Origin of the sequence: Bacillus sp. FCW2 (assembly GCF_021228595.1) — a bacterium.
GTDB classification, from domain to species: domain Bacteria; phylum Bacillota; class Bacilli; order Bacillales; family Bacillaceae; genus Bacillus; species Bacillus velezensis.
In genome coordinates this window covers 509,197-566,867 of record NZ_CP089436.1, presented here as the reverse complement: position 1 = coordinate 566,867, position 57,671 = coordinate 509,197, and the positions used below count along the sequence as shown (strand labels likewise).

Genomic DNA, 57,671 nt, shown 5'->3' with positions numbered 1-57,671 from the left:
AATATCGTAAATAAGCTCGGATTGACCTTTTTGGCCTGTTTTACGCGCATAAGCCCAGCATTCTGCTGAAACTTTTTTCCGAATCGTAATCTCTTCTATTGAAAAAGGAACATAAACAGATGCCTCTTCTCTTCCGTCGGTAATTCCGAACAAAGATTGCAGAGCCCCATCAATTAAAGACGGATGCAATGTATAATTTTCAAGAGCATATGCGGCTTCTTTTGGCAGCAATAAGTGTGCAACCGCTTCCGTTCCGCCGCCCCATAAACGTTGAATCGGCTGAAAAGCGCGCCCATACAGGAACCCGTTTTCCCGAAAATACTCGTAACATTCATCATGTTCACGGACAAAAGCACTTCTGTTTATCATCTCTTGTCTGTCGATGTTCTCTATATCATCATCACTGTAATGATGATCATAATCTAATTCCCCCGTCACAAATCCAGTCCTTACAGCAGCATCCTCGTCAGGTGACATGTTAAATAATATGCTGCCGTCTTTTACGGAAATGTGAGTGTAAATGGTCAGGCTCTCTTGCAAAAGCATGGCCGGTCTGGCAAATATCACGTTTTTTAAACGAGTGACCTTTTTCTTTCGATATGACCGCGTTCCCGCTGCGCATGCCATTTCAAGAAAAGCAGCTGCCGGGAGAATGCTCTTGTTTTTTACAATGTGGTCTTTTAACCAAATCTCTTTTTCTCTTAATGTCGTTTTAAAAAACTGCTGTTCCAGAGTAGATTCATTCGAATCCAGAAGCGGGTGCAGTGAAGACTGCTGCGGCAATGTTTCCGGAAATATTGCACTTTGATTTCGAGGCACCCAGTAAGACTCCTCAGCAAATGGATATAAAGGAAGCTTGACCTTTTGCGGGGTATATTCTTCATATAACTCTCGCCATTGAATATCAGCCCCGAAAGACCATAATTTTGCAAGAAGATTCAAGTCCTTTGTCTCCATCATCACCTCGAGGAATTTATCTTTCATCTTTTGGTCATGAAAGATAAAGACTTTATCAAAATCTTTCGTAACATTGCCTTTGTATACGCCCTCTCCAATTGTTCCTTCAGTACAGAAAGTTCTCAGCTTCTCCTTAAGCTCCGGCAAATCGGAAGCTACAACAGCAAGTCTGTCTTCCATCGGTTGCCTGCATGTCTGCAATGTAAAAGCGATATCAGCTGCCGAGGCCTTTGTCTCCCGCTCTGTGAATTGCAGAAGGCGCCGAGCGTATTCTTTCAGTCTGTCTTCATTTTTGGCTGAGAGAACTGCGGCAAACGGCCCGCTTATTGTTTGTGTGTCCGCATGGTTTTGATATTCTTCCACAATGACATGGGCATTTGCTCCTCCCGCTCCGAACGAACTGATTGCTGCTCTCCTGTTGGAGGCGCCTGATTCTTTCCGCCACTCTTCTTCTTTCCGCTGAACGTAAAAAGGCGTCTTTTCAAATCGGATATTTTGGTTCAGCTGTTCCGAGTGAATGGATGGCGCCAATTTCTGATGCTTAAATTGTAAAAGAACTTTTGTAAGAGCTGCTATACCTGCAGCAGACTCCAAATGTCCGATATTAGACTTCACTGAACCTATAGCACAAAATTGTTTATCATCCGTAAATTTCTCAAACGCTTTTGTCAATCCTGCGATCTCAATCGGATCTCCGAGCGAGGTACCCGTTCCGTGTGCTTCCAAGTAGCTGACGGATCGCGGACTGATGCCTGATTTCTTGAAATTTTCAGCAATCAGCTCAGCTTGTGCATTCGGATTCGGAACCGTAAATCCATTGGTTTTTCCGCCATGATTTACAGATGTTCCTTTAATCACTCCGTATATATGATCCTGATCAGCAATTGCTTTTTCCAGAGGTTTCAAAAGGACGGCTCCCGAACCTTCTCCCGGGACATAGCCGTCTCCGCCCTCTCCGAAACTTCTGCACAATCCTTCGGTGGAAACAAAATTACCTTGACTCAGCCAAAGGTATTTGCTGGGATGTATGGACACATTAACGCCGCCCGCAAGCGCAATTTCACTTTCCCCTCTTTTAATGCTCTCACATGCCAAGTGAATGGCCGTCAGCGATGATGAACACATCGTATCCAGTGCAATGCTCGGGCCGGAGAGATTAAAAAAGTATGAAACCCTGTTCGCAATAGATGAAAAGAAGGAACTGAGCGCAATCGGATTGCCCCGCGCAGTTTCTTCTGCGCCGAATAATTGATATTGTCCGTACATGGCTCCGACAAACACACCGGCTTTCATACCGTCAAGCTTCTCTTTTGTATATCCTGAATCTTCAAACGTATGCCAGGAGGTTTCGAGAAAAATTCGCTCCTGAGGGTCCATCAGCTCAGCTTCTTTATGAGAAATGTGGAAAAACAGCGGATCGAATTGATCAACACCGCTGATAAAACCGCCCCACTTACTGTTGATTTTCCCCTTCTCCATTCTGTCGGGACTGTAATTCGATCTGAAATCCCAACGTTCCTCGGGGATTTCAATAATACAGTTTTTCCCTCCGGCAATGTTTTCCCAGAACTCCTCAAGAGTATCGGATTTCGGATATCTTCCGCTCACACCGATAATGGCAATATCCTCACCCGGCGGAACCATGCTCGGTGCAGATGCAACCTTCTGCTGCCGGTGCTGTTTTTTACTCAGATTTTCTCTTTTCTTCGGCACTCTTGTTACCGGAGCTGCCCCTGCGGCCTTAAGCACTTTTTCTTTAAAAGATGTTAGGAAGAAGTTTGAAAGCTCTTCAATGTTCTGATATTCAAAAAAGATTGTTTTTGGAAGATCCCCGAAAGTATCTTCAAGCTTTGAAATAAGTGACATGATCATAAGTGAGTTGATTCCGAATTTCTCAAAAGAGTCTTTCGCATTTATTTTATGAGATTGGATTTTCAAGACACCGCTGATGATCTTGATTAAATAGTCATTGACTTTTTCTTTCGCAGCATATTCCTCTTCTTCATCGTGTTCCGCCGTGAGTGTATCTTGATCTGCTGCAGCTGTATTTCTTTGAATCGAAAGCGCTTTTATCATTTTATCCCGCTCTCCTTCTGCAGGCATTAAGCTGGTAAATGAAGACCGCAGCATTTTCAGAAACGCTTCCAAAACAGAGGAAGTTCGCATCGGAGTCATTCCGTATTTTTCTTTTATTTGAATGATTCCATTGCTGTCGAGACTCATCCCGCCATCTTTCAATAACGGCCAATTGATTGAAAGGGTTTTTCCGTTTCGGGAGAGCTGAGATCGAAGCACTGCAAAACTGTCCATAAAATGATTTGCGTACGCATAGTCACTTTGGCCGGCATTTCCGTAAGCGGAAAAAGAAGAAAAAAGAACAAAAAAATCAAGATCTTCGTCTTTTGTCAGCTCATCCAGCCAGATTGTCCCGTAAACTTTCGGTTTCAGTACGTCCGTAAAATCACTGAGACTTTTATTTACAAGAAATGAGTCACGAAGGATGCCGGCAGCATGAATGATCCCGTTTATGCTGCCGTACCGCTGTTTAACGCCGAAAATGAATCGCTCTGTCTCTGTTCGATCTGTTATGTCCGTCCGCTGATATTCAACAATAGAGCCGCTCTCATTAAGCTTACTGATCCGTTCTTTTTGATCAGCGGTTAAAAAAGAACGGCCTGTAAGTATAATCACGGCTTGGTTTTCTTTAGCGATGTGTTCCGCAAACAGCAGCCCGAGTTTTCCCGCTCCTCCGGTAATGATATATATGCCGCCTTTTTGATACGTTACAGATCCGTTATCGTGTTCCGGATTATCAATATGCTGCAGCCCTTTCACATAACGGGTATGTGAGTCTATTAAAACCTCACATTCATCGGATTGAAAGTGCTGTATTTCACTGATTGCAGCATCCCACACCTCGGAAACCGGAGGATTTATCTCAGAATGCTCATGGCGAATCTGTATGGTTTTCGCTTTAAGCTTGGAGCTTTCCATGTTTACCGTTTTCATGAACCCTCCGACAGCTTCATGAAACGGCTGATTCAGACCGCTTGTCCAATAAATATGCAATAACGTAACAGGTTCGTTTCTTCGCATTAAAGCTTTTGATAATAAAAAGAGCGAGTTTATCCCTCTGCGAAGAGTTTCGTTAACGGATTCTTCAGTGAATTCTCTGATTTCTCCGTTCCATAAATAAAGCACGACATCAGGTGTAAATCCGTTTTCAGCCAAATCAGACAGCAGCATTTCGACATGATTTTCATCAGAAGGATTGATTATGCATCTATTCCGTTCAATTCTATAATCAGAATCGGGCGTTACGAGAATGACACGGTTATGTTCTCCATTCATCATCTCGGCATGCTGAAAAAGACGGTTATCCTGATCAAAAATCAGCATATTTCCCGGCGCCTGCTGATTCGGCATATCAATGTTATTTGTCCTTACCCAATCGTTCTTGAAAAAAATGGTTGGGGACGGAGCTTGTGATTCCGGCTCCGCCTTTTTTTCCATTTGTTCTTTTCTGTAAGTGCGAATTAGCTCCAGTCCTGCATCAGGAGACATTTGCTGTTCTTCAATTAAGGAAAGTATTTGTTTGATCTGCACTATTTTCCCTCCAGCAGCTGATAAACTTGGTCAGCAGAAAGTTCACCGTTTTTCAATCGTTCTAATAAGAAGAGAATTTCCTGATCTTCATTTTTACGTCCTGCGGTTAATTCTCCCCCGGTCACTTTTCTGACAGAAAAGTCTTTCATGCTCACGGCTATTTCGCCGCTCTCGTTAATAAAATCAATGTTATACGTATAAAAACCGGTTTCTTTCACCGAAACATGGCATCGGGCAGTAAGCGCCCTCTTAATGTGAAGCTCTCTAAGTGAATATGGAACAAATAAGCCCTCTTTCTCATTATCTCTTAACAAAAATGCCGCCGCTTGAAAACCGCCGTCAATTAATGAAGGATGAAGTGTAAAATGTGAAAACCCGTTCGCTAAATGAGCAGGAAGCTCCAATTCTGCCATTAACTCCATATCACCGCGATATACGGCTTTCAATGTTTGAAAACTGCTATGATATGTCAGGCCCATACGGCTGAAGCGGTGATAACACTCTTCCCGGCTTATGACCGGCTCACTGCTGCGTATGAACTGATCAATATCGACATACTCAGGATTGCTGTTTATGTCTCCGAATACTGTTTCACTTTGTGTGCAGATTTGCTGCACGCCATCCGGACCCTCTTTACATATCATTACGTTCAACTTATCTTGTTTCATTTCCAAGTCGGTATAAATGTGCAGCGTTTTTCCTTTATATAATATAGGTCTGTTCCACATCACGTCTTTTATTTTATATACTTTACTTTCTCCGCTTATTTCCGCACAAACAAGAGCCATTTCAAGCGAAGCGGCTCCTGGCAGCACATAGTCTCCTGAAACAAGATGATCAGTGACGAAAAATTCAGTTCCGGAAATAACAGTTTTAAATGCTTGTTTCTTTAATGTTGAGACATTCTCGCTGATTAATGGGTGAAGACTTTTACTATTAACCTCGCTTTTGTTCTTTTTCGGAGTAAACCAATAACTCTCTTTTGCAAACGGATAAGTTGGCATCGGCACTCTATTCAATTTCTTATTGCCGATTGTCTTCCATTCAAACTCGGCTCCATTGGCCCACCATTGTGCGAGCAGCTCCTCTTTTCCGCTTTGAAGAGCCTCCTGAATCATATATTCAGAAACAGCTGTGCGCTCTTCAGTGTTTTCGCTTATAAATACGCCTTTTTGCACCTTGCTGTCATCAAGAAAGCTGACGTATTTATCTCTCAGCTCAGTCAGACTCGCTGCACATACGGCAATTCTTTCGTTCATTGCTTCCCGGCCGTTTTGCAATGTAAATTCCATGTCACTGGCATTAACGGTCATGTCACCGGCAATCACGCGATCCAAGTACTGAACCATAAGCCGGATATACTCAAGTAATTGATCTTTGCTTTTCGCAGATAAAACAAAAATATGTGTGTTACCGTTGTTTTCCGGCACTTCTTTTTGAGGTTCCCTATATTCCTCTAATACAATATGCGCGTTCACACCGCCGAATCCGAATGAGCTGACACCTGCTCTCCTCGGCAGATCGTTGTTCTCTTCATCTTTTATCGGATTCCACTTTTGAGCGGTTTCTGTGATATAAAATGGCGTATTTTCCAGTTTGATGTATGGATTGAGTTCTGAAAAATGGGCGAGTCCCGGAAGTTTGCGATATTTAAAAGCCAGTAACACTTTCAGCACGCCGGCTATTCCGGCAGCGGTTTCGAGATGGCCGATGTTTGTTTTCACAGACCCGATTCCGCAGCATTTCTGTTTCGCAAAAGGAATGTCCCATTCTTGATATAACGTTTTAAATGCCTTTATGATGCTGTTCACTTCAATCGGATCGCCAAGACTTGTCCCTGTGCCATGCGCTTCTATATATCCCGCAGTGGCAGGGCTGACCCCCGCCTTCCGCCAAGCTTCGGTTAATAAGTCCGCCTGTGCGTTCGGATTCGGAGCTGTCAAAGAATTGGCGCGGCCGCCGTGATTTACAGCTGACCCTTTAATCAAACCATATATATGATCACCGTCTGCCTGTGCTTTGCTGAGCGGCTTGAGCAATACTGCAGCCGCCCCTTCACTCCTTACATAGCCGTCAGCGCTTTTATCAAACGTTTTGCACTTTCCGTCTTTGGAAAGCATACCTGCTTTATCAAAAGCTATAAACAGAGTAGGGCTTGTCATAATATGCACTCCGCCTGCAATCGCCATTTCAAAATCGCCTCTTTGAATCCCCTCAGCCGCACGATGAAGCGCAACTAACGAACTTGAACAGGCAGTGTCAATCGGTTCGCTCGGACCCGTCAGGTTCAGCTGGTAAGAAATACGATTTGCCAATATACAATGATTTAAACCGGTTGCGGTCTGCGCCTGAACAGAGACGCCATTTTCATTCAGACGTTCAGCATAATCCGTTGTGGCGACCCCTGCAAACACCGCGGTTTTCGTCCCTGCCAAATCGGACGGCTTATAGCCCGCATCTTCTATTGTTTTCCATACAGTCTCCATAAAAATTCTTTGCTGGGGATCCATTAATTCTGCTTCGGCGGGAGAAATCCCGAAAAACAACGGATCAAAACTGTCCGCGCCTTTGATAAATCCGCCTTTTTTTATTTTTGTTCTATTGACGTCCCTGATCGGATCGCCGTCAAACTCTTTCCAGTTCCAACGGTCTTCAGGAATGTCTGTAATCATATCCCGGCCTTTTTCAATTCCTTCCCAAAAGTCTTCCAGCGTATCTGTTTGGGGGAAACGGCCGCTTATTCCCACTATTGCAACCGGCTCATTTATATGTCTTTCCTCTTGCATAGTTTTATTTTCAGGCTCAGGGGAACGTTCATAAGATTCCGGCGGAGGCGTGCTGTACAATGTTTTTTCGTCAGCTGCAGAAAAAGATTCTGTCTCAGCAAAAAGGATTTCTCCGTATTGCTCGATTACATAATCAGTCATTTCAGCCAGTGAATTGCATTCAAAGAAAATGGATGGCAATAATTCCGTACCATATTGTTGATTGATTTCATTTCCGAGTCTGGTAAACGTAATAGAATCAAATCCGTACTCGCCGAATGAAGTCTCTTCTTCTATTTCCTTTCTGTCAATCTTCAAAATACTTGACATCATCTTTGCGATGCCCTCAATCAGATTTTCTCTCCGGTCTTTCGCCGCAGATTCATCTGAAGAAAAAGAACCGCAGAGATGAAGCTCCTCGGAATACTCACTCTTTAAAAACTCAAGAAGTTCATTAAAATCAGTAAGACCGAAAAAATCTGACGGCATCATTGATATTCCTAATGACTCGTTTAATTCGTTGCCCAACATTGTAAACATAATTGAATCAAATCCGTATTCACTTATCGGCAGTTCAAAATCAAATTCCCGTTCTTCAATTTTTAATACGCCAGTGATGATGCGCGTCAAAGTGCTTTTTAAAGATCCAGTTATTGACAGATCTTTCGGTTCTTGATTTTCGTCGGCGATTGCCGGGTCACTTTTTCCGCTGTCAATCGTTATCATTCGTTCCAGCTTTAATTCATTACCGCTAAATACCATTATTTGATGTTCACACCCTGTCATTGCTTGATCAAATGCTGCAAGGCCTTCCCGTTTTTCCAGAGGCAGCATTCCGAAACGGTCATAAAGGAACTTTTCTGAATGAATGTCAATTTGCATACCGCCTTCTTTCCATAAAGGCCAATTAATCGAGACTGTTTTTCCAGGTTTATTTTCCGCCGCTCTCATTTCCGCAAAATAATCCATAAACCGGTTTGCATAAGCATAATCGGTTTGTCCCGCGTTCCCGATTATTGCGCTGATAGATGAAAACATTACAAAAAAGTCCAGAGGTTCTCTGTCTGTATACCGGTCAAGCCATATCGTTCCGTAAACCTTGCTGGCCACGACTGAATCGAGATCCTCTTCACGCTTATTGATGAGTAATGAATCTTTTATCACACCGGCGCTGTGAATAATTCCTTTAACAGGACCTAATTTGTTTTTGACGAGGTTTATCAGGTTATTGACATTTTCCTTATCAGAAATATCGGTTCTTACATAAAAAACCTCTGATCCGTTTTTTTCGAGCTCTTTTACATTGCTTACGGCTTCCTCAGAAAGCTCTGACCTGCCGATAAGGACAAGTTTTATTCTCCCTTTTCGCACAAGATGTCTGGCGAAAATCAGTCCCAGACCGCCCGTTCCTCCTGTAATGAGGTAAACTCCCCCTTCTTTTACTTCCATCTTTTTGGGGGGCTCGGCACTTTCAATTTCTGCAGAGTGCTTGACCTGCCTGATTCCATCTCTGTATCTGATTTCTGAAGTATCATCGCTGATGATTGTTTCTTTCACAAGGTTTTTTAATTCAGGCAGACCGGTGTTCAGCTGTAACTGAATTTCACCGCTTTGTATTTCAATATTTTTACCGGACAACATTGGATGTTCTAAATGAAGCGACCTAAAAAAGCCGCTGATTGCCATTTGATAAGGTAAGATTTGATTTTCCCTTGTGAAAAATACATGTGATATCAGGATTTTATGTCTTGGGATTGTTGCTAGCAGAGCTTTCGTTACATTGAAAACCGGCAAAACAGCCTCTTCCAGCTTTTCATGAATGTTCTGCTCAATTCCCGTTTCAGGGCTCATCCCGATTAAAATGACGCGGTCAATTGTCACTTGTCTTTCTTTAAGAATCGCCAGCAATTTCTGATAGCCGTCAAGTTTGACGCTGTTCAATTCAAAGGAATCAGCTCTTTTTTCTTGAAAACTGCCGCCATGACGGACAAAGATCATGTTCAAGCCGATATCTTTATATGCCTGGCGGATCAGCGGTTCTGATATATCCCGACGGAGTGAAATCACAAGGCAGCTGTTTAAACCGCTGGCTTCAGGCTGATGAAGCAGAGGGGCCCGCTTCCACATATCAGTGTAATACTTAACTGAATGCCGCTCATCCTGAGTCTGCGGTGCAACCCTTAACGCCTTTAACGCTAAGTTTTTTATTTTAAGACTTACAGATCCGTTTTCATCCATAAATAATATATGAAACCTTTTGACATCATCATGTTGTCTTTCATCGGCAGCTGTAATGTAAGCATAGCCGTTTGCCGAAGGTGCATGAAGAATCTCCAGCTCACCTAATTCAAAAGGCAAATATGCGGTGTGATCTCCTTCTTGACCGGACGTAAACCCGGTTGTGGATTGAAAAATGCCATCCAATAAACACGGTTCCAGCAGCGTGCCGGATTTTTTATGAATGCTCTCAGGAAGTGATATTCGTGCAAGAACAGCATTTTCATGGATAAACAGCTGTTTTATTACCTGAAAACTGGTTCCATAGTCCAAACCGCTCTGCCGGAAATCCCTGTAACACTCAGCGCCGCTGATTAATCTTTTCTGTCCGGTTAACCAGCTGTCCAATTGAAAATGCTCTGTATGAGAGGCATCTTGATCTCCGCATGTGATAATGTTTCCTTGGCAGTGAACTGCCGCTTCAGGTTGCATATCGGTTTTTACCACAAATCTGCCGTCTTTTTGATTCGGCAGCAGATCTATCATTACCGTCTTTTCTTTCTCAACGGTTATTGGAACCGCCCATACAACCTGACTCAGTTTTATGACTGATTTTCCGTACAGCCTCTCTCCCGCTTCTCTGGCCGCTTCGATGATTGCCGCTCCTGGCAGAACCATATTCCCATGCACAACATGATCTTTTACATAATATTCAGAATCAGAAAGCGTTTTATAAAATCGGCACTCACCTGCAGAAAAATCAAATAAAGGAGCTTTATCAGCTGTTGATTTTGATTGCGCCTTATTTGACACCCACAGTCTGTTTTTTAAGAAAGGGTAAGTCGGCAGGGTAATTTTCGCCGGTTTTCTGCCGGTGCGGAAATCTTCCCAGCTTAAATTGCCTCCTGATACCCAGAATTCAGCCATTTCGGCTAATGTGGTTCTGCCGGATTTGAGCGGAGGATCCGATTGCTGCTGTCTGCGTTTATGATTCGGTTTTTTTCCTCTAAATATTTCGTGATCGTTAATTCCATTATAAAAGTGATTTAATTTCAACATCAGATCATCGATATTATTTGAAATGACAGCAAGCCTTTCCGGCATGGCTTCACGCCCTTCAAGAAGGGTATACGCAATATCAGAAAGGTGAAGCGGCTTGTTTGTTCCCGCTTGCTGCAAAAACTCGCCCTGTTGTTGACGGGCATTTTGAAGATATTCCACCAGCTGTTTTGCCGATTCCCGTAAACTCAGTGAATGCTTGGCTGAGAGTACGATAAGTTCCTCACTTTCCTCACAATCCGTATGACAGTCAGCAGCAGACTCATACTCTTCCACAAGAATATGAGCATTCGCCCCGCCCGCTCCGAAAGAACTTAATCCCGCACGCCGCGGATATTTGCTGTCAGAATGTTTTTCATTCGCGGGTTTTATCCAGTCGGCGGTTTCCTGCTGAAGGCAAAAAGGTGTCTCTTCCAGATAAAGATCCGGATGCACCCGTTCAGCATGCAGTGTTGCGGCTATTTTTTTATACTTCATTTGTAAGATAATCTTTGTCAGGCCGGCAATACCCGCAGCCGCTTCAAGATGACCGATGTTAGATTTAATCGATCCGAGAGAGCAATATGAAACATCTTCGGTATAAGCTCTAAACGCCTTGGTCAGGCCTCGGACTTCAATCGGGTCACCCAGCGGCGTTCCCGTGCCGTGGGCTTCAATAAAGCTGACACTTCTGGCGCTCCAACCGGCCGCTTTAAGAGCTCCTTGGATTAAATCCGCCTGTGCGGCAGGATTAGGCACCGTATAGCCATTCGTCTTTCCGCCGTGATTAATTGCCGTTCCTTTAATGACGGCGTACACAGTATCATTATCACGTATGGCATCTTTAAGCGGTTTAAGAATTACGGCCCCGACACCTTCCCCGGGTACGAAACCGTCGCCGCCTTCTCCAAAACTTCTGCATTTTCCCGATTTTGAAAGCATCCCCATCTGACATCGGTATAAATAGTCAGAAGGATGAAGATACAAATTTACTCCTCCCGCAACCGCAACCGAGCACTCACCTTTTTTTAAACTTTGGCAAGCCATGTGAATTGCCGTTAAGGATGAAGAGCAAGCCGTATCTACAGGGACACTGGGACCTGTAAAGTCAAATGTGTAAGACACTCTGTTCGCGAGAGACCATGGGAACGAATTTGGAAGTACATCGTTTTTGTCCGTCGGTATTCTTTCGCCGAGCAGCTTGTAAGAATTGGTCGTCACTCCCGCAAATACACCGACATGTTTTTCGGTCTGCTTTCTCAACCCTTCAATGGTATATCCCGAATCTTCAAATGCTTTCCATACGGTTTCGAGAAATATTCGTTCCTGAGGATCCATCGCTTCTGCTTCTCTTGGCGATATTTGGAAAAACAAAGAATCAAATGATTCAGCGTTCTTTAAAAATCCGCCCCATTTGCAATAAATTTTCCCCTCATGCGCTTTAGCGGGGTCTGGATCATAGTAGGTCTTATAATTCCATCGTTCTTTCGGAATTTCTGTGATTGCGATTCTCTCTTTTGATAGAAGCTCCCACAATTCTTCGATATTTTCAGCCCCGGGATAACGGCCGCTGATACCGATCACCGCTATCCCGTCAAGATGTTCTTTTTCCTCCGCCGCAGGTGCAGTGATGTTTTGTTCCGGCCTGGCAGGGGTAATGCTCTGAATCTGTTTTCCTTTTTCCTCCCGTGAAAATAAACGCCCCAGCCGATCCGGATATTCCTTTACAAGATGATCTGCTAAATCTCTGATTGTATGAAATTCAAATAAAAGCGTTTTCGAAATTGCTCCCAGTGACTGCTCCAGCTTTGTGTTGCATTGATGAATCATAACCGAATCCATTCCATATTCAGCCAGATGCACATCTTGATCGATCTCTTCCCGTTCTGCACCGACCTCAGAGGAGATGATATTGGTTAAAAACAAAACTGTCTGATCCAAAATATCGCCTTGGGCCAAAGGAATGGCACTGCCTGTCTCTGTTTCGTCCGTCAAAAATCTCTGCCGCATAAATTGTTCAAAGCGCTCATGATCACCGCAGACTGCAATATTATGCAGCTGACCCGAAGTTACAATCCGCGAAAACCATTGCGTTCCGTCTTCAGCAGGAAGTTCTTCGAGCCCGGAACCATGAAAAAGAGACGTCCGCCCTTGACCTGACAGGTTCGCTCCCATTCCGATGTCTTTCCATAAAGGCCAATTGATTGTCAGCGTGCGGCCGCTGCGCAGAGAATTTTGCCGTTTCCATTCCCGATATTCTGCAAAATGATCTAAAAAGCCGTTTGCATATGCATAATCACACTGGCCTTCGTTCCCTGCAATAGAGACGACTGAAGAAAAAACGGCGAAAAAATCCAATTCCAGCGACTTCGTTGCATGATCAAGATTCAACGCACCATGAACTTTCGGAGCAATCACCTCTGAAAGTTCCTGCTTTGTTTTTTGAAAAAGCAGCGAGTCTCTGATAACTCCTGCGCAATGAATGACGCCATGAAGACCTGCATGCTGATCGGTAATACCGTCAATCATTTTTTTTACCGCTTCTTTATCGGATATATTCGCCTGTATATAATAAACCTTGGCTTTAAAGCTGTTCAGGTATTCTAAATGTTTCTGCTTATCTCCGGTTAAAGCAGATCGCCCCGATAGAATAATGGTGGATCTTTCAGTTTTCGCGCAATATTCAGCGACTTTACTGCCAATCCCCCCAAATCCCCCTGTAATTAAATATACTTTATCTTTTTCAGGGTATTGAATGGTCTTTGTGTATGTTTCTCTCTGCTTCTCTAACATCCGTGCATATCTTACGCAGCCTCTGTAAGTGATATGAATATGCCGATCAGGTGCTGTGTTTATTTCTTTATAAAGAATGGCAGCCTTCTCTGAAAATGAAACGGCTGCAGAATCATGTTCAAAGCAAACCGTCTTACAATGCAGCTGCGGATATTCTTGTTTTACCGATTTTAAAAAACCGTTCACACCTTCAAAATACGGCAATTTTTCTTTTTGATCTGCGCTGAATGTATAAATGAACGTTACTTTGTTTATAAGGTTCTCGCTGATTAAAGCCTTAGTCAGATAAAACACGGAATAAATTCCTGATTCGAGTGTTTCTTCCAGTTCAGGCTGTTTTTCAGACCACGTATGCAAAATTGCATCAGGCGCTGCGCCTTTTTCTTTTAACAGACGAATGACACTTTGATAATCATCGGGACGCTGCCTGTTGATCGTGAAAACACTGTCGCTTATCTGCTCTAAACGGTCACCGGGCATAATAAGATATGCGGACGTATTCTCTCTTTTTTTCATCTCTTCAAAATAGTCTTTATTCTCGGAGAACAGCAAAATAGTACAGGCTTGTCCGCTGTCCGCTTCATTCTCAAGTGCGGTTTCTTTCCATATCGGCGCATAAAGTGCCTGATTCTTCTTTGCTGAAAAAGCCGCGTCTGATTTTACCTGCTGAGGGTTTAAAGAAAATTGACAGCGCTCAAACGGATAAGGCGGAAGCGGGGCTTTTCTTTTATGATAGTCACCTAGTTTCGCCCATTCAATCTCTTCTCCTGAAAGCCACAGTTGCATAAATGAATGATAAAGAGCTTCATCAGCTGCTTTGTCCGCTTCAAAAGCAGCCGCTTTGTTTAGTTTTGCTGATGGAGGGAGCGATCCGAATTGGAAAACTGAAAAATCAGAAATATCCACATCCGGCTCCGTTCCCTTTTCTTCCGTGTGAAGCGGCATATGATCAGCTATCTCCTGAGACACGGCATCCATTTGATTGTATTCTGTCATCAACGGAAAACGATCCTTATCATAAAAATCTGCCGGCTGCTCATTCATACAAGCAACAGCCTGTTTAATTCCGTCTTGCTTTTTCAATAACATGCTCAGAAAAAGTTCTTTAGACAAAATCCCTTCATCAAGTAAATTTAATATTTCCAGAACATAATCATTATTAAAGAATCCATCATAATCTGTTAAATCCCATCTCTTATACAGTCTTCTCATAGAGGCAAGGATAGCCATGATCGCCGCTTCCTCATCAGCCGGCAGTGCGTTTCTTTTATCCGCCGTGCGATTCACAATATAAGATAAAATCTCGATTTCCTGAGTCTTTCCCGCTTTATCCCACTCTTCTAAAAACCCTTTAAACGTATATTGGTGCTCAAGAAGCAGCCGTGTTTTCCCGTACAGGCGGTCTGCAAAATCAGCCGGGAAGCTCAGACCGTTCAGCAGCATCCTTACATATTCTTCGTTTAATCGAACCGGCGGGTACATTTTTGAAGTGTACGGATTGACAAATGGAATGGACGGCGGCTCACAGGATAAGTGCGAAGGTTTTTCAGCGCCTGTGATGACAGAAATGGCCTTTTCAATTTTGATGATACCCGCTGCTGCAAGAGCAACGTAATATCCGTCTCCGGCGCCTGTAATGAGGCTTGGCTTAAAACCGGATGCCAGGATACTTTTTATGATTTCCGTATTGATAACTAAAGAATACAAGCGGATTTTCTCAGGCGTCCATTTTCTTTTAAATGAACTGTGCAATGTTGGTATACCCTTCAGCACCGGCCTTACGTTCTTTTCTAAATCAGGGAACACCCGTTTCAAAACGGCAAATTGTTTATAACTTTCCCATTTGAAGTCACCGATGGCAAGCGCCCATTCAGAATCTTGTTTCCTCCGAAAACTCAATCCCTCTTTAAGCTGATTTTTAAATTCCTCCTTGCTGCCTGCCAATAAACCAGCCCTGTAATCAAACGATGTCCTCCCTGTTAAAAGGGTGCTGCTGATCACTTCATTTGATATTTTGCAAAATTCCTCTGAATCGTCAGCAAAGGTTCTCCAATGATGTATCATTTGTTTCATGCTTTCTTCACTTTTAGCGGAAAAAAGGAAGGGTACCCTTCCTTTTCTGTCAGATTCGTCTTTTGTATGTATAAATTCTTCGATGATGACGTGAGAGTTGACACCCCCAAAACCGAAGGAGCTGATTCCCGCCCTGAGCGGAGCCCCGTCTGCCGCCTTCCAATCACTTGAATCAAGTGCCGGCCTAAACGGTGTTTTTTCAAACTGTATAATTGGATTTACCGTATGTACATTCAGGCTTTTCGGCACCCTCCGGTGTTTCATCATCATTAGAACTTTTATCAATCCGGCCATTCCCGCCGCTGCTTCTGTATGACCGATATTTGTTTTCACACTTCCGATCCTGCAATATTGAGTATCCTCAGTATATTGCCGATACGCTTTTGTCAATGCTTCTATTTCTATCGGATCGCCCAGAGATGTACCTGTGCCATGTGCTTCTACATAAGAAACCGTCGCAGCATCGACAGCAGCGTTGTGTAAAGCTTCTGAGATGACCCGGCTCTGCGCTTCTGCTCTGGGAGCGGTTATGGAACGGGATTTACCGCCATGATTAACAGCTGTCCCTTTTATGATCCCGTATATATGGTGACCGGCTTTTACTGCATCACCAAGGCGCTGCAGCAATACAACGCCTGCCCCTTCTCCGGGAACGTACCCGTTCGCCGCTGCGTCAAAGGTTTTACATTTGCCGTCAGGACTCAGCATTCTGGCTTTAGAAAAAGAAATATATTTTCCGGGTTGGAAATTCAAGTTTACTCCCGATGCGATTGCATAATCGCTTTCTTTTGTCCGCAATGACTTAACCGCTTCATGTAAAGCAACAAGCGACGATGCACAAGCGGCATTTACAGACATGCTTTTTCCGGTCAAACCGAATGTGTATGAAAGCCGGTTGGAAAGCATAGCTTCGAAACTTCCTAAACAGGCGTAACTGTCGATTTCCGATTCAGCATGACCTGTCTGCCGGTAGTCAGAATTCATAATACCCGCAAAAACAGAAGTGGTTTTACGCTGGAGATCCTGCAAAGAAACCCCGGAATCTTCGATGCACCGCCAAGTTTCTTCTAAAAGGATTCTTTGCTCAGGGTCCATGTTTTTCGCTTCCCGGGGAGAGATATTAAAAAACTTATGGTCGAAATGGTCAGCTTTATGAATAAAACCTCCCCACTTGCTGATTGTTTTGTTCGGTATACTGATATCGGCTGAATAATAAAGATCGGGATCCCACCGTTCAATCGGCACTTCCCGGATGGAATCTTTGCCGCTATTTATGTTTTCCCAGAATTCATGATAATGATCTGCATCGGGGAATCTGCAAGCAACCCCGATTATCGCGATATCCGCACTCTGTTTATTCAAATGAACCATTGGCCTCCACCCGCCCCTTCTTTAGTGTAGAAATAACGTATCCAATCTGCGCCTCAGCAGACTTTCGGTCTCATTCATCAATTTTTCACCAATGTCATCGACATGTCTGTTTCTCCATGATTCCAAATCCGTGCCCTTTACCCAATGATTAAAAGCGCCTAAAGACGGGCCGCAATGAACTTGGAAATTCACCTTTTGTTCTTCCTGCCCTTCCAAAGCAAGCAGACATCCTCTTTGCAAATACCACTTAAATAGTAACAGCATCTTATATTTTTGATTGCGCTCAGCTTTTTGGGCCAGGTTCGGCTGTTTTTCTATTATGCTTTCGTAGATTTCATCAAAAGTCTTGTTAAAATAATCATTTTCGAGCTGAATCTTTGTCTTTTCATCTATCTCATTCAAAGACTCGTATTGTTGGTAGATTTGAAATAATTTATTTGCCCTGACCGGAAACAGCGTGCCCTTTTTCAGCACCTGAACCTTTGTTCCGAACTCAAACAGAGTCTCCGAAGGCGCATAAGCAGTATCGCATATTCCTGTCTCACTCAGCATTTCTTTAACAAAACCGCTTGTATCGGCTTCAACTGTACATTGATTAATGGATCCCGTCATAATAAAATCAGCGCCCATTAAAAAAGCAGACGCGGCAGACTCGGGAGTCCCGATTCCTCCCGCAGCCCCGATCCTTATCTTCCTTGCGTATTTGTGTGTTTCCATCATTTCATCCCGCAGGTTAACAAAAAACGGCAGCATCGCCGTCAATGAGCCCTGTTCAGTATTACTTCCGCAATCTGCTTCAATAATGATATCGTCTGCTGCCGGAATACGGCTGAGCCACTCCGCCTGCTCTTCCGTCAGCATACCGTTCTGACACATTCTCTTTACGATACTTTGAGGAGGCGGACTCAGAAATGCGGCCGCAACTTCCGGCCGTGAAACTTTGGCAATGATCCGATTATGAGGTATGACGCTGCCGCTTTTGTCTATCTTCAACTGATGCGCTTTGTAATAAATTAATGGCGCGCTGACGGAAAGATACGAAGACGCTTCTATTACTCGTACGTCATGCTTGATATATAAATCTATCAATTCCTTTTCTCTATCTTGATGAGCCGGCTCAAATCGCAGATTCATACCGTAGGGCTGGCCATTTTTGAGTGTCTTCTTAATAGAAATAAGGGCCTGTTCAATTTCCCTTATCGTTAAACCTGCTGTTCCAAAGAACCCCAGCATTCCTTTCTTCCCGAGGCGGATCAGCATTTCAGCGGAAGAGATCCCTCTATGCATCGCACCTGCCAAATACGCGTATGTCAAACCGTAATCTTCTTTAAAAGATTGATCACCCAATCGGGACACCGGTGAAGCTGCACCGCTCTCTATATTTTCGGCCAAGAGGCTATGCTCTTTCCCGCTTTCCGAATTGTCCTTGTTCCCTTCAGAAAAAAAGAGACTGTCTTCCGGCGCACTGATAGTAAGCGGTTCCTCATCTCTTTGTATGGTTTGAATTAATTTAGTCAGAATGTTTCCGGGACCGATCTCTTCAAACACAGTGACGCCTTGTCCCATTAGATACCTGATGCTTTCAGTCCATTTTACCGAGTTTGTTATTTGTTCAATTAAATTCCGTTTGATATCTTCTTGTTTATAAGGTCTTGCCGTATAGTTAGAAATGACCGGGAAATTCAATTCAGAAAAATGAAACCCCTCGATAAATTCCGCAAATTCACGCTGTGCACTTTCCATGAAACGAGAATGAAAAGCCCCGCCGACCTGCAATACGATATAAGCTTTCGCCCCTTCTTTTTCAAAAAAAGAGGCTGCCCGCTTTATCTCTTCTGCAGCCCCTGCTATCACAATTTGTGAAGATGTATTGTAATTGGCGATATCTATTTGGCCGAATTCATACTTTTGAAGTATTTTTTTTATGTGGTGCTCATCCAGTCCGATCACGGCAGCCATTCCGCCCTCGGAAGCCTCACTCATTAACTCGCCTCTTTTAGCAACCAGCCGGAGACCTGTTTCAAAATTAAAAACACCGGCCGCAAAAAGCGCAGTATATTCACCCAGACTATGTCCTGCAACAGCATCCGGGCGTGTATGACCTTCTTTTAAACCCTTTAAATATTGCAGTGCGCTCACTGTATAAATTGCAGGTTGTGTATACTTCGTATCAGTCAGCCTCTCTTTTTCGTCTGAAAGGCATAAATCCTTTATGGAGTATCCTAAAATATGATCTGCCTTTTTAATGAGCTCACTGAATTCATCGAATAAGTCTCTGCCCATTCCTTTAAACTGCGCTCCCTGTCCGGGAAAGACGTAAGCAAGCATTTGTTTTCCTCCTGTTCCGTATTTCTGCCGTTTCTTTTCGTTCCGATTTTGATAAACGTTTTTCACTTCAATTTTAAAATTGTCGTTTACTTTCAGCACCCTTACTTAATAAGCATTACTAAGCAAAATAAAAAAACCTTTATGCCGGATAAAGGTTTAAAAGCAAAAAGCATGTACAAATATCATATTGCCGTAAATATAAATAGATAGAATTTTCTGATAATTAAGATCGCATTTTCATTCTGTTTTATATATATATATCAATATAATAAAAACATTCCAACGTGCCGAAACAACGATTGGTTTTATGTGAATATTTCCCTAAATAAATACTATACCATGATTTACTTGTTGTCAATGGGAAACACACGTATATACCAATTCTTCAGCCGCCTTTTTACAGGCGGCTGAACTCGGTTGTTATCAGTTCATCAGCCCATGCCGATATGCCTTCACTATACTATTTGCGGAATAATAGTTCTTTCTCTTTGTTGTAGTCTTTAGTAAATTGATTAAACTCATCTGCTTGTTTATGCACCTTTTCGTAAACTGAGTTTACTTTGCTGATTTGCTCTTCCAGCTGCGCTAATGTGAGCTTTTTATCTTTAATCAGTTTATAAAGGTCCTTATCAAGTGAAATGGCTTTTTCGTACTTTTTGTACAAAAGGTCATAAGATGCATACCTTTTCTCCATTAAAGCGACCGCATGCCCGGCTTTTTCTTTTACTTTCTTATCCTTTATTTCTTGAGAAGTTTTTTTTGCGGATTCAAACGCTTGTTTTGAATCATCAATACTGTCTTTTTCTGCTTTCAGATGTTTTTTTCGCTGATTTGCATTGCTCAGAGCCTGATCAGACAGTGTGACAATTTTCTGGTAATCATCCATATTCAGTTTAACCGCGCTGTCGTATAGCTGATGCTCTTTTTTCTCCAATTTTTCTAATGTTTTCTGCTCTTTTTGAAACGGTTTTTCCGCTTGAACGGCTTTTTCCATCGAGTCATGAAGCGATTCAACCGGATCTTTTCCCCCGCAGCCGGCAAGCAGCATACTTGCGGCGCCGAGCGCTCCGATTCCTGCTAATACCTTTTTTTGAATCATATTCACTTAAAATCCCCCAATCTTGACAATTTCCACTATAGAAGCCCGAACGCTTTTTGACAATAGCTGAGCTGTAATTGGCATGACCGGGTAAAGACGCTTACGGTGCTTTCAAAGAATACTTGCGTAAAAAATTGAGAAAACAGGGCGGATGACCATACATCTTTTTGGCTTTTACATAGTTTATAGTAGACGCCGGCCCTGCTGACAGAGGGTCAGCGTAATTAAAAGAGGAGGTTTTTTTATGTACGGATATGGATTTGGCGGCGGATTTGGCGGCGGTTGTTGCGGCGGCGGATATGGTTATGGCGGCGGTTACGGTTACGGCTGCGGCGGCGGATACGGCCGCACATTCGCATTAATCGTCGTATTGTTTATCTTATTAATCATCGTCGGTGCCGCTTATTTAGGCTGCGGCTGCTGACCTTATACACCATGAACATCGGCCGGCCTGCTATGGCCGGCCAATTGTTTCGTTGCGCCGCGATAAAGAAATTCGCTATAATTTACATATTAAGCTTTAGGAGTGAAGTTTCTTGATTACTATGGAAAATATTGTTCGCGACGGACATCCCGCGCTCAGAGAGATCGCTGAAGAGGTTCAGCTTCCCGCTTCTGACGAAGAAAAACAGCATCTTGCTGATATGATTGAGTTTGTGAAAAACAGCCAAAATCCTGAATTAGCCGAGAAATACAAGCTTCGTCCGGGCGTCGGTCTTGCCGCTCCGCAAACAGACGTAAAAAAACGGATGATCGCCGTCCATGCAGAAGATGCGAAAGGCACTTTATACAGCTATGCTCTTTTTAACCCTAAGATCGTCAGCCACTCAGTGGAAAAAAGCTACTTGACGAGCGGAGAAGGCTGCCTGTCGGTAGACGAACCCATTCCCGGCTATGTGCCGCGCTACGCCCGCATCCGCGTAAAGGCGGTGACGCTTGAAGGAGAACAGATTGACATCCGCCTCAAAGGTTTTCCGGCCATCGTGTTTCAGCACGAAATCGATCATCTGAACGGCGTGATGTTTTACGACCATATCGATAAAGAAAATCCGTTCAAAGAACCTGAAAACGCCATTGCTATTGACCGTTAAAAATAACCGGCACTTCCCAAAGTGCCGGTTTTCTCTATTTCAAAAGGCCCAGTTCTTTGACGGCCCAGCTGATTCCTTCCTCATCCACCGGCTTTGTGACGAAATCAGCGGCAGCTTTTAATTCCGGAACCGCATTTCCCATCGCCACCCCGGTGCCGACAAAACGGATCATCTCAAGGTCATTTAGTCCGTCGCCGAATGCATAAGTGTCACTTACGCTGTACGGAAGCCGCTCAAGCACTCTTTTAATGCCTTCCGCTTTTGAACCGCCTTTCGGAAGCACATCCGTTGACAATTCGTGCCAGCGGACATAATCAAACTCCGGAAAAGCGGCATATGCTTTTTCTTCATGACCGCGGCAGAATAAAAGCAGCTGATAAATTTCTTTTCCTTTATAAAAAGTTTCATCAACTTCGGGATAAGGCGCTTTCAGACTGCCGATACCTTCCGAGACGTGCGGATGTCCGGGGACGGTCGTTTTCATCGTGTCTTCCGCCATAAATACGACGGGGTGCTCCCCTTCTGCCGCCTGCTTTAATAAACGCGCAACTGCATCTTCAGGAAGCGGATTTTTATAAATGACCTCACCTTCAAATACGACATACTGGCCGTTGTATGAAATAAATGATTCAATCTCAAGCTCTTCCAGAATCGGTTTTACCATAAACGGGGACCTTCCGCTGGCGATAAAAACGTGATGGCCAGCCTCTTTAAGCGCCTTCACGGCGTTTCTTGCGCTATCGGGAATATGTTTATCATGGTCATAGATCGTGCCGTCAATATCAAAAAAAATCAATTTTGGTTTCATGTCAATTTCTCCTTTTTCCCGTTTATCAGTCGTGTCTTTTTCAATATCATCATACATAAAGTTTTTCTTCCGGAAAACCGCATTGATGAAATTCCAGTTTTACCCACGAAAACAAATTCATTTTTTCCGCATACTACTGCTATAAAGGGCTTTAAAGGAGGTATACGATGCTGCGCCGATTACGGAAGAAACTCAGAAGACAGTGGGGCGGAATGCTCCGGAAAAAAGTCATCGCGTAGAAGGGATCTTTCGGTTTTTGAAAGTCCCTTTTTTGCTCGAGACTTTCCTTATAATCCGTTTTCGAATATAATAGAATAAGCGAGTCTAACATACGGCATTTAAGGAGAGATTTGGATGATTTATAAGGTATTTTATCAAGAGAAGGCTGACGAAGTACCTGTTCGGGAAAAAACAGATTCACTTTACATTGAGGGCGTTTCAGAACGGGACGTCAGAACGAAACTGAAAGATCAGAAATACAACATTGAATTTGTTCAGCCTGTGGACGGTGCTTTTTTAGAATATGAGAAGCAGAGCGAAAATTTTAAAGTATTGGAGTTATGAGCGGAATGAAATTTGTAAAAAATGACCAGACTGCCGTTTTCGCCCTCGGCGGATTGGGCGAGATCGGGAAAAATACGTATGGGGTGCAGTTTCAGGATGAAATTGTACTGATTGATGCGGGAATCAAGTTCCCGGAAGATGAACTTCTCGGCATTGATTACGTAATCCCCGATTACACGTATTTAGTAAAAAATGAAGATAAAATTAAAGGTCTGTTTATCACCCACGGTCACGAAGACCATATCGGCGGTATTCCGTACCTGCTCAGACAAGTAAATATTCCCGTTTACGGCGGTAAACTCGCGATCGGCTTACTTCGGAATAAACTTGAAGAGCACGGGCTGTTAAGACAGACCAAATTAAACATCATCGGTGAAGACGACATCGTGAAGTTCCGCAAGACGTCTGTATCCTTCTTCAGAACGACACACAGCATTCCGGATTCATACGGAATCGTCGTCAAAACACCGCCGGGCAATATCGTACATACCGGGGACTTTAAGTTCGATTTCACACCGGTAGGCGAACCGGCAAACTTGACTAAGATGGCTGAAATCGGGAAAGAAGGCGTTCTGTGCCTGCTTTCTGACAGTACAAACAGTGAGGTTCCTGATTTCACCATGTCAGAACGCCGCGTAGGCGAAAGCATTCACGATATTTTCCGAAAAGTGGACGGCAGAATTATATTTGCGACATTCGCTTCAAATATACACCGTCTTCAGCAGGTGATTGAAGCAGCCGTTTTAAACGGCAGAAAAGTTGCCGTATTCGGACGCAGTATGGAATCGGCTATTGAAATCGGACAAAATCTCGGTTACATTACCTGTCCTAAAAATACGTTTATTGAGCATAACGAAATCAATCGTATGCCTGCCAATAAGGTAACGATTTTATGTACGGGAAGCCAAGGTGAACCGATGGCGGCGTTATCACGCATCGCTAACGGGACGCACCGGCAGATTTCCATTAATCCCGGAGATACGGTCGTCTTTTCTTCCTCTCCGATTCCCGGAAACACAATCAGCGTAAGCCGCACCATCAACCAGCTGTACCGTGCGGGCGCAGAAGTCATTCACGGTTCATTGAATGACATTCATACATCCGGACACGGCGGACAGGAAGAGCAGAAATTAATGCTCCGCCTGATCAAACCGAAGTTCTTTATGCCGATTCACGGTGAGTACAGAATGCAGAAAATGCACGTCAAACTCGCGACTGATTGCGGCATACCTGAAGAAAACTGCTTTATCATGGATAATGGCGAAGTGCTGGCCCTCAAAGGCGAAGAAGCCGCTGTGGCAGGCAAAATTCCGTCCGGCTCCGTTTACATTGACGGAAGCGGAATCGGTGATATCGGCAATATCGTGCTCCGCGACCGCCGCATTCTTTCAGAAGAAGGCCTTGTTATCGTTGTTGTCAGCATCAATATGGACGACTTTAAGGTTTCGGCGGGACCTGATTTAATCTCAAGAGGTTTTGTTTACATGAGAGAATCCGGTGATTTGATCAATGACGCGCAGCAGCTCATTTCGAACCATCTGGAGAAAGTAATGGATCGGAAAACAACGCAGTGGTCCGAAATTAAAAACGAAATTACCGATACGCTTGCTCCGTTCCTATACGAAAAAACAAAACGCCGCCCGATGATCCTTCCGATCATTATGGAGGTCTAAAAAAACTGCACTCATTACGAGTGCAGTTTTTTTATTGCAGCGGAATATGCTGAAAGGCTTTGACATCAAACAGACCGGCCGCCGTCATTTTAATATCCGGAATCACCGGAAGCGCTAAAAACGATAATGTGAGAAACGGATTGAAATCACCGGTGAATCCGAGCAGAGAAAGCTTTTCATGAAGCACGCCCAAGCTGTCATTGACCCATTCCGCCGACTTATCAGACAAAAGCCCGGCGATCGGAAGCGGAACGGAATGAAGCAATTCTCCGTTTTTCACGGCTGTTAATCCTCCTCCAGTGTCACGGAGCCTGTTGATTGCTTTTGCCAAATCGGCATCGTTTGTACCGACGGCGATGATATTATGGGAATCGTGAGAAATGGTTGTGGCGATGGCGCCTTCTTTTAACCCGAACCCTTGTACAATCCCGAGTCCTATCATTTTTTCGCCGCTGTGCCGCTCTGCGACGGCGATTTTTAATAAATCATTTTCTGTATCAGGACGAAACGCGTCAGCAGACGGTGCAGGCACTTCTTTTTTTCTCGTCTCCAAATGATTCGGTATCATTTCGATTACATTCATTTTCTTGCCCTCTTGAATCGGTATATGAAAATCCGATTCAGTCAGCGGCGCTTTCAGCCGCACTGTATCCAACAGCGCCTGGTCCGGCGAATAGGAACCGGCAGACTGTTCATAAACCGTGCGTCCGTTCTCGGCAACAGTCCGGCCGGCGACCATGGTCTTCGTGACGGCAGCCTCCCGTACATCTGAAATGAACAGCAGATCTGCGTCAAAACCCGGCGCTACCGCCCCTTTTGTTTCAAGACCGTAGCACTCAGCCGCATTTAAGCTGGCGAGCTGATACGCAAGGAATGGATCAAGTCCCGCCTTTATCGCCATTTTGACTTGGTGGTTCACACTTCCTTCTGAAAGCAGATCATCTACATGCTTATCATCCGTGCAAAAGAAAAAGCGCCGCGCGTTTTTTTCATTCACCGCCGGCAGCACATTGAGCGTATTTTTTGCCACCGATCCTTCGCGCAGCATGACATACATTCCCCGTCTGATTCTGTCCAGCGCTTCTTCTTTTGTCGTCACTTCATGATCATTTGACACCATTGCGGTTCTATATATATTGATGATATCTGAAGAGAGTCCGGCTAAATGCCCGTCGATCCGTTTTCCGTGACGCTTGGCGTCAAGCAGTTTCTGAAGCATATCCTCTTCACCTTCCGCAACAGACACATAATCCATTACTTCCGCAAGTCCGAGCACCTCTTTCTCCTGATAAAAAGGCTTTAAATCCTCGGCTTTTAATACGGCTCCTGAGCGTTCAAAGCTAGCGGCGGGAACACAGGAAGGAAGCATGAAACGGATGTTCAGCGGCGCCTTTTTCGCCTGCTCTATCATAAAAGAGATGCCTTTTGCTCCGGAAACGTTCGCAATTTCGTGAGGATCAGTAATGACCGTAGTCACTCCGTGTGGGAGGACGGCTTTAGCAAATTCAATCGGAGTAACCATAGAGGACTCGATATGAACATGTCCGTCAATAAAGCCCGGAACGATCATTTGGCCTTCTGCATCAATGACTTCTTCCCCTTCATATTCGCCCAGCCCGACGATCACTCCGTCCGTAATGGCGATATCTGCAGAAATCCATTCCTGGTTAAATACATCCATGATTTTTCCGTTTTTAATGACGGTATCGGCTTTTTGTCTGCCGGCTGATGCATTCAGCCGTTCAGCCAGTGTTTCTTTGTTCAAAATGAGGCCTCCTCTTTTTCTTTATATGGTACAATATGCTATCGGATCGCTTGATCATAGTCAATAAAAATCGCAGAAAATACCGCTTACACGATAAATGTCTTACTATTCTGACATAATAAAAGACCGCCCTTTTACGGACGGCTTTTCACTTTGTATGAAGCACTCTTTTTTCAAATCGGGAAATGTCCGTAAGAGAGCCGATAACGATGAGAATATCTTCTTTTTGGATCATCTCATTCGCAAGCGGAGATACGATCACTTCTTTTTCTCTCTTGATGGCCACGATATTAATGCCGTACTTCGCCCGTATGTCCAGGTCAAGCAGTGTGTTGCCCGCAAGCCTGCTGTTGGCCACGATCTCCACAATGCTGTGTTCGTCGGACAGCTCCAAATAATCAAGCACATTATTTGATACGATGTTGTGGGCGATGCGTTTTGCCATGTCACGTTCAGGGTGGACGATGTGGTCGGCCCCGATTTTCGCAAGCACTTTCTCATGATAATCGTTCTGCGCTTTAACCGTGATCGTGTTCACGCCGAGTTCCTTTAAGATCAGCGTCGTTAAAATGCTCGCCTGTATATTTTCGCCGATTGCCACAATGACGTGGTCAAAGTTGCGCAGCCCTAAGTTTTTCAGCACCGATTCATCGGTTGAATCGCCGATGACCGCGTGTGATGCGATTTTGGCGTATTCATTTACTTTATCTTCATCAATATCCATCGCCATGACCTCAAGGCCTTCTTCACTTAATGCTTTGCAAATACTTCCGCCGAAGCGTCCGAGACCGATAACGGCAAACTCTTTTCTCATAACAGTACTCCTTTAAACAATATCTCTAATAGGAATAGTATCACATTTTCGGCAATGAGTTCATATAGCGTTTAAGCTTTTCTGAAAAGGCGGGCGATAAATACAGGTCCGCTCCGCGTTCGATTTCTTCCTGATAGTGACCCGGAGGCGCAATTTCCTCAGCTTTATCAAGAACGAGAAACGTCAGGACGCCTCTGTATACACGGCCGCCGGCACACACTTCTATGAATGCTGGACGGTATGTGTGGTTATCAACACCTTCTCTTTTGTACAGATAGGTTGCCGCTTCAAACGGGAGCTTGTACAGCACGCCTTCAGTTCGTCCCCCGTCTTCAACAAGATCGGCTCTGGAACCGTCAGGACGCCTTAACGTGAATCTCGTCGAATACCCTTCAACAACCGCCCCTCCGACCGGCTCGGCAAAAAAGTGGTCGACCCCCGCCTGTTTAAACCGGGCATTGTCCATACAGGAGCCGTAAGCGAAATAATAAACCGGACTGTCATCCTCCCGTTTCATAAAACGGTATTCTTTCCAGTCTCCGCTTTTGATATGGCTGAATGAGGCACACTGGCCGGGCTTTACGACATATGCGAAGGCGGTTTTATTCCCGGCATCCGTCGTCACGGCAACCTCTTTCCGATCAAAATCAGCATAATACGCATCCAGCTTACGGATCATCTGATGATCTGTTTCATACAATTCCCCGTACACAAAAGCTGTTTCTGCTAAAGACGCCGCAGGCTGACCTTTATCCGTTTCGTACAGCACGCCGTTTATCGCGGCCTGCTCGCACACACACGGAGCGCCTTTCAGCAGTTCATGGTTTTCTTCACGCTTCCGTAACAAACCGTATACAAAAAGAAGCAAGTTATTTTTCCTCCTTTTGGACAGCAGCCGCTTCTAACGGCAGAATCACCTGAAACGTACTGCCTTCTCCATTTTTGCTCTTAATGTTAAGTTTACCATTATGCTCCTTCAGAATTCGTAAACAAATCGGAAGACCGAGACCCGTTCCCTGATCTTTTGTTGAGAAAAACGGTTTCCCGATGTTTTCAAGCTTTTCTTTCGACATGCCGTTTCCTTCATCCTGTATGCTGATCACCGCGTATTCTTCATCCCGTTTTGTATAAATATGAATATTCCCGCCGTCAGGCATCGCTTCAATCGCATTTTTAATAATATTGATAAATACCTGTTTCAGCTGGTTTTCGTCACCGTTGACCATACAGGACTCAGTCTGCCTGAAATCCTTCTCAATCACAGTGTTCGACAGCACCGCGTTCGTGTCAAGAAGCGTCGCCACCTGCCTTAAAATATGGTTGAGATGATGAGCGGTAAACGTCACGGTCTGCGGCTTGGCGAGCAGAAGCAGCTCCCCCAGCACGAGATCAATCCTTTTAATCTCCGAAAAAATAATATCAAAATAATCCGTTCTTTCCGGATACTGGGCTTTCATCAGCTGGAGAAAGCCGCTGACTGACGTTAAAGGATTTCTTACTTCATGGGCGATTCCTGCCGCAAGCTCCCCGGCAATGGCCAGCTTTTGAGATTGCATGGCAAGGCGTTCGTTCGTTTCCAGAAGCTCGTCGACCGCTTTTTTCCGTTCACTGATATCAGACATCGTCCCCAGACTTCCGACAAATTTCTGTCTGCGGTCATAATACAGCTTATAATGGACTTCTCCCCAAAAGATCGAGCCGTCTCTTTTAATATATTTGGCCGTAAACATTCCTGACGGGGACTGCTGCTTGATTTGGGAGATAATATAATCAATGATATGTTTTTCTTTTATAAAATAATCATTATACATCGTGCCCATACATTCGCTGATGGAGTGGCCCGTAATCGCCGTCCAGGCTTGATTCAAATATGTAATATTCCCTTGTGCATCCGTCTGAAAAACGATTTCCTGCAGATTGTCCATGATCCGGTTTTTCTCATCTGAAAGCGCCTTTGCTTTCTGCTCGCTGTCCTTCAGCTCCGCCAGCAGCTGCTTTTTATTATCCACATAATAAGCCAGCAGCCAGACGCCGATTAATGTGACGGCGGTAAAGGTGATGTCAACTGGCCAGTTAATCGGATTCCGTTCAATCATATAAAATAAATAATCCCAAAACATAATAAAAATCATTGCCAAGATTAAGGAAATGATACGCGCTTGATATTTTCCCATAGTCCCACCTGCCGCTAGCATTTCTACATATATTGTAACATTGTTGACTGCATTATTGACTAAAAAATGATAACTATTCCCAATTAATTGAGCAGGTTCGCTTACTTTTCCCGTGAGTTTTTGCACAAGTTCATAATAAAAGGACGGAATGATGCTCCGCCCTTTTTGCCGATTATGATCTATCTTTTAACGCTTCCTCGATTTCCTCAAGCAGCATTTTCGCTCCTTCAGGACTTAAAATAATTTTGCCGTTGCCGTACTCCTGATTTTCGGAGGTAATTTCCCCCGTCATTAAGCAAATGCCGTGCGGCTTGTATTTTTTTAAGACAATTTTGTCTCCGTCAACGAAAAATTCAATACTATCTTTAATAGCGATATCCAATGCTCTTCTCAATTCAATCGGCATGACAATACGCCCGAGTTCGTCTACTTTTCTTACTACACCAATTGATTTCATAGAAATCCCCTACTTCCTTTAATGTCTCTTCTTTATGTCCAAGGAAAATCCTTCATAAACGTAGACGAAAGGAACGGAGCAAAAGTTTCTCAGCATCCGGAACTGAATGTTTTTTTACAGAAGAAAATCCTTTTGAAATATGGGATACAGACTTTCCCTCCTTTTTTACAAAAACATTTCATTCCCGGCGGAAACCCCCAAAAATCGTGGTTTTTCTCAGAAACTTTAAATGTAGAATCAATTAAATCAGGATAGGGATTGGGTGAAAACATGTTTCAATCAACTGAGATCGGAATCGACTTAGGAACCGCTAATATACTTGTTTACAGTAAAAATAAAGGAATTATTTTAAACGAACCTTCCGTTGTCGCTGTAGATACAACAACGAAAGCGGTGCTTGCCATCGGAACGGATGCCAAAAGTATGATCGGAAAGACGCCGGGGAAAATCGTCGCCGTACGGCCGATGAAAGACGGTGTCATTGCTGATTATGATATGACAACTGACTTATTAAAACACATTATGAAAAAAGCCGGAAAAAAAATCGGAATGACTTTCCGCAAACCGAATGTCGTCGTCTGCACGCCTTCAGGCTCAACAGCCGTTGAACGCCGCGCCATCAGTGACGCTGTCAAAAACTGCGGAGCGAAAAACGTTCACTTGATTGAAGAACCCGTAGCCGCTGCAATCGGGGCCGACCTCCCTGTTGACGAGCCGGTCGCAAACGTCGTCGTAGATATCGGCGGCGGTACGACTGAAGTCGCCATCATCTCATTCGGGGGCGTCGTATCCTGCCATTCGATCAGAATCGGCGGCGACCAGCTTGATGAAGATATCGCCTCGTTCGTCAGAAAAAAATACAACCTGCTGATCGGGGAACGTACGGCAGAACAAGTGAAAATGGAAATCGGTTTTGCATTGATTGAACATGTGCCGGAAACGATGGAAATCCGCGGCCGTGACCTTGTAACCGGTCTGCCGAAGACAATCAGACTGCAGTCTAATGAAATTCAGCACGCGATGCGTGAGTCGCTCCTGCATATTCTTGAAGCGATCAGAGCGACACTTGAAGATTGTCCGCCGGAGCTCAGCGGTGATATTGTTGACCGCGGCGTCGTGTTAACCGGCGGAGGCTCCCTTTTAAACGGGATGAAAGAATGGCTGACAGAAGAAATCGTCGTTCCCGTTCATTTGGCGGCAAATCCGCTTGAATCAGTGGCTATCGGCACGGGGCGTTCATTAGACGTCATCGACAAGCTGCAAAAAGCGATTAAATAATAAGATTGTGCTTCTTTTTTCTCCGGCCGGCTCATATTGTGAGAACTGGAGAAACATTAAGGAGGAAGCATATGCTTAGAGATGTGGGAAGACGCGTAGCAGTAGCCGTCATTTTAAGCGGAATTATTTTGGGGGGTATGAGCATTTCACTGGCCAATATGCCCCATTCTCCGGCCGGCGGCGCCGTAAAACTGAATCACCCGTAAAGACGCAGCAAAAGCTGTGTCTTTTTCGTTTGTGCTCCTTTCTTTCCTTTATGAGGCGATATTTGATATGATGAGAAAAACCGATGAGGAGGAATGAACGATGAGTTCGTTTACTGAAAAGTTACATACATATGCTCAGCTGGCGGTAGAAGTCGGCGTCAATGTCCAAAAAGGACAGCATGTCGTAATCAATGCCTCAACTGATGTTAGGGAACTTGTCAGACTGCTTGCCAAACATTCTTATGAAAAAGGCGCAAAAAACGTCACCGTAAATTGGCAGGACGATGAACTGTCCAGATTAAAATACGAGATGGCACCGTTTGAAGCGTTTGAAGAGTATCCTGAATGGGAAGCAAAAGGAAAAGAAGAGCTCGCGAAAAAAGGGGCTGCGTTTATTTCTGTCGTCTCATCCGACCCCGACCTGTTAAAAGGCACTGACGGCAAACGGATTGCAGCGTTCCAAAAAGCCGCCGGAAAAGCATTGCATACATACAGACAATATATTCAATCAGATAAGGTCAGCTGGACGGTGATCGGAGCGGCTTCAACAGGCTGGGCGAAAAAAGTGTTCCCGGATCAGCCGGAAGAAACAGCCGTTCAGCTTTTATGGGAAGAAATTTTCAAAACGACCCGAGTAAATGAAGAAAACCCTGTGGAAGCATGGAAAAAACATGATCAAAATCTTCATGAAAAAGTGGAACACCTGAACAAAAAACATTACAGCGCCCTGCATTATCAGGCTGAAGGAACAGACTTAACCATTGAACTGCCGAAAAAACATGTATGGGCAGGCGCGGGAAGCGTGAATGAGAGCGGGCACGAATTCATGGCCAACATGCCGACAGAAGAGGTTTTCACCCTCCCGCAGCGTGACGGGGTGAACGGCACGGTTTCCAGCACGAAACCGCTGAGCTACGGCGGCAACATTATTGATAACTTCACTCTTACCTTTGAAAACGGCCGCATTGTCGATGTGAAAGCTGAAAAAGGCGAGGAGATTTTAAAAGGCATCGTCGAAACCGATGAAGGCTCACACTATCTCGGAGAAGTGGCCTTAGTGCCGTACGATTCACCGATTTCACAATCAAATATTTTATTTTACAACACACTGTACGATGAAAACGCCTCTAACCACTTGGCGATCGGCAGTGCGTATGCCTTTAATATTGAGGGCGGCAAACAAATGACACGGGAAGAGCTTGTCAAAGAGGGCTTAAATGAAAGCATTACACACGTAGATTTTATGGTCGGTTCCAAAGATATGAATATCGACGGCATTACGGCGGACGGCAAAAGAGAACCGATCTTCAGAAACGGAAACTGGGCATTTTAATAAAAAAGGAGGCGATCAGGCCTCCTTTTTTTATTTCGCTTCATACATTTGCAAGTTGGCGCAGACGGTTTCCAAAACAGGTGTATCAACTGACAAGCCTTTCGCTTTCTCAAGCAAAAATCCGTGTAAATGATCACCTTCCGTCACCCTGCCCTTTTCCATATCTCTCAGCATCGACGATTTCATATGGTAAGACATGCTTGTCAATGTGCGATAACTCTCTTCTTCCAGACCAGGATCTTTCGGGATGCCGGCAGCCTTGAAAATGGCTCCGATTTCAGCAAAGAGGCGCTTTGCCGTGTTGCGGCCGCCTTCTGTTTCTAAAATCGGTCCGACCGGCTGTTGAAACAGAGTGGTCACTCCCGCCTGCGCGGCAATAAACATATATTTTTTCCAAATGTCCTTTTCAATATCCCGGCTGATGATGACATCCGCTTTCACACCTGCAAATGCGTTTTCCAGCTCGTTCATACGTTCTGTGCGTTCCCCGTTCCATTCACCGAAAACAAAGCGGTGGGCAGCGCTCGTATGAAGAATGTCCCCTTTGTCGTTAAGGGCGCTCTCAATAAAGCAGAGGCCGCCCAGCACCTGCCGTTTTGAAAAAGCTTCAAACAGCTGGTTATAGTGCCTGTATCCGTTTAAAAAAGGAATAATGACCGACGAAGGTTTGACAAACGGTTTGACATCCCGAATAACGTCCTGCAAAGAATACGCTTTTGAAGCGATAATAACGGCGTCAAATGCTCCTTCTTCGCCCGCCATCATTAATTTCGGCTTGATTGAAACATCACCTTTTGCACTTTTGACGGTCAAACCCGTTTCTTGTAATTGTTCCGCCCGTTTCTTGCGGACGAGAAACGTAACGTCATTTCCCTTTTCTGCAAGACGCGCGCCGATATATCCGCCCACTCCTCCAGCTCCGACAATTAAAAACTTCATGATGCATTCCTCCGTATCTTTTCAAGTTATGTATTCATTTATTGTAACGGGAAGTCAGAAGATTGAAAACTTTTTTCATAAATAAAAAAGCAGAGTCTCCCCTGCTTCTTTATTACGCGTATAGCTCTTCAAGCTTTTTCTGTACATCCGCGTTTTCAAGAAATTCGTCATAAGACATTTGTTTGTCAACAATGCCTTTAGGCGTTAATTCAATGATGCGGTTGGCAATTGTCTGTACAAACTGATGGTCATGAGATGAAAACAGCATAGCGCCTTTAAAGCTGATTAAGCCGTTGTTAAGCGCCGTAATGGATTCCAAATCTAAGTGGTTGGTCGGTTCATCCAGAATTAAGATATTCGCGCCGGAAAGCATCGCTTTTGAAAGCATGCAGCGCACTTTTTCTCCTCCGGAAAGGACGTTTGATTTTTTGTTAACTTCTTCTCCTGAGAACAGCATGCGTCCTAAGAAACCGCGCAGAAAGCTTTCGCTTTGGTCATGCGGCGAGTATTGGCGGAGCCAGTCAACAAGGTTCGCATCGCTGCCGTCAAAATACTCGCTGTTGTCTTTAGGGAAGTACGCCTGAGAAGTGGTCACGCCCCATTTAAATGTGCCGCTGTCTGCTTCCATTTCCCCGGAAATGATTTTAAACAATGTCGTAACGGCAAGTTCGTTGCGGCCCGTAAAAGCGATTTTATCTTCTCTGTTCATAATAAAGCTGACGTTATCAAGCACTTTTACCCCGTCAATCGTTTTTGTTAAGCCTTCAACCCGCAGCACGTCATTTCCGATCTCGCGTTCCGGCGTGAAATTGACATAAGGATAACGGCGTGATGAAGGTTTGATATCATCAAGCGTGATTTTATCAAGGAGTTTCTTTCTTGATGTCGCCTGCTTTGATTTAGAAGCGTTGGCGCTGAATCTGGCCACGAACTCCTGAAGCTGTTTAATCTGCTCTTCTTTTTTCTTGTTGGCTTCCTGAGAAAGCTTTAAAGCAAGCTGGCTGGATTCATACCAGAAATCATAGTTGCCGACGTACACTTGAATTTTATTAAAATCAAGATCGGCGATGTGCGTGCACACTTTATTTAAAAAGTGACGGTCATGGGATACGACGATGACTGTGTTCTCAAAGTTGATTAAAAACTCTTCCAGCCACTGAATCGCTTTCAGATCCAAGTGGTTGGTCGGTTCATCAAGCAGCAGAACGTCCGGCTTGCCGAAAAGCGCCTGTGCCAAAAGCACTTTCACCTTTTCTGAACCGCCTAAGTCCGCCATTTTCTTCGTATGCAGGTCTTCAGAGATGCCCAGCCCCTTTAACAAAATAGCGGCTTCACTTTCAGCTTCCCATCCGTTTAATTCCGCAAACTCTCCTTCAAGCTCAGCGGCGCGGATGCCGTCTTCATCTGAAAAATCAGGCTTCATATAAATCGCGTCTTTTTCCTGCATAACTTCGTATAAACGTTTATGTCCCATAATGACGACTTTCAGCACTTCGAAGTCTTCATATTCAAAGTGGTTCTGCTTCAGAATGGCAAGACGTTCACCCGGGCTCATATGGACATCGCCGGTCTGCGGCTCCAGCTCACCGGATAAAATTTTCAAAAATGTTGATTTTCCGGCACCGTTTGCGCCTATTAATCCGTAGCAGTTGCCCGGCGTAAATTTAATATTGACATCTTCAAATAACTTGCGATCCGCAAAACGCAAGCTCACATTATTTACAGCAATCATTTAGAATCCTCCATCGTGTCTATCATCATTAAAAGTATACCATGAATAAAGGGGAAGAGAAATGTTTCCCTGCGAATATACGGGTTTGAAAAGATGCAGGCGTCAAACCCGGAGCGCTGTGATACAATAGATATATATACATATTCATCACGGAGGAACAAGTTGAAGCTTTTAACACTCACAGAATACTGTCTTATGATTTTCTTCACCGGGGTTTTTCTGGCCGTCACAGGCTTTACGGCCCGTGACATCGGCTTGTACATCGGAATCGCCCTCATTTATACGTTTTCGCATCTCTTTTCAAAACGGATGCTTGAAAAACGCGGCAAAGAGAAGAAGCAGGTGAATCTTTTTTTCAGCGTTCTGGCCATTGTCGGATCAGTGCTGGCCACGGTATTGTTCATCGCCGTCGCCGCCTCGTTTGCCAAATAAAAAACGCCTGCTGTCCAAATCGGGCAGCGCGGCGTTTTTATTTTGTCTGACGCATATCATGAAACGGGAAGAACACAAACTTCGAGGTGCCGACGATCCGGTTTTCGGCAATTAAACCGAGTCCGTTCCGGCTGTCCATTGAGTTCAGCCGATTGTCGCCCATGACGAAGTATTTGCCTTTCGGAACCTTTACGGGGCCGAAATCTCCCGTCAGGTTGACTCCCAGTTTTTTCGCTTCTTTTTTATTGCTCGCGAGGTACGGTTCTGCGATTTTTTTGCCGTTTATATAAAGCATGTCATTTTTCATTTCCACCGTTTCTCCCGGTTTTCCGATGAGCCGCTTTACATAATGGACTTTCGATGTATCGCCGTTAATAATGACGATGTCCCCCCGCTCGATTTCTCCGATATAATTGACGCTTTTGTTGACAAACAGCCTTTCACCGTCATGTAATGTCGGGTACATTGATGATCCTTCCACTAAGTACGGTTCGAACAGGAAATGGCGGATTAACAGCGCAAGTGCGACCGCTATAATGATGGCCTTTCCCCATTCCCAATACGTGTTGGATTTTCTTTTTACCGATTTTTCAGAAGTAGGTTTTTGTTCTTCAGTCAACGTGGTTCCTCCTAGACGATCACTGTTTCAGTTCATGCACCATCTTTACTTTATCATAACTCATCACAAAATACATAACGCTTCTATGCGTACATGATTGAAAAAAGCGCCCGTAAAGGACGCTTTTTGCTTATTTCTCTACAACCGGTTTTTTGACGATTCCCAAGATAACAGCCGTTACAATCGCTCCGATCACGATGCTCATTAAATAAAGCAGCGGATGGTTCGTAATGAATGCAACGAATATTCCTCCGTGCGGTGCAGGAAGCGTTACACGGAAAAACTCTGTCAACCCGCCAGCTACCGCAGAACCGACAACGGCTGCAGGGATGACGCGAAGCGGATCAGCCGCTGCAAACGGGATGGCGCCTTCTGTAACGAAAGCTGCTCCCATGAAGTAGCACGTAATACCGGCTTCACGGTCACGTTTAGAGAATTTGTGTTTAAAGAATGTTGTCGCCAGTGCGATTCCAAGCGGCGGAGCCATTCCGCCCGCCATGATGGCCGCATGCGGCGCATAGTTTCCGGCATCGATCATCGCAATTCCGAAAGTGAACGCCGCTTTATTGAGCGGGCCGCCCATGTCGATAGCCATCATACCGCCTAAAATAATCCCCATTAAAACAAGGTTTCCAGTTCCAAGGCTTTCAAGCCAATTTGTTAAGAAATTCATGAACGCTGCTACAGGTGTGTTAATGACAAATTGCATCAGAACTCCTGTGATAAAAATACCGAGCAGCGGATAAATCAATACAGGTTTTAATCCGTCAAGAGATTGAGGGATAAAGACAAACAGCTTTTTCAGCAGGATTACGACATAACCGGCTAAGAATCCGGCAATCAGTCCGCCCAAGAATCCGGCATTCGCCTGCGTAGCCATAAATCCGCCGACCATACCCGGCGCAAATCCCGGACGGTCCGCAATACTCATTGCGATGAATCCGGCAAGAACGGCAACGATCAGTTTTAACGCATTATCGCTGCCGATAAAGTTCAGCGCTGCGGCAAACGTGTTGTATGTCGGGTCTTTCGGATCAGCTGAATGAATTCCCCAGAAGAATGAGATCGCAACGAGAATTCCGCCACCGACGACAAATGGCAGCATGTTGCTGACACCGCTCATTAAGTGTTTATAGAAAGTGCTTCCGATACTTGTGCCTGATTTCTGTTTCGGGCCGTCTTCATTTGAAGCGGAAGATCCGCCGCCGCTGCCCTCGTAAATCGGCGCATCTTGGTTAACGGCTTTTTCAATCAGTTCCTGAGGACGTCTGATACCAGCTGTTACAGGTACTTGAAGAACATGTTTGCCTTTAAAGCGCTCCATTTCAACCTGTTTATCAGCCGCCACGATGATCGCAGGCGCGTCTTCAATTTCTTGAGCCGTCAGCTTATGTTTGATACCGCTTGAGCCGTTTGTCTCGACTTTAATGTCAACGCCGAGCTCTTTCGCTTTTTCCTTCAGTGCGTCAGCTGCCATGAACGTATGGGCGATACCTGTCGGACATGCCGTAACGGCAAGGATTTTGCCTTTTCCTGACGGCGCTGCCTGTTCTTCCTGCTCTTCTTCTTCCTCATCGTCATCTTTGTCATGCTGATTGATGATGTCAATGATCGCGTCTTCTGATTCAGCTTCAAGAAGCTGTTTGCGGATTTCCTCACGCATAAGAAGCGTTGAAAGTCTTGATAATGCCTCAAGGTGCGTATTATTCGCTCCTTCGGTTGCCGCAATCATAAAGACCAGGTGTGCCGGCTGACCGTCTAATGATTCATAATCCACACCATCTTTTGAACGGCCGAATGCGATGGCCGGGTTAATGACGCTCGCCGTCTTCGCATGAGGAATGGCAATGCCTTCGCCGATTCCCGTCGAGCTTTGGCTTTCACGATTTAAAATGGCTGCTTTGTAAGCCTCTCTGTCATTTAATCTGCCGGCTTTGTCAAGCACTGTCACCATTTCATCGATAACGTTTTCTTTCTCTTTGCTTTCTATATTGAGATGAATTGTATCTCTTGTTAACAGCTCAGTTATCTTCACTTTTCTTTCCTCCTCTATAGACGTGTGACTTTAACTTCAGGAAGAAGCTGCTGTACAAACTCTTCAGTTCCGAGTTCTTCAGAAAATGCCGTCGCGCTTCCGGAAGCAACTCCTAAACGGAACGCATCTTCCAAAGGCAGCTGTTTTGAAATTCCCGCAAGGAATCCCGCGACGACGGAATCACCCGCGCCTACGGAATTGACAAGCTTTCCTTTAGGAACATTGGCGAGGAAAACCGCCTCTTTCGTAAATAAAAGCGCACCGTCGCCAGCCATCGAAACAATCGCGTGTTCAGCGCCTTGTTCAATTAATTTTTTACCGTAAGGAACGGCAGCTTCGGCTGAATCAATGACCGTATTAAACATTTCCCCAAGCTCATGATGATTCGGCTTCATCAAAAACGGTTTCATTTCTGTCGCTTTCATCAGCGCTTCACCGGAGATGTCCACCACTACCCGGGCATTCTGCTTTCTGCATGCCTCAGCAATTTTTTCATACGTGTTATGCGGCAGGGAAGAAGGAATGCTTCCCGCTAAAACGACGATGTCTCCCTCTTCCAGAGCGGAGAACTGTTCTAAAAAGGCATTGAACACTTCGTCTGAAATCGTCGGGCCCTGTCCGTTAATTTCCGTTTCATCGCCCGTTTTCAGTTTTACATTTATACGCGTGTCTTCATCTACCTCAGAAAAAGCCGTTTCCAGACCTTCCTGCTGCAAAAATGACGTGATATAATTTCCGGTAAATCCGCCGACAAACCCCAATGCTTTTGACGGCACATGGTGTCTTTTCAGTAATCTCGAAACGTTGATGCCTTTTCCGCCGGGATACTTCGTGTCATAGCTGGAACGGTTTAAACCGCCTACGGCAAAATCTTCAACGTGAACGATATAGTCAACAGAAGGATTGAGGGTTACAGTGTAAATCATGGTTTCACTACCTTTACGACAGTTTTTTCTTGGTAATTATCGAATGCAAGTTCTTCAGCTTCAGTGGTAATGATAGCTGCATCGCCCAAGGCGGCGAACGCTGCGAAAGAAATCTCGCCGAATTTAGAAGGATCGGCTAAAACATACGCATTTTTCGCCTGTCTCACAGCCTTTGTCTTCAGAAGAGCCTCATCCGGATCGGGTGTTGTAAAGCCGGCTTCAATGTGCACGCCGTTCACCCCGAGAAAGCTTTTGTCAAAACGGTACTGGCTGACCGCCGTTAATGAGGCGCCGCCGATCATCGCACCTGTTCTATGCTTCACATATCCTCCGAGAAGATAAAAAGGAATCCCTTTCCTTATTAAAGCGTCGATATGCATAACTCCGTTTGTGACAACCACAATGTCCTTTGTATGATCTATAAAATCAATCATGTGCAATGTAGTTGTTCCCGCATCGAGGTAAATACAGTCACCTTCTTCTAATAAAGATGCCGCTTCTTCAGCGATCTTCAGTTTATCTTGAAGGTTTTTGGAGGATTTTTCAAGCATATCGGGTTCTTGCCTGCTGTTGGAAAGTTTAGACGCCCCGCCGTGAACGCGCTTTAAAAACCCGCGCTCTTCAAGTGTTGATAAATCTCTTCTGATCGTTGATTCAGAAGCGTTTGTCATGCTTATCAGCTCTTGAATCTTCACCACATCTCGCTTTTCAATCTGATCCATAATCAGCTGATACCTTTCAGGAGTAAGCATATTCCGCCTCCTTTGAAAACGTATTCATTTCGGCTGCAAGATAATTGTAAACGCTTTTTTTACTTCAAGCAACTAAAATCACTCAAATTCATTCAATAACTATCAAAATCTTTCACATTTGTTCATATTAACGTATGTACATAGGGTTTGTAAACTGTAAATTCGACAAAAAGGGGGACAATTGTATGACATTTTCTTTTTATCATAAATGAAAAAAGTCTATTATATTCATTCAATCATTAAAACACAAAAAACCCCATGCAGACTGCATGGGGTGCCGGTTATTCATACCTTAATGCTTCAATCGGATCTAAGCGTGATGCTTTGTTGGCGGGCAGCATGCCGAAAATGACACCGATCAGCATACTGAACAGCACGCCGATACAAACCACCTGCCAGGAAACGAGCGACGGCCAGCCTGCGATAAGGGAAACGAGTGATGCTCCCCCGTAGCCGAGACCGATTCCGATTAAGCCGCCGATTAATGTAAGCACAACAGATTCAATTAAGAATTGTGTCAGAATCTGTCCTCTCGTGGCACCGAGCGATTTGCGGATGCCGATTTCTCTTGTCCGTTCCGTCACTGATACGAGCATAATATTCATGACCCCGATCCCGCCGACAATGAGAGAAATACCGGCGATCGAACCGATGATCGTCGTCATGACGGTCGTGACCTGACCGATTCCCGCCGCGATTTCTTCCATATTCATGACTTGATAGGCCTCTTTTGTACCGTGATTGTCATTTAAGAGACGGGCCGCTTCTTTTCCTGTTGTTTTGATTTGATCAGCGGACTCCGTCTGAACGGAAACGTTGCTGTAGTCGTTAGTACCGAAAGACGTTTTCAGCATGTTGAACGGCACATACATTTCACTGAGTCCTAACGATAAAAAACCGCTCTCTTCTTTCAGTACGCCGATTACTTCAACGGGCTGTCCGCCGGCCCAGACGATTTTTCCGAGCGGAGACGTTTTCCCGAACAGCTTTTCAGCCATTTTTTTCGAGATGATTCCTGCTCTTTTCCCGGAAAGAAAATCATTGTCCGTAAATGTCCGTCCATCTTGAACGTCCAGCTTTTTTACGTCCATGTAGCCGCTGTTAATGCCGTTCAACGTAATATCCGTGTCTTCTTCATGGTAACGGGCCGTCATGGATTTTACCGCGGAAGCGACAACCTGCTTTACGCCGTCCACTCCTTTTAATCCATTAATATCTTCTTCTGTAAAACTCGCTTCCTGTAAGGCGTTCGGATTGGCTGTTAATTCTTCATCACTCGGAAGGTAAAACAATTCAATCGTATTGCCCGGCCCGCTGATGGATTGCTTCAGCATTTGCTCTCCGCCCTGGCCGACAGCCACAACAACAATTACTGAACCGACGCCGATAATGATTCCGAGCATCGTCAGAATCGATCTCAGCTTGTGAGCTCTTACGGAACTGAGGGCCATCCGGAGATTTTCTAACAGGCTCATTCTCCCACTCTCCTCTGCTCAGCATCGCGGGAAACGATCATGCCGTCACGGACGAAAATCACTCTGTTTGTACAGTCCGCCACTTCAGGCTCATGAGTGACAAGCACCACGGTCACGCCCTCTGCATTAAGCTCTGTGAACTGCTCCATAATAGAAATGCTTGTTTTCGTATCCAGCGCGCCGGTCGGTTCATCAGCTAAAATGAGCTTCGGTTCGTTCACGATGGCTCTTGCAATCGCGACACGCTGCTTCTGGCCGCCTGACAGCTCATTCGGCATGTGACGCATCCGATCCGCCAAACCGACTTTTTCCAGCGCATGCTCAGCCCGTTCCTCACGCTCTTTTTTGCCGATACCGGCGTAGATCATGGGGAGTTCGACATTTTTTCTTGCATTCAATCGCGGCAGCAGCTGAAATTGCTGAAAGACAAATCCGATTGATTTGTTCCGGACCGCCGCAAGCTCTTTTTCGGTACATGAAGAAACATCTTCGCCCGCAAGCCTGTAACTGCCGGACGTCGGTCTGTCCAGACAGCCGATGATATTCATGATCGTAGATTTTCCCGATCCCGACGGTCCCATAATTGACACATATTCTCCTTCTTCAATCGTCAGGTCGATTGAACGAAGAACATCAAACGTCTCCTTGCCGATCTGATAACTTTTTTTCACCTTTGAAAGCTGAATCATCTATGCTTTCACATCCGTTCCGTCAGTCAAACCGTCAGCCGGATTCAGAATGACTTTATCATCCTTTGAAAGCCCCTCTTTTATCTCCGTAAGCTGATTTGCGGTATCACCGACTTTAACTTTCACGCGTTTGGCCTTCCCGTCTTTTACCGTAAAGACCCAGTGCTCATCTCCGTCTTTTTTGACCGCGGAGGACGGCAGCGTATCGGCTTTCCGTTTGTCGGTTTCAATGTTCATAATTAATTTAAACCCCGGCTTGCCCTCCGGAAGGTTTCCGATCAGCTTAACCTGAAACGGATACTGCACGGCCTGTTCCGTGCTTTCCCCCGAAGCAGCGCTTGACTTTTGATCAGGAACGAGTCCGACAGCCGCCACTCTCCCTTTCCACGTTTTACCGGGGATGGCGTCTGAGGTAATCGTAACGCTTTGGCCCTTTTTCACTTTCAGCGTATCGTATTCGGACAAATTGCCGGCAACGATCAGGTGTTCCGGGTCTCCTATATGTATAACCGGTTCTTGAATATCCGATTTTTTAGAAGCCGCTTCTTGATTTACCGAGATAACCGTCCCGTCCATCTCACTCTTAACATTGAGATTCGCCACTTGATTTTCAAGAGACTGCTTTTGCAAATCAGATTGCTTTAATTCGATTTCCGCCGTTTTTTGCTGAAGCTGCAGATCAGTCCGTTCGGATTCAATTTGTTTTTGGGCTTCCGCTTCTCCCACTTGTTTTTCCAGATCTTGTTCCTTGCTGTTTAATGCTCTGAGTTTTTCTTCAACTTGTTCGATTTGCATCCGTTTTGATTGTTCTGTCAACTCATTTTGTTCTTTATCAAGATTGAGCTGCTCATTTGTATACGTGACTAACGACGACCCTTTTTTTACTTTGTCGCCTTCTTTTACTTTCACTTTATCAAGAGTTCCTTTATCCGCTTCATAAAAAACATACTGTTCTTTAGAGAATTTAAGTGTTCCCGGAACCATAACCGTAGAGGAGATTTCTCTGTTTTCCATGGTTCCGGTTTCGATTTTTTTCCCGGCGCTGCCGCCCGCGGGAGCGGCAGACTTATAAATATTGATACCGATGAATACTGCAACAATTACGGCGATGCCGATTCCGATCCAAATTTTTTTCATGTTATACACCTGCTGTCACTGAACTTAACAGTCCTCCGACTGCCGAAACCAAAAGCATAATAACAAACAGGACAATCGCGGAAGTCCAGGCCGCTTTTTTCGAAATGCCGCCTGTATAGCGAAGTCCCAAAGCGAGCAGAATATAGCTCCAGATGCTGAAAATGTCGAACGCGCTTAAAAAGACCGCGACGCCGTCTCCGGCCGGTATGACACTCGCCAAAGATGTAACGGCGTACAGTGAGCCCGCACCGGTAAAATAAGTAACAAGACCGTTAATAGCTAAGCCGATATTGGTAATGAATGCCGTAAACAGGCTGAGTGAGAGCATTTTTTTGTAAGTTGTCACGCCGCCTGAAATTTTGACGCACAGCCAGTAAATGAGCGGAACGATAAACAGAGCGATAATGCCCCCGAAGATTCCTCCGAACATCGTGCCGAATTTAGCGAAGGTTTTGGTCATTTCAATCTGATCATCCGTCAAACCGTCAAGAGATGGGCTGTTCAGCACTTCTTCATAATTCATCCCCAGTCCGCGCAAAATACTGCCGGCCGCGATGAGAATGATGACAATCAGGAGAGGAATGCCGATGACCGGCTTTTCTTTTAATCTTTTAAACTGCACAACAGGACTTGTAATGACGCCGAAAATTGACGGCTTTTCCGTTACTGCCGTATTGCCTTTTTCCAGGTTTGGTTCCATATTGCTGATGCCTCCTATGTATTATTCTGTTTATACGTACGCTTTAGGCTGAGAGAAGTTTCAATTTTTTTGCCGTTTGCGTATTTATGCTAAATTGTAACACAAATTCTCAGCTTTACGTTCCATAATTATGTAAAAAAAAGTATTGTCAGACCGGTATGACGGGAGGCTCAAAGCCTTGTGAAGGCACTGTCTTCAGCCTATTCATCTAATCAAAACCGCCTCAATCACAAATCCCTTTAAATCCCATTTAGATATTCTCTGGAATTCAGCTCCTATATACAAAAAAGCCGGATGGCAATGATGCTCATCCGGCTCTTTTTTCACCCTCCGCTTACAGGAGGGATAAAGGCAATGGTATCACCTTCTGTTACGATGCTGTTGTCTTTTACATATGTTTCATTGATTGCGATCATGGCATTGTCAATCGTCTGAAGTCCGTACCGTTCCTTTAACAGTGTTTTTACAGCAGACGCCGCCGTCTCTTTTTCTTCAAGTTCAATGACCGGTGTTCCCGCCTGCTCCGCAAGCCCGGCAAACAATAATACTTTAATCATCGCGATTCCCCTTTATCCAAATCCGGTTTTCCGTTCGGATAGGGCGTTGTTTCCAGCTGATCGCCTATCCATTCTTCGCCGTCTTCCCAGATTTCTTTTTTCCATATCGGCACAATCTGTTTTATCCGTTCAATTGCATATTCATTCGCCTCATATGCCGCCTTTCTGTGCGGTGAAGACACGGCGATTACGACCGCTGCTTCTCCGATATCAAGGACGCCGACACGGTGAGTGATTGCAGCTTCGGCTCCTTCCCATTTCGCACTGATTTCATCGCCGATTTGAGAAAGCATTTGAACAGCCATCGGTTCATACGCTTCATATTCGAGCCGCACCGTCCGCCGCCCGGCAGTCCACTCTCTGACCGTGCCGATAAACGTTGTGATGGCGCCGGCTTCACGCTTTTCAACTTTTTTTACGATATTTTCCGCAATGATAGGTTCCCTTGTAATTTGAAAACGTTCCATTTATGCTGATTCCCCTTTCAGCTGCGAAAGCACAAACATAATGGCAGCCGGATCGTCCGCATGGAATACGGGCATGCCTGCATCTGCCGGCATATGCTCCGTATTTCTGCTGATAACCGCGATCACGCGCTCCAAATGCTTCAGCTTTTGCCAATCTTCGCTGTCTTTGATCATAATGATTTTCGGATGCGGCGCATGTTTAAATCCCTCTATAAGAAGACCGTCAATTCCCAGACATTCATACAGACTGATCAAACCCGCCAGATCCCATTTTTTTCGCGCCGTAAGCTGCAGGACGCCGTCCCCTTCTACTGCCGTAACCGCGGCTCCGGCTTTTGAAAAACGCTCCGAGTCTTTTCCGTCAGAAAAAGGTTCCGGTTCTCCGCCATGTCCGTGATGTTTTAAACATCCAATATCGCACTCTTTCGGCGCCGCTTTCAGCACACGTTCAATAAACGTTGTTTTACCGCTGTTTTGAAAACCTACGATCTGGACGATCGGGAAAGAATTGACCACGGCCATTCACTTCCATTCTCATCACGGATGAGGAGCACGTGAACCGTCCGGCCCGCTTCATACCCCCTCGTTCCTCCCGGCAGAAGGATAAACGCGTTTGCTTCGGCTAGAGATGTGACTGAGCTTGATTTGTCGAGACCGACCGGTGACGCCATCATCTTTCCGTCCTTATGATAAACAAATGCCCTCACAAATCTCGTAAACGGATTCGGCTTCGGAAAGTCGTTTGTTAACACGGCTTCCGCCCATCCGGAATGAGGTTTTTCATTCAAAAGCCACGTCTGAATCATCGGTTTGACAAACAGGGTGAATCCGACATAACATGCGGACGGATTGCCTGAAAGGCCGAACAGCAGCATGTCATCGGCCCGGGCGACAGTTGTCACGCTCCCCGGGCGCATTGCCACTTTGTTAAAAAGAACTTCCGCTCCGAGCTTATTATAAATGTCTGGAAGAAAATCAAAATCGCCGACTGACACGCCGCCGGTCGTGATCAGAAAATCAACTTTTTTCATAGCTTCCTTCACCGCAGCATAGCTGTCATCAAAATCATCGGAAATTTTCCCTAAGTTCAGCGGTACCGCGCCCGCTTCAATGACCTGGGCATACACCATGGCAGCGTTGCTGTTGCGGATTTTCCCCGGCTCAAGCGGATCGCTGACATGAAGAAGCTCGGTTCCCGTTGCGATAATGCCGACAACCGGCTTTCTGACCACGGGAACGGAAGCATAGCCGAAGGTTGCTAAAAGAGCGGTTACGCCCGGCGTGATTTTCGTCCCTTTTTTTAATAGCGAGCTGCCCTTTTTCGCATCTTCTCCTTGATATGAAATATTATCACCCGCATGAAAAGGGCGTTTCACTGACATGTAATTCGTCCCGTTTTCAGAAAACGTTTTTGTCAGCTCAAGCATCACTACGGCATCCGCGCCTTTTGGAATCTGCGCCCCCGTCATAATGCGGACCGCTTCATAAGGCCCGAGTTCTTTTTCTGACACGGCGCCGGCTCCGATATGGTCAATGACTTCAAAGGTGACGGCATTGTCACGGGAAGCCGTTTTTGAATCGCTCGCCCTGATGGCAAACCCGTCATACGGGGAACGGTTAAAGGCCGGCACATCATGATCCGCCTTAACATCCTCCGCCAAATAGCGGTGGAGACTGTCCTCAAGCGCCACCCATTCGGTATCCCCCTGTTTTTTATACCGGCTCACCCGGCGGACTGCTTCGTCCACCTGAATCGGCGTTCTTTTTTCAAGCATAGCAATATCTCCCCTTCCTACAGTCCGATCACCCTGGCCAGAACTGAATTTGCTTCTTTTATATCGTTTGTACCGTGAATCAGAGCCCGTCCATCCTGAAAAATAACGATTCTGAAGCGCTCATACGCCATGTGCAGCAGAAATTCATTTGCTTCCACTTTACCGATCTGCTTCAGACGTTTGACAAGCTCTTCTTTATCCAGCCTCTTTAAGGCTTCCGATCTGATTTGAACGGTGTCTCTTCCGCACAGCACGCTTGCTTTCGGCCTGTTTTCAGGCTGCAGATACGGATATACGGGCTCCGCGCCGCAAGAAGGGCAATGATCCCGTTTGATCTGATCCACATTTATGCTCATATTGGTGTTATTCCACACGTCAAACGTGAAAAAGCGCCGATTTACCGCTGCATGATTTCCTGTCAGCAATTTCAGCGCCTCAGCCTGCTGATAAGCGGAGACGATATGAACCGCCGGAGGTATGATACCTGCTGTATCACATGTCGCTCCGCCCACGGGCATTTGCTCAAACAGGCAGGATAAACACGGCGTAACCCCCGGAATAATCGTCATGCACATTCCCTGACTGCTGACACAGGCACCGTAAATCCAAGGTGTTTTCGTTTTCAGCGCCAGATCATTGATGACCATTCTCGTTTCAAAATTATCTGTCGCATCCACGATGCAATCCGCTTGTTCGATCAGCGGTTCGAGCGTTTCCGCCGTACCTTCCGCCGCGTAAGCATCGATATGTATATCACTGTTTACCGCCAAAAGACGCGCCTTGGCCGCCATTGCTTTCGGCAGGCGCTGTCTCGCGTCTTCTTCTGTATACAGCTGCTGTCTTTGTAAATTGCTCCATTCCACATAATCCCGGTCAATAATCGCCATACGGCCCGCTCCGGCTCTTGCCAAGCCCTCTGCCGCGGCTGTTCCGAGTGCTCCGGCTCCGACAATCAGGACACTGCTGTCAGCCAGCGCCTGCTGCCCTTTTTCCCCTATCGGCTTAAATCTTGTCTGCCGCGAATAGCGCTCTTCCATCTGTGTTGTCCCCTTGCATTTTTATTTCCATCATACCATGTTTCTTCCCGATCAGTCCTGATTTGAAGACTCGACATGCGCCAAAAGTCTGGTGTAATCGTCCCGTGTGTTGATATTAGCGAACTCCTCCGGCCCGGCGCCGATGTCTTCAGCCTGCACATAACAGACAGACAGCCGTTTCAGCGTGTCTGTCATTTTCAGTTTGTTTTGTGTCAGCTGATCAAAAAGCACATCCTGCACCCGTTTATGGTAAACCGCCAAGAGGGGCTGCTCTCTGTTTTCACAAACCGGTATGACAGCGTCCAGATTTCCGGTCAGCTTCATTTCAAGCGCAGCCATCGTCTTTCTTGTCACGAGCGGCGTGTCACAGGATATGACCGTGTATGTTTCGCCTTCCGTTTGTTTCATTGCCGTATAGATGCCGGCCAGCGGGCCCATTCCCCGAAACCGCGGCTCATCGGCAAAAACATGCCGCTCCCTGTTTGATAAGAACTTTTTTATATGCTCAGGGCGGCTGATAATCACCGTTTCTCCGCCGCCGAAGGCTTTTTTCGCCTGTTCATAAAACATGCCGCCCTTCCACTTTGCAAAAGCTTTCGGTTCTCCGAATCTTCGGGAAGCTCCCCCCGCTAATATTACATTCACCCATTTCATGTCATCTCTCTCCCATTCTATATAAAAGCATAGCAAACGCCTCAGCCGAAATACAATATTACGGTGCTTGTCTGTTTAATTAAGAGGAATAGCCGTTGATCCTTTCCCATATTGTAGTGTTAACATCATGAGGGAGATGGTTCTTATGAAAATATCCGGTCCGTTTTTCCACGACACTTCTCAAGAGAACCTTTACTTGAAATCCGAACTTTCCAGATGCAGAAAATTAATTTCAGAATTTGAAGCAAGCTACTTCCATCAGAAAAATAATAAGCTTCAGGAGGAAAACGCCAATATTAAAGAGCGGCTTCACAAGCTTTCTGACGAATTGGAAGCCATGGCTCAAAAACACAAACAGACAAGTGACACGGAACGTTCTTTGCAGGAAATCAGAGCCGGGCTGCTCGATAAAATCGTCATTCTGCAAGAACTGCTTCAGCAGGAAACGTTTCGGCGAAAAAATGAGATGGAAGAAAAGCACCGTCTGCATCTTACAAATGTAAAATTTGAAGAAGAAAATAAAAACTTACATACCCGCATCCGCTCACTTGAGACCGCCATTCAAACTGAACGGACTTCTCACGAAGATATGAAACAGCGTTATCATGCCGCTGCAGACGAAAATACCCGGCTCCAAACACAAATGATAGAAAAAGAATACCAGCTCAAACATATTAAAATAGAAATTAATCATATGAGAGATCGAATACTAGAAACAAAAGAACGGCTTGTAGAAATAGAAAAAACGAAAGAAAAGTTATTTCAAGAAACCATTCTTTCGTATAAACGCCAGCTGGACGAAAGTGATGCTTGGATTGCCGGCCATTTTGCTGATATTGACAGCCGCACGGCGGAACCGGCGGAACAAGCTCTGGAAATCCCTTCTGTTTCCAAAGAGACTGTTCAGGCAGAAGACTTGCTTAAAGCCGTTACCGAACAAGTCATCTCCCTGCAAAAACAATTTGTACAATCAGAGTCCCGCAATCAGTCGTTTGATGAAAAACTGGATGCGTTGAAAGAACGTGCTGACGGCGAAAAGCCTTTCCAAAAATATGTCGTCAAGCTTGAAAAAAAGCCGGGAAAAGATGCGTCACTTCCGCAGAATAAGCGGGAAAACGCAAAAAAACTGCTTGAGTAACGCAAGCAGTTTTTACTGTTTTATTCAGCAGCCGTATCATTTGCCGTTTCTGCTGTTTCCTGAGAAATTTCTCCCTCAAGAATATATTGGCCGCGGTATGGTTTTTTCACTTCCGGATACATTTTAATTAAGCTTTGCATAAATGTTGTCATATTAGGAATTTCAAGGCCGCTTTCCTTTTCAATTTCCTTTTGCAGTTCGGAACTTTTGATCGCTGCATTGTGGCGTTTCAACGTTTTAATCGCTGCTTCGCGCAGTTTTGCCGCTTTTGATCCCGGTCTCGCCGTCCCTCTTCTTCTTCTTGTAGAACCGTCTGGAATGCCGGCGGGAAGAGACGTAATAGACTGCATCTGCGGCTGGGAGGATTGAGGCTGTGTCTGCGGCTTTTGATAGCTTCTCATTTCCTGTGCCGCAAGCTCTGCAAGCACCGGGAGAGAGTCACTTTTTTTCTCCGGACGAAACTCTTTTTTTGTATCGGACAGGCTGCCTGTATTGTCTAATTCTCTCAGTTTTGCATATATTTTATCACGTTCTATTTGATATTCACGAATGACTTTTACCTCTGCTTCGTTCAATTGTTCTAAACGTAAGCGCAGCGCTTCTCTTTCATTAAACATGTGTAAAACCCCCTGTCAAAAATTTAAACGCTTTTATTAAGATATTAGATTACAAAAGTAATTTTATCAACTATTATTTTATCATTTTACTATTTTATTTACTCTATGAAAAATTGCTTATTTTCTGAAAATGGTACTTTATATACAAAAATCCTTATCATATAGGGGATTCTGGACAAAGTTCCAATTTATTCAACCATTTCAAAATATAACTTGAAATTACTTGTTTAATGAAAATTAGCGTGATATCTACAATTTTCGACTATAATATGTAAAAGATAATGATATGGATAAAACAAGCGGTACAGCGTGTTTACGGCTGTTTCTCTTATTTTTTAAGCCACACATGTCATATTGGTATTTTTTATCCAATAGGCACAAAAAAACCCTGTTACCTAAACGGCAAAGGGTTTGCGGAACCGAGACAATAGTCCGACGGAGATTGTCCCGATTACTGAGAAGCCTGCTCCGTTTCTGAAAGTACTCGGCTGACGCGTTTTTCAAGCATTTTCATCCCGCTTCCTCCCGCTTGAAAATGGCGGAGCTGTCCGCTTTTATCAAAAACGTAATAAGCCGGCACATACTCATTTTCAAATGCTTCAGTCAGCGTATGATCGCTGTCGACGTAAATCGGCTGAGAGATATCGTGTTCAGCCGCTGTTTTCTTGATTTTCTCAAGATCAAGATCGTCTTCGGAACGGGGCATGTGAACGGCCACCACATTCAGCTGATCTTTATATTTATCACGAAACCCGTTCACCTCAGGCATCGCTTCTTTACACATGCGGCAGCTGGCGGACCAGAAGTGAATCAGTGCCGGCTTTCCGCCGACCAGCTGTTCCTTCGTGACTTCTCTGTTAATCCATGCTTTAGCGCCTGTCAATTCAGGCATTTGCTGACGTAATTTCATCTTATTTCCCTCCTTACGAAAAAGGTTTTTTGCCGGGGCTTTCAGTCCGCCGGGCAACGTTCTCCTGTTTTCCCTCCAAAGGATATGATTTGGCTGAATCACCATGTTAAAATGAGTGTGGCGATTCCTTAGTTCATATCTTCACAAAAATGATGATATTGAAACCGGGCAATATGAACAAATCATAAATGAAATAACTGATTTCTATTAAAAGGTTTATTTTATTTTAAAAACGGGTATATCACTTTTAGCTTTTTCCGCAATAGACTTGAAAGGAAGACATCACTATGATTGATCTAAAACACTTTGATTGGGCCGGGCTTCTCACATCTGCCGGGATTTTCATCATAAAGCTGGCTCTCATTATTTTAGCGTATTTTATTTTCCGGACGGCAGGAAAAAAGCTGATCAAGCATCTGTTTCAGAAATTCGAGCAACAAAACAACCTCTCTACAGGCCGCGCTTATACTTTGCGAAGCCTCGCGCTTAATGTATATGGATACATCCTGATTTTCGTTTTTATCGTAATGATTTTGGATTTATTTCACTACAATCCGAGCGCTCTCATTGCCGGCGCCGGCGTGGTCGGTCTCGCAGTCGGCTTCGGGGCTCAGGGGCTTGTCAGTGACATCGTCACCGGATTTTTTATCCTTTTGGAAAAACAGATCGACGTCGGTGATTATATTACGGTTGCCGGCTACAGCGGCATTGTCGAGCAGGTCGGTCTCCGTACGACGCAAATCCGGAGCTTTGACGGCACGCTTCACTATCTTCCCAACCGGGGCATTACGAATGTGAGCAACCATTCCCGCGGAACGATGCAGGCGCTTGTCGATATTAAAGTGCCGCTTGAAAAAAATCTTGATGAAACCATTCAAATCCTGCAAACCGCGTGTGACAAAGCAGCCGCTGAGCTCCCGCAGATTAAGGAAGGGCCGGACGTCATCGGGGTTCAGGATTTAAGCTCGTCAGAAATGGTGCTCAGAATCATTGCCAAAACAGAAAATATGGAGCAATGGCGGGTTGAACGCGTACTGCGGAGAGAAATGAAAATCGCGCTCGACCGTTTTAAAAACGCTGCTTCCGCCGAATAGAAAAACCGAAGCGTAAGCTTCGGTTTTTTCTTTTTAATGAAATTTTTTTTCCACTTCGCTGCAGATTTCGTCGGCGGTCATTCCGGAAGCCGTAATGACGGGAGCCTGAGTTGACGTATCGGCAATTCCTTGGACATTGCTGTCAAGTCCGGTTACGACACAGCAGTCACAATTCTTCGCATCCTCAGGAGTCTTCATCATCACTACGTCATATCCTTTTTGTTTTAACGCCTGTTCTACATCCGATAAAGATTGTTCAATTCCAATTTTTTTCGTCATATTGAACACCTCCGTTATGTAGAATGCTCAATTTTTGTTAGATTATTCTTCTTTTCGGATTTAATTGGCATACTTCGAAAAATATCCGACCATGACATTTACCGCGGTTTCCATCGCATCTTCATCCGGGTTCAGCTTTGCGTGATGAAGCCCGTGGGATGAATCGGCCCCCAGCCAGAACATAAAGCCGGGATATTTTTTCAGCATATATCCGAAATCTTCTCCGGTCATCGCTTCTTTCGCCGTTTTCACGTCAGCAAGCTGATGATCGCTGACAAATTGCATAAATTCTTCGGTCAGGCCGCTTGTATTATAAACTTGATGATAAACGGACGGATACGTGACTTTTCCTTTGCATCGGAAGCCGATTTCAATTCCTTTGACAAGCTCTTCAATCCGCTTTTTCACCATACGCATTGATTCCTCGGAAAGCGTCCGGATGGTTCCCTCCAGATGAGCATGCTCTGCGATGATATTTTGCGCCGTGCCCCCGGTAATCGTTCCGACAGTTATCACAGCGCTGTCAAGCGGATCCGTATTTCTGGATATGACCGTTTGCAGCTGCGTGACAAGCGTGCTCGCGGCAACGACCATGTCGTCTGCTGTATGCGGATATGCCGCATGCCCGCCTTTCCCCTCAAGATCGATGACGAGTTCGCTCGTATTGGCAAACAGCAATCCGCTTTTGGTGGAGATTGTGCCTACAGGAAGCTCAGGTGCTATATGGAGAGCGGTAATCAAATCCGGCGTCCATTTTTTCAGCACATCGTTTTCAAGCATCGGTTCCGCTCCGCCCGGTCCTTCTTCAGCCGGCTGGAATAAAAAGAGCAGATCATGTTTGACGGGATGATGGACAAAATGATCAATAATGCCGAGCGCGATGGTCATGTGCATATCGTGGCCGCATGCGTGCATAAAACCGGGGTGTTCAGATGCAAACGGAAGTCCCGTCTGCTCTTCAATCGACAGAGCGTCTATATCCGCTCTGTAGGCGAGCATTTTTTCCGGAGCCGTGCCGTTGACTTTGACAAAGATGCCGGTTCTCCAAGTTTCAATTTCAATTCTTTCCTCCGGATATTGGTTCAATAGATTCAGCAGGTACTGCTGGGTTTTATATTCCTGAAAGCCGATCTCCGGAATGCGGTGCAGATCTCTTCGGATGGCAATGAGCCGCTCTTTTTCCATATGTATTCCTCCTTGAGATAAGAATAAGGCGTGGATTTTATCATCCACGCCCATTCTATCAAACCATTCCTTACAGCTGGCGTAATTCCTGTTTGATTTCTGTTTTGCCTTTTGTTTTTTCATCGATATCTTTGATTTTTTTCGCAGGTGTTCCCGCTACAACGGTATATGGTTCGACATCGTTCACAACGATGGCTCCCGCAGCGACAACCGCGCCTTTACCGATTGTTACGCCTTCAAGCACAACCGCATTTGCGCCGATCACAACGTCGTCTTCCACGACAACAGGCTTAGCGCTAGGCGGCTCAATAACGCCCGCTAATACAGAACCCGCTCCGATGTGGCAGTTTTTGCCGACAGTCGCGCGCCCACCGAGAACAACGTTCATATCAATCATCGTACCTTCGCCGATGACTGAACCGATATTAATAGACGCACCCATCATGATAACGGCATTGTCGCCGATTTCGACTTGGTCGCGGATAATAGCGCCGGGCTCGATTCTCGCTTTAACATCTTTTAAATCAAGCATCGGGATCGCAGAGTTGCGGCGGTCATTCTCAATGACGTAATCCTCAATTTTGTCTTTGTTTTCTTCGATTGCGCTTTTAATTTCAGCCCACTCGCCAAAAACGACGCCGGATTGGCCGTTCAGGAATGTTTTAGCGGAATCGCCAAAGCTGATTCCTTCGAGATCGCCTTTTACATACACTTTTACAGGCGTTGATTTTGTACTATTTTGAATAAATGAAATAATTTCATTTGCATCCATCATTTTCATATGTATTGTCCTCCTCTGATTTTCTACCTCATTACTGTAACAAAGGAAGGATACAAAGACAAGAAAAAAAGGAACAAGCCTTTATTCTGCCGGCTGGCTGCACAGCGCGGCAAACTGTCTTCCGAATTCCCGGAGCTCTTCTTCCTCACTGCCCTCAGGGTTGTTTTCAATTTTGACCGACGGCAGCACCACCCGCCCGCCGCGGGCCGTGATTACTTTTTCCAATTCGTCAACCGCTCCGCAAAAAAACTCATAGGACGTATCTCCGGAACCGAACAAAGCAAATGTTTTTCCCGTAAACTCCAGGTTTTCCATATCTTCAGCAATATCGAGCATTTCATCAGGAAGATCCCCGTCTCCCCACGTATATGTGCCTAATAAAATATACTCGTAATCATTAAAAAGTTCGGCATGAATATCCATCGCTTCATATCTGTCTACGGATGCTTGTGCTTCGATCAGCCCTTTTTCAATTAAATCCGCCATCGCCTCGGTGTTTCCTGACATTGTAGCGTAAACAAGCAATACATTCCCCATCTTCGTCTCTCCTTTATGCATAAAAACTAATGTGCGAGCCGAATCGCCTCATACGGTCTGACAAACTTACTTTCGTAAAGGCCCGCGCAAAAAAAGTTTTCTTCCCGGTTGGCCACCCGCCATCCGTGACCGCGGATCGTATCAAACCACTTTAATTCACCGGCGGCGAGATCAGCTTGATAAATACGCGAAAATCCGTTTTCGTCCTGTGACGATGTGACATAAATAATCCCGTTATCCTCAGAAACGTCGAGAAATGATTTTTCCCGTACGGCGGGCCCGGCTGTAATGGCAAACTCCTCTTGCGTCCGCACGTTTCGGACGGCAACCTCTCCCCGTTCTCCCTTTGCCGCGCCCTTTGCTGCAATGAGCCAGTCATTCTGATACATCATCATTGAAGCCGTCATGCGCTGCCTTTCGCGGCTTATACGCCGGATGCGGTCTTCCGTCAGATCATACGCCCAAATGCCGCCATGATTCATATGAATCCGGGTGCCGATATAAATCGTCTGACCGTGTAAACAAAGCGAACGGATGACAGGCGGCTCCTTTAATTGTGAAAAGGGCTTAGCCACATGCCAAGTGACGCCGAAATCATCAGATAAGTAGAGGCAATATGTGCCGTGCGCACAGACAAACCCGTCATTTCGCCCGGCAACGGCCCATACGGAGGCGCTGGTCGGAAACCGGGAGGCCGTCCAAATCTTTCCCTGATCGGCTGATCTGAAGACGGCGCCTTTTTCTCCAGCCGCGAATATGTAGGGCCCTATGTAAGTCAGCACATGAATTCTGCTTTTCACTCGGAATAGTCTTTTCCAGCCTTCTTCCGCGGAAAAATGAAAAATACCTTCGTCTTTCACCGCGACAAAATATCCTGAAGTCACTGATGCCATGACAGCCGTCGCGCCTTTATGAAACATGGCACCGGTCTCCGTGGTGAGCGGCCCATGCAAGAAAACCGCGGACAAATTCTTTGCAGCATTCCTGATCCTCAGCCGTCTCGGGCGCCAATTCGATTTTCAGCGTTTCCGGATATAAATTGGCTCCGGCCTGTTCAAATGCATCGCAAAACAGCGTGACCGCTTCGCAAAACTTCGGGTAGGCGTGATCGCCTGAACCGAAACAGGCCGTTTTCAGTCCGTTGAGCTGGCTGTGCAGAATATCTTCGTAAAAATCTTCCGCTTCGTAAGGAAGATCACCATCCCCCCATGTGTACGTGCCGACAAAAACATAATCATATGCTTCGAGAGAATCCGCATCTGCCTCATCCATGTCGAGACAGTCAACTGCTATCTGATGCCCGCTCAGTGTTTCTTTTATAATGCCGGCAATATCCTCTGTATTCCCCGACATGCTTGCGTATATCATTAATGCTTTCCGCATAAGATCACCTCGTAATTGATAATGATTTTCATTAACATATATAACACTTTAAATGATAATGATTTTCATTGTCAATAAAAAATAAAAAAAAGACAGCATGATTGCTGTCTTTCTAAAATGGGCGTTCCTGCTTCAGCATATCTTTAATGACAGAAACAAAAGCCTGCACCTGTTTTAATTCAAATGCCGGCTCATAACCGAGCAGCCATGTGTCACGGCCGATCGGATGATCTTTTGTATCAAGCAGGGGCATTTTATTTACTTTGTCTTCCTCTTCTAAAGTGACTGACGGCAGAATGGCATAACCGATTCCGTGCAGCGCCATCTGCTTGCACGTTTCAATCTGATCGACGAGGATGGTCTGTTTCGGCGAGGTTTTGAATTTTTGATGCCACCAATGCTGAATTTCCTGAAAATATGTACTGTCACTTTTGAATTGGATAAACGGCCGATCGGTATGGGCAATATCATCAATACAGGAAATTTCCGTATCAACCAAATATAAATGATCGGTCATTAAATAATCTTTCCGGCCTTTCCATTCCGGATTTCCCCGGATAATGCCGATATGTACCTGATCTTCATACAGACTTTTCAGCATTTCGCTGCTCCACCCTGTAATGAGAGAGACCTTTGCATTCGGATATCGTTCCACATATGTTTTTAACACTTTCGGAAGCCAGTGCTGCCCGATAATGGAGGCGACGGCAAGCTTTAATGTGCCGTGAATCTCACCCTCAAGTTCATCAATGTTTTCTCTGATTCTTTCTTGCCGATCCGTGACGTCATTTGCAAATTGTATGATTTTTTCTCCTGCCGGCGTTACCGTAAGTCCTTTTTGAGATCTTAGAAAGATCTTTGTTCCCCAGGCTTTTTCAATGGTCTGCAATCGCTGGGACAGAGCCGGCTGTGACACGAATAACCGTTCGGCAGCCTTCCTCATGTTTAATTCCTCAGCCAAAACTACGAGCATATGAAGCTCTTGAAGCTGCATGTCGTCCTCCTTTTCAATGCCTTTTCGTATTTCTTATCTACCATTCTAATAAAATAAAGGCTGCCGAGGCAAGCGCCACTCATATGTATGCGTTTTCTTTTTCCGGCATGCAAAAGAACAAATAGGCTGATCGTGCGAGCCTACTTATTCAATGATCTGATATGGCTGCTCAACTGTTTTAACACGACTCTTCTCGTGAAAATGCCTTCAAAGACGCCTTCATCATTTTCAACGCAGACAAAGCCGTTGTTAATGACCATGCTGAACCCTTTGATAATCGGATCATTGATGTGGAGACGGGGAATGTCTTTCAGCATGACTTCCTCAACCGTAATTTGATCCAGTTTCTCAAACTCGATCCGTTCAAGTCCGAAAATGCTGTTCATAATCATATTTGTCCCGATCAAACCGTGCAGA

At 45.1% G+C, this 57,671-nt stretch carries 46 protein-coding genes (2 of these 46 only partly in view); 10 read left to right on the top strand and 36 right to left on the bottom strand.

The features are described 5' to 3' along the window. The 4 genes from K3G25_RS02980 to K3G25_RS02965 form a co-directional block, all read right to left on the bottom strand. Window positions 1–4,563: the 5' portion of a type I polyketide synthase gene (locus K3G25_RS02980; RefSeq protein ID WP_232489579.1), read on the bottom strand. It extends 210 nt beyond the left edge of the window; 4,563 of the gene's 4,773 nt are visible here — the first part of the coding sequence; the start codon lies at window positions 4,561–4,563; its stop codon lies beyond the left edge, outside the window. Further along, window positions 4,563–16,820, bottom strand: a complete 12,258-nt coding sequence (locus tag K3G25_RS02975; protein ID WP_232489578.1) for an SDR family NAD(P)-dependent oxidoreductase — start codon at window positions 16,818–16,820, stop codon at window positions 4,563–4,565. Before K3G25_RS02975 ends, K3G25_RS02980 begins: the two co-directional genes overlap by 1 nt. A gap of 21 nt (window positions 16,821–16,841) precedes the next feature. Next, the gene (gene fabD / locus K3G25_RS02970) at window positions 16,842–19,148 is read right to left on the bottom strand and encodes an ACP S-malonyltransferase (protein WP_232489577.1); all 2,307 of its coding nucleotides are present in this window, start codon (window positions 19,146–19,148) and stop codon (window positions 16,842–16,844) included. 460 nt (window positions 19,149–19,608) lie between these two features. Then, window positions 19,609–20,247, bottom strand: coding sequence for a YkyA family protein (locus K3G25_RS02965; protein ID WP_014417638.1), 639 nt, complete (start codon window positions 20,245–20,247; stop codon window positions 19,609–19,611). A gap of 244 nt (window positions 20,248–20,491) precedes the next feature. Between K3G25_RS02965 and K3G25_RS02960 the strand changes: the two genes are divergently transcribed. Then, window positions 20,492–20,671: a YjcZ family sporulation protein gene (locus K3G25_RS02960; protein WP_007409651.1), complete on the top strand. Its 180-nt coding sequence runs from the start codon at window positions 20,492–20,494 to the stop codon at window positions 20,669–20,671. Between the two features lie 112 nt (window positions 20,672–20,783). Next, window positions 20,784–21,338 (top strand): peptide deformylase, encoded by a 555-nt coding sequence (gene def, locus K3G25_RS02955; protein WP_003154544.1) that lies wholly within the window; start codon window positions 20,784–20,786, stop codon window positions 21,336–21,338. Between the two features lie 34 nt (window positions 21,339–21,372). Here def and K3G25_RS02950 read toward each other — a convergent pair whose 3' ends face one another. Continuing rightward, window positions 21,373–22,146 carry a Cof-type HAD-IIB family hydrolase gene (locus K3G25_RS02950; RefSeq protein ID WP_179156018.1) on the bottom strand — a complete coding sequence of 258 codons (774 nt, stop codon included), beginning with the start codon at window positions 22,144–22,146 and terminating at the stop codon, window positions 21,373–21,375. Between the two features lie 354 nt (window positions 22,147–22,500). On the opposite strand from K3G25_RS02950, the gene K3G25_RS02945 reads away from it, so the two are divergent. Both K3G25_RS02945 and rnjA read left to right on the top strand, forming a co-directional pair. Beyond that, window positions 22,501–22,710 carry a DNA-dependent RNA polymerase subunit epsilon gene (locus tag K3G25_RS02945; protein ID WP_003154548.1) on the top strand — a complete coding sequence of 70 codons (210 nt, stop codon included), beginning with the start codon at window positions 22,501–22,503 and terminating at the stop codon, window positions 22,708–22,710. Between the two features lie 5 nt (window positions 22,711–22,715). Beyond that, window positions 22,716–24,383: a ribonuclease J1 gene (gene rnjA / locus K3G25_RS02940; protein WP_003154550.1), complete on the top strand. Its 1,668-nt coding sequence runs from the start codon at window positions 22,716–22,718 to the stop codon at window positions 24,381–24,383. A 31-nt stretch (window positions 24,384–24,414) separates the two neighbouring features. Here rnjA and ade read toward each other — a convergent pair whose 3' ends face one another. The 5 genes from ade to K3G25_RS02915 form a co-directional block, all read right to left on the bottom strand. After that, window positions 24,415–26,148: an adenine deaminase gene (gene ade / locus K3G25_RS02935; protein ID WP_022553404.1), complete on the bottom strand. Its 1,734-nt coding sequence runs from the start codon at window positions 26,146–26,148 to the stop codon at window positions 24,415–24,417. Between the two features lie 148 nt (window positions 26,149–26,296). Beyond that, a complete protein-coding gene (gene ktrC / locus K3G25_RS02930; RefSeq protein ID WP_100261756.1) occupies window positions 26,297–26,962 on the bottom strand; it encodes a Ktr system potassium transporter KtrC in 666 nt (221 codons plus the stop codon). 40 nt (window positions 26,963–27,002) lie between these two features. Then, a complete protein-coding gene (locus K3G25_RS02925; protein ID WP_094295721.1) occupies window positions 27,003–27,830 on the bottom strand; it encodes a gamma-glutamylcyclotransferase family protein in 828 nt (275 codons plus the stop codon). A 1-nt stretch (window position 27,831) separates the two neighbouring features. Beyond that, entirely contained in the window at window positions 27,832–29,136 is a 1,305-nt protein-coding gene (locus K3G25_RS02920; protein WP_014417634.1) for an ATP-binding protein, read from the bottom strand. A gap of 172 nt (window positions 29,137–29,308) precedes the next feature. Continuing rightward, window positions 29,309–29,593: a transcriptional regulator AbhA gene (locus K3G25_RS02915; RefSeq protein ID WP_024085249.1), complete on the bottom strand. Its 285-nt coding sequence runs from the start codon at window positions 29,591–29,593 to the stop codon at window positions 29,309–29,311. A gap of 270 nt (window positions 29,594–29,863) precedes the next feature. Here K3G25_RS02915 and mreBH point away from each other — a divergent pair, with 270 nt between their 5' ends. The 3 genes from mreBH (at window position 29,864) to K3G25_RS02900 (ending at window position 32,410) form a co-directional block, all read left to right on the top strand. Beyond that, window positions 29,864–30,871: a cell shape-determining protein MreBH gene (mreBH, locus tag K3G25_RS02910; protein ID WP_014417632.1), complete on the top strand. Its 1,008-nt coding sequence runs from the start codon at window positions 29,864–29,866 to the stop codon at window positions 30,869–30,871. A 71-nt stretch (window positions 30,872–30,942) separates the two neighbouring features. Further along, the gene (locus tag K3G25_RS02905) at window positions 30,943–31,077 is read left to right on the top strand and encodes a protein YkpC (protein ID WP_003154559.1); all 135 of its coding nucleotides are present in this window, start codon (window positions 30,943–30,945) and stop codon (window positions 31,075–31,077) included. A gap of 100 nt (window positions 31,078–31,177) precedes the next feature. Next, window positions 31,178–32,410, top strand: coding sequence for an aminopeptidase (locus tag K3G25_RS02900; protein WP_007409644.1), 1,233 nt, complete (start codon window positions 31,178–31,180; stop codon window positions 32,408–32,410). A 30-nt stretch (window positions 32,411–32,440) separates the two neighbouring features. On the opposite strand, the gene K3G25_RS02895 is transcribed toward K3G25_RS02900, so the two are convergent. Together K3G25_RS02895 and K3G25_RS02890 are read right to left on the bottom strand one after the other, a co-directional pair. Continuing rightward, window positions 32,441–33,349 carry a ketopantoate reductase family protein gene (locus tag K3G25_RS02895; protein WP_025649506.1) on the bottom strand — a complete coding sequence of 303 codons (909 nt, stop codon included), beginning with the start codon at window positions 33,347–33,349 and terminating at the stop codon, window positions 32,441–32,443. Between the two features lie 112 nt (window positions 33,350–33,461). Continuing rightward, window positions 33,462–35,081 (bottom strand): ABC-F family ATP-binding cassette domain-containing protein, encoded by a 1,620-nt coding sequence (locus K3G25_RS02890; protein ID WP_007409642.1) that lies wholly within the window; start codon window positions 35,079–35,081, stop codon window positions 33,462–33,464. Between the two features lie 162 nt (window positions 35,082–35,243). Here K3G25_RS02890 and K3G25_RS02885 point away from each other — a divergent pair, with 162 nt between their 5' ends. Further along, entirely contained in the window at window positions 35,244–35,513 is a 270-nt protein-coding gene (locus K3G25_RS02885) for a hypothetical protein (RefSeq protein WP_017417691.1), read from the top strand. 37 nt (window positions 35,514–35,550) lie between these two features. Here the strand turns inward: K3G25_RS02885 and sipT are convergent, their stop codons facing one another. The 14 genes from sipT to K3G25_RS02815 form a co-directional block, all read right to left on the bottom strand. Further along, window positions 35,551–36,132 (bottom strand): signal peptidase I sipT, encoded by a 582-nt coding sequence (gene sipT, locus K3G25_RS02880; protein ID WP_071181740.1) that lies wholly within the window; start codon window positions 36,130–36,132, stop codon window positions 35,551–35,553. A 130-nt stretch (window positions 36,133–36,262) separates the two neighbouring features. Then, window positions 36,263–38,167 (bottom strand): PTS fructose transporter subunit IIABC, encoded by a 1,905-nt coding sequence (locus K3G25_RS02875; RefSeq protein WP_014417629.1) that lies wholly within the window; start codon window positions 38,165–38,167, stop codon window positions 36,263–36,265. Window positions 38,168–38,181: 14 nt separating this feature from the next. Continuing rightward, entirely contained in the window at window positions 38,182–39,093 is a 912-nt protein-coding gene (pfkB, locus tag K3G25_RS02870; protein WP_003154572.1) for a 1-phosphofructokinase, read from the bottom strand. Further along, window positions 39,090–39,845, bottom strand: a complete 756-nt coding sequence (locus K3G25_RS02865; RefSeq protein WP_014417627.1) for a DeoR/GlpR family DNA-binding transcription regulator — start codon at window positions 39,843–39,845, stop codon at window positions 39,090–39,092. The genes pfkB and K3G25_RS02865 overlap by 4 nt, the downstream gene beginning before the upstream one ends. Before the next feature lie 281 nt (window positions 39,846–40,126). After that, complete coding sequence (locus K3G25_RS02860) at window positions 40,127–41,320, bottom strand: ABC transporter permease (RefSeq protein ID WP_014417626.1); 1,194 nt, start codon at window positions 41,318–41,320, stop codon at window positions 40,127–40,129. Further along, entirely contained in the window at window positions 41,317–42,009 is a 693-nt protein-coding gene (locus tag K3G25_RS02855) for an ABC transporter ATP-binding protein (protein ID WP_007409637.1), read from the bottom strand. The genes K3G25_RS02860 and K3G25_RS02855 overlap by 4 nt, the downstream gene beginning before the upstream one ends. Next, window positions 42,010–43,146, bottom strand: a complete 1,137-nt coding sequence (locus tag K3G25_RS02850) for an efflux RND transporter periplasmic adaptor subunit (RefSeq protein ID WP_021493750.1) — start codon at window positions 43,144–43,146, stop codon at window positions 42,010–42,012. It lies immediately after the preceding gene. A gap of 1 nt (window position 43,147) precedes the next feature. Continuing rightward, complete coding sequence (locus K3G25_RS02845) at window positions 43,148–43,846, bottom strand: YknW family membrane protein (RefSeq protein WP_015239769.1); 699 nt, start codon at window positions 43,844–43,846, stop codon at window positions 43,148–43,150. A 323-nt stretch (window positions 43,847–44,169) separates the two neighbouring features. Next, window positions 44,170–44,403: a molybdopterin converting factor subunit 1 gene (moaD, locus tag K3G25_RS02840; protein WP_014417623.1), complete on the bottom strand. Its 234-nt coding sequence runs from the start codon at window positions 44,401–44,403 to the stop codon at window positions 44,170–44,172. Beyond that, window positions 44,400–44,870, bottom strand: coding sequence for a molybdenum cofactor biosynthesis protein MoaE (locus K3G25_RS02835; protein ID WP_007611116.1), 471 nt, complete (start codon window positions 44,868–44,870; stop codon window positions 44,400–44,402). The genes moaD and K3G25_RS02835 overlap by 4 nt, the downstream gene beginning before the upstream one ends. After that, entirely contained in the window at window positions 44,871–45,392 is a 522-nt protein-coding gene (gene mobB / locus K3G25_RS02830; protein ID WP_032863763.1) for a molybdopterin-guanine dinucleotide biosynthesis protein B, read from the bottom strand. Then, complete coding sequence (gene glp, locus K3G25_RS02825) at window positions 45,353–46,645, bottom strand: molybdopterin molybdotransferase MoeA (RefSeq protein WP_014417621.1); 1,293 nt, start codon at window positions 46,643–46,645, stop codon at window positions 45,353–45,355. Before glp ends, mobB begins: the two co-directional genes overlap by 40 nt. A 17-nt stretch (window positions 46,646–46,662) precedes the next feature. After that, window positions 46,663–47,682 carry a molybdopterin-synthase adenylyltransferase MoeB gene (locus tag K3G25_RS02820; protein WP_007611113.1) on the bottom strand — a complete coding sequence of 340 codons (1,020 nt, stop codon included), beginning with the start codon at window positions 47,680–47,682 and terminating at the stop codon, window positions 46,663–46,665. A 51-nt stretch (window positions 47,683–47,733) separates the two neighbouring features. Further along, on the bottom strand, window positions 47,734–48,336 hold the full coding sequence (locus tag K3G25_RS02815) for a molybdenum cofactor guanylyltransferase (RefSeq protein WP_232489576.1): 603 nt from the start codon (window positions 48,334–48,336) through the stop codon (window positions 47,734–47,736). A gap of 145 nt (window positions 48,337–48,481) precedes the next feature. On the opposite strand from K3G25_RS02815, the gene K3G25_RS02810 reads away from it, so the two are divergent. After that, window positions 48,482–49,474: a coiled-coil domain-containing protein gene (locus tag K3G25_RS02810; protein WP_182072655.1), complete on the top strand. Its 993-nt coding sequence runs from the start codon at window positions 48,482–48,484 to the stop codon at window positions 49,472–49,474. A 20-nt stretch (window positions 49,475–49,494) separates the two neighbouring features. On the opposite strand, the gene rok is transcribed toward K3G25_RS02810, so the two are convergent. Beyond that, entirely contained in the window at window positions 49,495–50,091 is a 597-nt protein-coding gene (gene rok / locus K3G25_RS02805) for a transcriptional regulator Rok (protein WP_003154591.1), read from the bottom strand. Window positions 50,092–50,542: 451 nt separating this feature from the next. Then, entirely contained in the window at window positions 50,543–51,001 is a 459-nt protein-coding gene (locus K3G25_RS02800) for a TlpA disulfide reductase family protein (RefSeq protein ID WP_025649508.1), read from the bottom strand. 287 nt (window positions 51,002–51,288) lie between these two features. On the opposite strand from K3G25_RS02800, the gene K3G25_RS02795 reads away from it, so the two are divergent. After that, window positions 51,289–52,095, top strand: a complete 807-nt coding sequence (locus K3G25_RS02795; RefSeq protein ID WP_021493755.1) for a mechanosensitive ion channel family protein — start codon at window positions 51,289–51,291, stop codon at window positions 52,093–52,095. Between the two features lie 33 nt (window positions 52,096–52,128). Here K3G25_RS02795 and K3G25_RS02790 read toward each other — a convergent pair whose 3' ends face one another. From K3G25_RS02790 to cbpB, 8 genes are all read right to left on the bottom strand, one after another. Continuing rightward, entirely contained in the window at window positions 52,129–52,374 is a 246-nt protein-coding gene (locus K3G25_RS02790) for a YkuS family protein (protein WP_003154596.1), read from the bottom strand. Between the two features lie 60 nt (window positions 52,375–52,434). Beyond that, window positions 52,435–53,559, bottom strand: a complete 1,125-nt coding sequence (locus tag K3G25_RS02785) for an N-acetyldiaminopimelate deacetylase (RefSeq protein WP_063636606.1) — start codon at window positions 53,557–53,559, stop codon at window positions 52,435–52,437. 70 nt (window positions 53,560–53,629) lie between these two features. Continuing rightward, the gene (gene dapD / locus K3G25_RS02780; RefSeq protein WP_007409623.1) at window positions 53,630–54,340 is read right to left on the bottom strand and encodes a 2,3,4,5-tetrahydropyridine-2,6-dicarboxylate N-acetyltransferase; all 711 of its coding nucleotides are present in this window, start codon (window positions 54,338–54,340) and stop codon (window positions 53,630–53,632) included. 81 nt (window positions 54,341–54,421) lie between these two features. Further along, window positions 54,422–54,877 carry a flavodoxin gene (locus K3G25_RS02775; protein WP_007409622.1) on the bottom strand — a complete coding sequence of 152 codons (456 nt, stop codon included), beginning with the start codon at window positions 54,875–54,877 and terminating at the stop codon, window positions 54,422–54,424. Window positions 54,878–54,903: 26 nt separating this feature from the next. Beyond that, window positions 54,904–55,797, bottom strand: coding sequence for a WD40/YVTN/BNR-like repeat-containing protein (locus K3G25_RS02770; RefSeq protein WP_232489575.1), 894 nt, complete (start codon window positions 55,795–55,797; stop codon window positions 54,904–54,906). Then, window positions 55,787–56,260 carry a flavodoxin gene (locus K3G25_RS02765; RefSeq protein ID WP_110124682.1) on the bottom strand — a complete coding sequence of 158 codons (474 nt, stop codon included), beginning with the start codon at window positions 56,258–56,260 and terminating at the stop codon, window positions 55,787–55,789. Before K3G25_RS02765 ends, K3G25_RS02770 begins: the two co-directional genes overlap by 11 nt. A 112-nt stretch (window positions 56,261–56,372) precedes the next feature. Continuing rightward, window positions 56,373–57,254 carry a transcriptional regulator CcpC gene (ccpC, locus tag K3G25_RS02760; protein WP_007611101.1) on the bottom strand — a complete coding sequence of 294 codons (882 nt, stop codon included), beginning with the start codon at window positions 57,252–57,254 and terminating at the stop codon, window positions 56,373–56,375. 140 nt (window positions 57,255–57,394) lie between these two features. After that, window positions 57,395–57,671, bottom strand: the 3' portion of a protein-coding gene (gene cbpB, locus K3G25_RS02755; RefSeq protein ID WP_003154608.1) for a cyclic-di-AMP-binding protein CbpB. Its footprint extends 167 nt past the window's final position; 277 of the gene's 444 nt are visible here — the last part of the coding sequence; its start codon lies beyond the right edge, outside the window — the gene reads right to left on this strand; it ends in the stop codon at window positions 57,395–57,397.

Coding starts and splice junctions, on each gene's coding strand:
- K3G25_RS02975 (WP_232489578.1), bottom strand. CDS start 16,820: ATGGTTCATTTGAATAAACAGAGTGCGGATATCGCGATAATCGGGGTT.
- fabD (WP_232489577.1), bottom strand. CDS start 19,148: ATGCTTGCTTACGTCTTTCCCGGACAGGGAGCGCAGTTTAAAGGAATG.
- K3G25_RS02965 (WP_014417638.1), bottom strand. CDS start 20,247: ATGATTCAAAAAAAGGTATTAGCAGGAATCGGAGCGCTCGGCGCCGCA.
- K3G25_RS02960 (WP_007409651.1), top strand. CDS start 20,492: ATGTACGGATATGGATTTGGCGGCGGATTTGGCGGCGGTTGTTGCGGC.
- K3G25_RS02950 (WP_179156018.1), bottom strand. CDS start 22,146: ATGAAACCAAAATTGATTTTTTTTGATATTGACGGCACGATCTATGAC.
- K3G25_RS02945 (WP_003154548.1), top strand. CDS start 22,501: ATGATTTATAAGGTATTTTATCAAGAGAAGGCTGACGAAGTACCTGTT.
- rnjA (WP_003154550.1), top strand. CDS start 22,716: ATGAAATTTGTAAAAAATGACCAGACTGCCGTTTTCGCCCTCGGCGGA.
- ktrC (WP_100261756.1), bottom strand. CDS start 26,962: ATGAGAAAAGAGTTTGCCGTTATCGGTCTCGGACGCTTCGGCGGAAGT.
- K3G25_RS02920 (WP_014417634.1), bottom strand. CDS start 29,136: ATGGGAAAATATCAAGCGCGTATCATTTCCTTAATCTTGGCAATGATT.
- K3G25_RS02915 (WP_024085249.1), bottom strand. CDS start 29,593: ATGAAATCAATTGGTGTAGTAAGAAAAGTAGACGAACTCGGGCGTATT.
- mreBH (WP_014417632.1), top strand. CDS start 29,864: ATGTTTCAATCAACTGAGATCGGAATCGACTTAGGAACCGCTAATATA.
- K3G25_RS02905 (WP_003154559.1), top strand. CDS start 30,943: ATGCTTAGAGATGTGGGAAGACGCGTAGCAGTAGCCGTCATTTTAAGC.
- K3G25_RS02900 (WP_007409644.1), top strand. CDS start 31,178: ATGAGTTCGTTTACTGAAAAGTTACATACATATGCTCAGCTGGCGGTA.
- K3G25_RS02895 (WP_025649506.1), bottom strand. CDS start 33,349: ATGAAGTTTTTAATTGTCGGAGCTGGAGGAGTGGGCGGATATATCGGC.
- K3G25_RS02890 (WP_007409642.1), bottom strand. CDS start 35,081: ATGATTGCTGTAAATAATGTGAGCTTGCGTTTTGCGGATCGCAAGTTA.
- pfkB (WP_003154572.1), bottom strand. CDS start 39,093: ATGATTTACACTGTAACCCTCAATCCTTCTGTTGACTATATCGTTCAC.
- K3G25_RS02865 (WP_014417627.1), bottom strand. CDS start 39,845: ATGCTTACTCCTGAAAGGTATCAGCTGATTATGGATCAGATTGAAAAG.
- K3G25_RS02860 (WP_014417626.1), bottom strand. CDS start 41,320: ATGAGCCTGTTAGAAAATCTCCGGATGGCCCTCAGTTCCGTAAGAGCT.
- K3G25_RS02855 (WP_007409637.1), bottom strand. CDS start 42,009: ATGATTCAGCTTTCAAAGGTGAAAAAAAGTTATCAGATCGGCAAGGAG.
- K3G25_RS02850 (WP_021493750.1), bottom strand. CDS start 43,146: ATGAAAAAAATTTGGATCGGAATCGGCATCGCCGTAATTGTTGCAGTA.
- K3G25_RS02845 (WP_015239769.1), bottom strand. CDS start 43,846: ATGGAACCAAACCTGGAAAAAGGCAATACGGCAGTAACGGAAAAGCCG.
- moaD (WP_014417623.1), bottom strand. CDS start 44,403: ATGATTAAAGTATTATTGTTTGCCGGGCTTGCGGAGCAGGCGGGAACA.
- K3G25_RS02835 (WP_007611116.1), bottom strand. CDS start 44,870: ATGGAACGTTTTCAAATTACAAGGGAACCTATCATTGCGGAAAATATC.
- mobB (WP_032863763.1), bottom strand. CDS start 45,392: ATGGCCGTGGTCAATTCTTTCCCGATCGTCCAGATCGTAGGTTTTCAA.
- glp (WP_014417621.1), bottom strand. CDS start 46,645: ATGCTTGAAAAAAGAACGCCGATTCAGGTGGACGAAGCAGTCCGCCGG.
- K3G25_RS02820 (WP_007611113.1), bottom strand. CDS start 47,682: ATGGAAGAGCGCTATTCGCGGCAGACAAGATTTAAGCCGATAGGGGAA.
- K3G25_RS02815 (WP_232489576.1), bottom strand. CDS start 48,336: ATGAAATGGGTGAATGTAATATTAGCGGGGGGAGCTTCCCGAAGATTC.
- K3G25_RS02810 (WP_182072655.1), top strand. CDS start 48,482: ATGAAAATATCCGGTCCGTTTTTCCACGACACTTCTCAAGAGAACCTT.
- rok (WP_003154591.1), bottom strand. CDS start 50,091: ATGTTTAATGAAAGAGAAGCGCTGCGCTTACGTTTAGAACAATTGAAC.
- K3G25_RS02800 (WP_025649508.1), bottom strand. CDS start 51,001: ATGAAATTACGTCAGCAAATGCCTGAATTGACAGGCGCTAAAGCATGG.
- K3G25_RS02795 (WP_021493755.1), top strand. CDS start 51,289: ATGATTGATCTAAAACACTTTGATTGGGCCGGGCTTCTCACATCTGCC.
- K3G25_RS02790 (WP_003154596.1), bottom strand. CDS start 52,374: ATGACGAAAAAAATTGGAATTGAACAATCTTTATCGGATGTAGAACAG.
- K3G25_RS02785 (WP_063636606.1), bottom strand. CDS start 53,559: ATGGAAAAAGAGCGGCTCATTGCCATCCGAAGAGATCTGCACCGCATT.
- dapD (WP_007409623.1), bottom strand. CDS start 54,340: ATGAAAATGATGGATGCAAATGAAATTATTTCATTTATTCAAAATAGT.
- K3G25_RS02775 (WP_007409622.1), bottom strand. CDS start 54,877: ATGGGGAATGTATTGCTTGTTTACGCTACAATGTCAGGAAACACCGAG.
- K3G25_RS02770 (WP_232489575.1), bottom strand. CDS start 55,797: ATGTTTCATAAAGGCGCGACGGCTGTCATGGCATCAGTGACTTCAGGA.
- K3G25_RS02765 (WP_110124682.1), bottom strand. CDS start 56,260: ATGCGGAAAGCATTAATGATATACGCAAGCATGTCGGGGAATACAGAG.
- ccpC (WP_007611101.1), bottom strand. CDS start 57,254: ATGCAGCTTCAAGAGCTTCATATGCTCGTAGTTTTGGCTGAGGAATTA.